Consider the following 57,671-nt stretch of genomic DNA (forward strand, 5'->3'; position numbering starts at 1 on the left):
GGTTCCACTTTTTAAGGCATATTGTTGCCTGTCAAATTCAGTACCAAGATTGATGCCCCTGTTTTTTCCGCCGCTGTGAAATTCAATGTCTGCTTTGCCCGTATTGGTGGGTAAAACCACAAATTGTCCGCGGCTTCGGGCGGCGTACTCCCACTGCGCTTCGGTTGGCAGGGAGAAAGGCAGGCCCGTCATTTTCCCCAGCCAGGCGCAGTAATCTGCCGCCTCATACCAGTCAATTTGAGCTGGTGTTTGAGGCGTCGAATTAAAATCAGACCACATTTTTTTATAAGCTTTGGTGACTGCTCTCTTCGTTAAATAATTATAAAGAATATAAAAATCAAAATCACTATTACTTATTTTGAACTTGCTCATTGAGTAACTGGTCAGTTCCACCCTGTGCAGGGGTTTGCTGTCCGGATAAGGGTCAATCTGACCGCCATATAGTTTCTCGCCAAAGTCCCCCATTTCAAAATCACCGCCTTCGACAAAAACGAGGTTTGTTTTTATACTTTTAATAAAGTTATTTAGTTCTGCCTGGCTCACCTTTTTATCATTTTCCGGCGATTCCGGTTTATCACAACCAGTTAACAACAACACAGATATTATTATGCTAAGTAATTTTTTCACAGATATCATTCCTCAGGCCAGTGCCTGATGATCAGAGAGTGGGCCAAATTCACCCATCCGGGGATATAACGGGTTAGTGCCCTGCGCCAGTTTATAATCGAAGGTATTATTCATTGCCAGATCATAGCCCCACGCGACCTGATCACGAATGCGGGACTTAATGATGTCCAGCTCATCATCACGGTTCAGGCCTTTCTGTAAAAAACTAGTTATTGACGGAAACGGGAGAGTTGACCACACAACGTGCTGTTTGACTGGGTGGAATACTGTCTTCAGGAACACGCGGAGAACGAAAGGTTCGTCCCACTGTAGAACCTGTTATTCCGTTATAGCTGTTTGAAGATCTCATGACTTTCTGATATCCCTTTCCGTCATATTCGAATTCAGGCTTTTCAGGTCCCTGAGGATCCTTGGTGGGGGAGTTTTTATAATAATCAGGATCATACCAGTCGCTGACCCATTCGAAGCCGTTTCCGGTCATATCGTAGATACCAAGGGGGTTGGGCGGATAAGCATCACCCGGTACATTTGATAATTCTTCAAGATGCGTATTATTCTTTCTTGCGAATAATTTTCGATCGTAACTGGTACTTATGTTTATTCCACGATCTTTTCCTCCGCTGTGAAATTCAATGTCTGCTTTGCCCGTATTGGTGGGTAAAACTATAAATTGTCCGCGGCTTCGGGCGGCGTACTCCCACTGCGCTTCAGTTGGCAGGGAGAAAGGCAGGCCCGTCATTTTCCCCAGCCAGGCGCAGTAATCTGCCGCCTCATACCAGTCAATTCTGACGGGTGTTTCGGGCGTACTGTTATACTCTGTCCAATCATCCTTCAATGCAGCGCGCACTTCTCTTACTGAGTGGTGATGATAATCCAGAAACAGATGATAATCCCGGTTACTGATTTTGAATTTGCTCATTGAGTAGCTGGTCAGTTCCACCCTGTGCAGGGGTTTGCTGTCCGGATAAGGGTCAATCTGACCGCCATATAGCTTCTCGCCAAAGTCCCCCATTTCAAAACCACCGCCTTCGACAAAAACCAGGTTTGTTTTTATATTTTTAATAAAGTTATTTAGTTCTGCCTGGTTCACCTTTTTATCATTTTTCGAGGATTCCGGTTTATCACAAGCAGTTAACAACAACACAGATATTATTATGCTAAGTAATTTATTCACAGATATCACTCCTCAGGCCAGTGCCTGATTATCAGAGAGTGGGCCAAATTCCCCCATCCGGGGATATAACGGGTTAGTGCCCTGCGCCAGTTTATAATCGTAGGTATTGTTCATTGCCAGAGCATAGCCCCACGCGACCTGATCACGAATGCGGGACTTAATGATGTCCAGCTCATCATCACGGTTCAGGCCTTCCTGTAAAAAGGTCCGAAGCTCGGATTCCTGCCAGGATACCAGTGCGTCCTCACTCATCGGATGCGACAACGCCAGATCCGTTCCATCCTTCGAACAGTGGGTCATCACTTTTGTCCATTCACGTCTGGTCTGGATAGTAGACAGAATATTGATAATAGCTTTCTTGCGGTCATGATAAATATCCGGAATAAAGCCATCACCTCGATTGTTAATATCAACATGATCCCAGAACCCATGTCGTGTAAGCAAATACAATAAGTTCCCCTTTGCTTCGGGAGTAAAACTCAATAACCTTTCAGGAATGGTGTTTAATTCTTTTGCAAGTTGGTTTCGCTTTGAAGATGCATTGACTCCATCAGTCATATCTTCCTGGAACTCTTTAAAAGTAGTACGAATAGTGTCAACCATCGTGTCTATTTTATCAAGCAACTGTACAACCTTATCCTTCATATCAGAAATCAGCATGACACATATTTTGCTATACGCTTTAAATGCATCCTCGACAATCAATTCAAAGAAATGATAATCCAGCCCATATAGCTGATAGGCCAGCCAGGCACCGAAATCTGCCAGCTTTTCGTAACCCACCTCGCATAAAAAAGCCCCTTTGGCTCCAAGACCACAACACAAGCTGGCTGCGATTTTAAAGCAAAACTTACCGTTCAAGAATGTACAATAAAAGGTTGCCCCTCCCCCCAGGCCAGCCATACCGGTAATGCTGGAGCCTATGGTACAAAAATCAACGTATTCAGCGGCAGCTTTTGCCTCCTCTCCCATTTTTCCCTGGTACGCTGTCGCGGCAACAGGCTTTAACCACTGAACACCGCCCTTCAGACCAGCTTCTACTTTCGCCCCGCCAAATAGCTCGGCGCTGCTGGTTACACCTTCATCGCCTTCCTTCATCTTCTTGTGGAATGCCTTGCCGGAAATACGACGCTCATTAAAACGAGGAAGGGTATTTTCGGGATCGCGTTTTCCCATCAGAATCTGTTTTGCACCAATTGTGGTGACCTGTAACTGGCTTTCTATCTGGGCAGAGGCACCAACAAATCCAATCAGTTCGGTTTCTAAATACAGGCGAAGCATGCCCATATTCAGAATATCAGCGTTTTCAGGTGTGTACGCCAGCGGCCAGCCCACGCGGTCAGGAAGGTAATAGGTTGCACTGGCAGAGCCTTGTGCAATAGCAAGAACAGCGGAAGCTTCTCCTTTTATAGATAACTTTCCATCTTTGGCATCCCATTCTCCGCTGGCACCAGCGTTGGCAGTAAAGCGCATGAATTGTGCACCGGCAGACACATCAACATGATTACCAATTTCTTTCCCGTCAACAATCAGGCTATTATTCCAGCAATCCGCCCAGTCTGTCAGCGTTTTATCGATTTCTCCGATATCTTCTTTATCCAGGCTGAATAACTCAATACTGGTATCAGGTTTCGGAAATTCTGCTTTCGTGAGCTGTTCTTTTAGCTTTTGGGTATCAATACCTTTCCGGTTACCGTTTTTATCATAAATAAAAATGCTTTCGGCAGCAGAGGCTTTGTCTTTTGCCTTGAGTGAAACGGTATGTTTCTTTCCGGCTCCCAACTGGTCGTAGTATCCCTTTTTTACGTACACATATTTACTACCGGGGCCGGAGCGCCGCCCGTGCTTCTTCTTTGTAATAACCGGTATCAGTTCGACAACGGTCTCATAGCCTGCCGGAGTGAAGTCTCCCAGTTTGTCCCGCAACGCAGCTTTTTTCTCATCCAGAATTTTTTGCTGCGTTGTAGCACTGTCCTCAAGCTCAAATTCCGCAGCGTTTTCGGAAGGGGTACTGAATGCATTGCCATAATTTTCAACAGCTGAAGAGTAGGCCTTACCAGCCTCATGTACATCATTCACTGCTGACAGTAACTCACCCCAGTGACGATCAAAATCATCGCAGGCCTCTTCAGCAAGGATTATCAGTTCTTCAGTATCCGGTCTAAAATAAACAGTGGCAGAAGCGTGGTACACATCCACAGCATTACCATTTTTCTTGCTTAGTGTATTTTGTGCTACAGGTTCACTTTTTCCGTTCATTTTTGTCAGTCCCTTTACTCAAAAAACAAATTAATTGAGTCTGGATCGAGGCCATAATGAGATTGTGTTATGCCATTTTCATCCGTCACTCCCCGGATAAGTTTTCCGTCCGCAGTTTCGATACGGTAAGGCACATAAGGCTTAGGCTGTTTAGTGGATGTATCCAGAATCCTGAACCCCCCATTCATCGGATTATGAAATTCAGGATCGCTAACCGATACTGGAGAAAGTGCCTGTTCTAATGAAGCACTGCCTCCCCATAAAATATTTGCACTTTTTAGATTTATTTTACCTGGTGCACCAATTTCCACCGAGCCATCTTTGATTTTGATATACGCCCCACCTTTACTGGTCAGCGTAATACCCTGAGCAGCGTTCAGTACAATTTCACTACTGACACTATTAATGTTCATTGTCTTATTAGATTGAAGACGCAGAGCACCGGTCTGTGCCTGAATATCCACGGTACCTTTGGCGGCAAATAACTTCATTCCCATTTTCTGGGCAAACAAACTGATAGCTTCACCTGCCGCAACTGTAAACTTCTTAATTATACTTATATCCGCATTCCCACCCGCTGTCGCGGTCAGAGTATGGCCTGCGGAAAGCTGAATAGTTTTCGGTGTAACCAGACCAATACCCGCCGGAGCGGAAGCCAGTAGCCCCGCATCTTTTAACTGTGCAAGCATATTGCCAAGCTGCTGTTGAGAAGCTGTATCGGCTTCCAGCGCACCTGATACACTCGCACTCTGCGCTAGCGCTGTCACCAGTTGCAACGCACCTTGTAACTGAGCGATCGCCGCGTTCATATCCAACATCTGTCCCTGTGCTTTCGGCTGAGCATCGGCACTGAGAAAGATCCCTTTCCCCCCTCTTATTGTGACCCAGTCATCGGTGCGCAGCTCAGCGCCTTCTCCTCGTAATCTCCTCGACGCATCCACATTATGCCCCAGGTTCAGCTGAGTCTTGCCGCCGTAATCTGTGCTGAGCTTGATATGCTCCTCGCCGCGCTTGTCCTCCATCCGCAACTTGTTGTTCGTCGGCGTGCGGATCACATTGCGCGTGCTGTTCTTCTCGGTTACGTGGTCAACATGGCGTGAATCATGCAGCGCATGGGCGATATACGGCCTGTCAGGGTCGCCCTCATGGAACGCGATCGCCACCTCCGTTCCCTGGATCAGTGGAAAGTGGAAGCCGTACACGTCGCCACCGTAAGGTTTGGCGAGACGCACCGGCATGCTCTCCTGCCCCTGCGCCTTACCGTCCCGGTCAGCATCGAATTTCACCCGGTACAGGCCGGAGGCATCCTGCCAGGCATAGATATCATTGGCTTTAGCGCTGGTGACGCGCGCCGTCATGGTGCCCGTCACCTTGGGGCGCGGCAGCAGCGGCGGACGCCAGCACACCGTTTCGCTGTATGGCACGCCAAAAATATCTACCTGAAGAGCGCTCTTGCGGCTGGCGGTAAAATGCGTGCTGATGAGCAGCACCGGTTCCTGTAATAGAGCTGGCAGGGTTGGAGGCAAATTGTCGGTAATGGTCAGAACCTGAGCGGGAGCCAGCCACGCCGCAGTGCTGTGGCCTGTAATTTGCGACTGGTCTGCCAGAAAACGTTCATGATCGAGGCGGGCATAAAAGTTGGCAGTCTCCGCCTGCGGGTCGATTTTGTCGCCACGCGCAAGATGACGTAGACGGTAGTGATAGGCATCGCCATAAGTCACCCCTTCGCCGTCCCCACGGGTCATATCCGCAGGCGCAGACTGCAATATGCTCTGTGCATCACGGTGGTTGTAATCCCGGGCTGTGACACTGGCTTCCACCACATTATGGGTAACATTCAGTCCCCACACCGATTCAGCACCGTTGTCGCTCATCCCTGACGGGCTGTTGACTGGCAGGGTTTTACCAAACATCAGCGACCGCTGCGCATCGGCAAAATGCACCACCTCGCTTTGTGCGTCTTCCTGCAAGGTGAAGAAATAAAAAATCCCCACCTCAGCCAGCAGACGCTGGATGAAAGCCAGGTCGCTCTCCTGGTACTGGTTTATCTGCTCACGCTTCGGGTAGTTTTGTTTAAGATTAAATTCATATTCCCAGCCGTGCAGACCGTGCTCCTGCAGTATCAGCTCCACCACCTCCGGCACTGATTTATTGACAAAGAAACGGTGGGAGCGGAACTGCCTGTCCAGCAAGGATATAAAAGGTTTCAGGGTGATGCGGTACAGCGTCTGGTCGGCAGAGCCGGAGATACGTCTGAAATCCGTGATGACGCCGTGGACCTTTTTTTGCTCAGGCAACACCTCCAGTAACCCGGCCCCCATCGTCAGGGTTGCGGGTTTACGTAAAAACTCGCTGGCGTCAAGCTGCCTGTTAGTGCTGGTAAATATGATGTCATAGGCGTATATCCGGCTCATCCCTTCCATACCACTGAACTCTTCAACATCCAGCGGCCAGGTACAGGAGGGAATATCAAGGCGATAACGGTTCAGGGTTCCCGGCGTCGCAAGAGCGTTTTGCAGAGAGTCTTTTAAAGTCATTATTTTCATTCCATGAATTTAATTAAGAGGATCTGAGGTATAGGGGTATTCACAGGATCCAGCATGGTTGCCCTGAACAGGCGTAATATCAGTATTTTTCATTTCGCTATAGGGCCGTATTATCTCCATATCCGTAAGAGGAATATTGAAAATGCACCCACGGCTAATTTCCACTCCAGAGACCATTCTTCGTGGCGTGTCTTTATGGCGTTTTGATTGCAGTACATAGGAAATGATGAACTGCCCTTTTTCCGGAAAATGATAGAAAGAGGGAGGAAGGCATAACTGACCCTTTTCTACCCTGAGGGGTGGGAGAAAGATAATTTTCTTTTCACGTGGTAGCGTCCCGCGCGGATTAATAGCAATATTTACCGGTTGATAATCCTCTGCATCCGGTATATCAAAACAGATATCTCCTCCTCTTGTACTGACTGTTGTTTCTTCGTCGAATCGCCATCGGTCTCCAGGACAACCAGTAAGCACAGGGAGACAGAATAATAAAAAAAAGGCTGAAAAATAATGTTGCCGGATCATGCTTACCATGGAAACCCCCGCAACGTATTTTCATACTGCTTCTCAAGCACCGGCTCACTGATATTCCCATCAAGTGTAATGACATGATGATCCCGGAGCCCACACCATTTTGTGTATCCCTCCGAAAGCAGAATAAAATGGTCAGAGATAATCTGTGCCTGCTGTTCCATAGGATATTCACTTAAGAGTCGTCCATCCAAAACATAACGATAACTCACCGCCCAGCTCACCAGTCCCCGACCGATGACATTCATTCCCTTTTCCCGCTGCCAGACATGAACCATTTCATGAATAAACATATGTTTATAGAAAGGAACACTGAGCGAATAATCTTCCCGGTAATGCTCACGGAAATAAATTTCTCCATTTGGTGCCATAGCCGTATTTTTGTTCTGCAGCCCAAAGGGAAGATAGCTGTCATGATGGATCCAAACCTTATGATACAGGATCGTCGATCTGAATACCGACTTCGCCAGTTCAACTTCCCCTGTCGTCAGTAACCGCAGTGAGCCTTCTTTCTCTTCTTTTTGCTCAGCTTTCTTTTTTTTATCATGGATAGTCATCACTCACTTCCCTGCCGTAGCTCAATCACAATCCCCTCGTCTTCATCCCAGCCAAGGATCAGGTGCCGTGGCTTTTGCCCCGCCGCCATATGCGTTAGCAATTGCTGGCTCAGCACCGGCAGTATCTGCTGGTTCAGCAGGCTGTCGATATTGCGCGCCCCGGTATCCGGCAGCAGGCAGGCGGCGGTCAGCGCGTCATACAGGCTTTCGCCGATCTCCGTCGTCATTCCGTAGTGTCGTTGCAGACGTGTGCTCACCTGAGCCAGCTTCATACCGACGATGCTGCGCATGGCCTCCCGCGCCAGCGGACGGTAAATCACGGTCTGGAAGCGCGCCAGCAATGCGGGCTGAAAGTGGTCGCGTAAAATCGGGCGCAGCAGTTCGTGCAGGTCACCTTCGGTGGCTTCCGGCTGCTCTTCCAGCATCTGCATGATAGGGTCGCTGCCGAGGTTGGAAGTCATCAAAATCACCGTGTTACGGAAGTCGATTTCCCGCCCCTCGCCGTCGCGCATAAAACCGCGGTCAAAGACCTGATAGAACAGGTTCATCACGTCCCGGTGCGCCTTTTCCACTTCGTCCAGCAGCACCACGCTGTATGGACGCTTGCGTACCGCTTCGGTGAGGATGCCGCCCTGGCCGTAGCCGACGTAGCCCGGAGGCGCCCCCTTGAGCTGGGAGACGGTGTGCGGCTCCTGGTATTCGGAGAGATTGATGGTGATAAGGGATTTCTCGCCGCCGAACAGTTCATCGGCAAGCGCCAGCGCGGTTTCGGTTTTGCCGGTGCCGCTTGGACCGGTCAGCAGGAACACACCCTGCGGGCCATTCTCCGGCGCAAGCCCGGTTTTTGAGGCGCGCAGGCGCTGCGCAATAGCGTTCAGCGCGGCATCCTGGCCCACCACACGTTTGCTCAGACTGGCTTCCAGACTCAGCAGTTCCGTCTGCTCATCCTTCATTAATGAAGAGAGCGGCACGCCGGTCCAGTCGGCAATGACGGTGGCGACAGTACGCGTGTCCACGTCCAGCCCAAGCAACGGGTTACCCTGCTGAACTTCTCTCAGTTGCTGTTGCAGGTCGGCAATCTCCGCCTGACGCGAGATATCCGCGCGGCAGGCGAGCAGTTCTTCTGTGAGTTTCAGCTCCTGGCCGTACTGCGTTTCCAGCGCGTCGAGCTGCAGGATAATGTTGATTTCGTCCTGTTCGATGGCGGCCAGGCGCTCTCCATGGGTGGCGTGACCCACCGCCATATCCTCCAGCAGGGCCTGCTTTTCCATCGCCAGGGCCGTGAGCTGCGCCTTCATCCGGGTTAGCGGTTCCGGCACAGTGTCAAGGCTCATGCGAATACGCGCCGAGGCGGTGTCCAGCAGGTCCACCGCCTTGTCCGGCAGCTGACGGCCGGTGAGGTAACGCCTGGAGAGGATAACGGCGGCTCTAACGGCTTCATCCGTAATGTGCACCCCGTGGTGATGCGCATAGCGGGATTTTAGCCCCCGGAGCATCAGGCAGGCGGTGTCGTCGTCCGGCTCGTCAACCTTAACCATCTGGAAGCGGCGCTCCAGGGCAGCATCGCGTTCGAAGTACTGCTTGTACTCGCTCCAGGTGGTGGCGGCGATGGTGCGCAGTTCACCGCGGGCCAGGGCCGGTTTCAGCAGGTTGGCTGCATCCGCCCCGCCCGCCTGATTGCCTGCGCCGATAATGGTGTGGGCCTCGTCAATGAAAAGGAGAACCGGCAGTGGCGATTGCTGCACCGCGTCTATGATGTTTTTCAGCCGCTGTTCGAACTCACCCTTCACACCTGCACCCGCCTGCAGCAGGCCAAGGTCAAGGGTGCGCACCGAAACAGGTTTAAGCGCATCCGGCACATTGCCTTCCGCAATGCGCAGCGCCAGCCCCTCCACCAGCGCGGTCTTGCCGACACCCGGCTCGCCTACCAGAATCGGGTTGTTCTTGCGGCGTCTTGAGAGAATGTCCACCATCTGGCGGATTTCATTATCCCGGCCAAACACCGGGTCGATTTTACCCTCGCGAGCGCGGGCGGTGACGTCGAGGGTGAACTTATCCAACGCGTTCTGCAGGGCCGGATTCAGTTCCCCTTCTTTTACTCCGGCATCAACCGGCCGGCCGATAAATTCCACCTCACCGCCCTGCGTCATCTCAGCCTCCTGCTGCACCTCCGGTCGCTCGTCCGACTGCGCATCCAGCAATGGACGTAAACGCTCCAGCTGACTCTGGGCCAGCGTTAACAGCGGCCACAGACCATCGCAGCGGGCCAGACTCTGTTTTTCCACCAGCGCCATCAGCAGGTGAATGCTGCGAATGTGCTCCTCCCCTGCCAGCGAGGCGCGCAGCCAGGCATCCTGCATTAACAACTGCACCGCGTCCGAAAGCTGCGGACGGCTGCGCACTGAGCGCGGCAGTGAATCCATGAACACCAGCAAATCCTGCCAGATGGCGTCCATATCCCATTCATAGCGCCGCGCCAGTACCGTCAGATCGCCCTCGCCCTGCTCCAGCAGTTTCAGCAGCCAGTGCTCAGGCAAGATTTCCGCATGGGCCCGGGTCTGGCACAGGGAGGCAGCGCCCTCCATCGCACGGGCACAATAAGGATTAAGACGACGTAACAGGATGGCTGGATTTTCCATGAGATTCTCTCTTTATCAGTTCCGGACACGCTACCGCCCGTCGCTTTTCCTCATTTAAGGAACCCAAAGCGCATTCGGTCAGGCTGGCAGATTGTTTTTTTCTTTGCTGAATACCCGGAGGACCAGGTACTCAGCAAAAAAAGCAGACGGAGAACCGTCTGCTCAGGAAATCAGGCAGTAGCGCGTTCATTCCAGGAATCGGAATGAATGATGTTGCCGTCTTTATAGGTCCAGGTGATTTTTTCGTAGCGCAGCTCAATCTGTTCCAGATGGTTGTGTTTCTCTTTGGAGGGATCCTTGATGTCGTGCATCAGCGGGTTGACCTTCACCACCTTCACGTTCTCTAGTTTCGTGTTGAAGTACTCCACTTCCTGACCCGCATCGTTGATTTTGTACCACTTGAATTCCGCAGACTTCAGGGTCTGACCGGTGGTCACCGCCTTGTACAGGTACGGGCTGGAGGAGTCGATTTCCTTGGTGAACAGGAACGGGGTGTGGATACGCGTGCCGGTCAGCTTGCCGGTGTTATTGTCGGTCGGGATGTACAGATTGTGCTCCTGAGCGACCACCTCGATGCTGCCTTCACGGTCCTTCACGTCTACGGAACCTTTAATGTCCGCGCCGCCGTCATCCTTCAGCCACAGATAAACTGGAATTGCCATGTTAATTACTCCATTTCATTTTTTGATACGTCATCATCCTGAGATGACGCAGGGGTGTTGCCCGGTAACTGACAGGCATTTGCCTGCGGTACCAGACTGATTTCGACACGGCGATTAAGCGCGCGGCCTTCTGTCGTGTCGTTGGTGGCGACGGGTCGGCTTTCGCCGTAGCCCTGCACCGCAAAACAGCTATCCGGCACGTCGCCGGTGTCGCGCATCCAGTCGCGAACAGATTCGGCGCGTTTCAAGGAAAGCGACTGGTTGGATTTTTCATCACCCACGCTGTCGGTATGGCCCGCCACCACGATAAGCCAGCCGGGCTTCGCCTTAATCCCGACCAGGGAGTTCACCAGTAGCCTGGTAGATCCGGGTTTCAGCGCCCATTTGCCGGTGTCAAAGAGAGACATACTGTCGAGGCGGATGGTCTGCGGCCCCTGCACTATTTTCTTTATCACCGGACGTGGCGGTGGCGGCGGCGCCCAGTCATTAATGGCCGCTTCCACAAGTGGTATCAGATGCATGCCCTGGTACAGTCCCAACCCGTAGCGCGGCGGTTCACCGCGACGCTGCCAGTCATCCAGCTGGTGGCTGTCGGCGCGAAGACGGTGTTGCGCCTGCTGTTTTGGCGCGACTGGCGTGCCGCTGAGGCGGTGATAAACGGCAAGATGGTCCCCGACGCTACGCACAAGGCGCTGGTTGTTAATAAAAGACGCCAGCATCGCCAGTACGATGAACACAAAACAGATACCAGCTGCCAGACCTATATCCTGCATTCGGCGGCTGATGCCCTGACGGTGCGGCAAATACGGTAGAAGAACATCCGGGAGGGAGAGAACCTCCGGCACAGGCTCAGGAACGCAAGCCGGAGAGAGCGTGGTGGTTTCCGTTATCTGTTGCTGCCAGAGATTGTTCGCAACGGCGGTGACTGGCGCCAGGCAGATACCGGCGGCACAGAGTTTCAAAGCCGGCAGCTCTCCCTGTCGGCTCCCGAGCGGACGGATCACATGACGCTCAGTCAGGGCCAGCACGCTGTCCAGCCAGAGCGCCTGACAGAAGCGCGAGGTGTTGTCTGACGCCTCCCGCTGCCAGTCATCAACCGGGAGCGGGACATGGTTGTTCTGCCGTACCCGGATACCCGGTAAGTCCGGTGTCACGGTAAACCAGCTCCCGTTTTCAGGAGACCCACCGTCCGGCGGTGATACCCAAACCACACTCCATACGGGTGGCAGTCCGTTCAGCCAGCCCCGGCACTGCGCAATGCTCCGTCGCCAGCCCGTCAGGGACTGCGCCAGTGTCTCTTCCGCATTGTGCTGTTCCGGTGTCACCGCCAGCAGTACGGAGACCTGTGGCACCAGTGCCGGGCGCATGGTAGACAGGCGCTGCGCCAGCAACGGCAGTTGTTCTATACTCTCTGCCCGCAGATACCAGCCCTGACGCGTTTCACGATATACCGTTTCCGCAGGAAACAGGGAAGCGGTATCACCACAGACCACTATCACCGCACCCTTAAACTCTTCCGGCGGCAGGAGGTTCTCTTCAGGATGTGGGCTGACTTCATTATCGTGCTGAAACCGTCGCCATTGACTCCACAGCATCGCAACGCAAATCAATGAAATACCGAGGCAAAATGCAAACCGGCTTCCACGGGAAAGTGGCCAGTAACCCATCACCAGCCACAGCGCCAGAACTGTTGCAAACATGGTCAGCAACACACGGGGAAATTCACGCATCCCTTATCCCCGCCCGGCTATTTGCGACACCATCTGCGCCAGCACAGAGGAGAGCGTCAGCCACAACGCCGCCAGCACCACAATGCCTGCCGCCCAACCGAGCCAGTAAATCCAGCGTCCGCTACGCAGGCCGGATGCCCTGACAATAACAGGCGCGTCCTGCGTAAGAGTAAACGGCGGAACCCGCTCGCTGAGCGCGCGCACCACATCCTCACGCCTTTCATCGTCCTGCGCCCGGTACTGACCGACAAAGCCCAGTTGCAGAGTGCGGTACAGGCAGGTCAGCACCGCCACGTCCGGCGCGGGCTCGCGCAGGATGGTCCGAATACGTTCCCACAGTTCTTCACCCGCATTCAGGGTGCTGAAAAAACGGGCCTGCAGCGGGTCCTTCCGCCATTTACGATAACCATCATCCTGTTTATCGCGGTTGAGCACGCTTTCATCAAGCAGAGCGCAGTAGGCATACAGCATCCGCTCACTGCTCGTTTCACTGTACCCGGCCTGCGCCAGAGACTCACGGGCATCGTTCACCCACCGGCAAGCGCGGCGGTAGAGCGCTTCGCCGTCCTTGATTTCCTGACCACTACGTAATTGACTGACCATCAGCCAGCCAGGATAAAAAGTTCTATTTATCAATTCGGTATCAGAGGTATTCATGAGCGCAGCACCGCAAACAGTTCAAGTTTTATCTCACCCAGCGATTCGGGTGTATAGAAGGTGCAGTTGCCTGCCTCCAGCATGGCGCGGGCCGCATCTGTGGACAGATCCAGCGCAAAATACTGGTTCTCAAGACGCAGCGGTATCGCCGCAGGGACGTGACTCAGCGGTTTAATCACCATTCCGCTCAGGGCGATATTCACCACCTCGGAAACATCATCGTGGCTACCAGCTTTACAAAGCTGCGGGAAGCGGGTCTGCAGTTCGTGGTTTGGCATGGAAGAGCGCACGGAGAGATAAAAATCCGCTCCTTCACGCAATCGCGCATCGAGCAGCTTGCCACGCCAGATCTCCCTGTCATCGCCCTGCTCCAGCGCGATAGCAACAACCCGCGACGGCAAACTGGCCTCAAGAAGTTTGTCCAACAGGGTAAACAGCGGCGGAAAGACTTGTTCTGGCGCATCATGCCGGTAAAGCGGAATATCGTCAGCGTTATGCTCAAGTGAAAAGGTCAGCAGACTGCCCGCCAGCCTCGCCAGCTCCCGGTACAACAGTTCAGGATGACGAGACGGTGACTGGTGCAACTCTGTCAGTACGGGTTCGGTACTGTTCAGGGCATGAAGTAGCCAGAACAGCGACACATCCGCCACGGCAAAGTCCGCCATCCGCTCATTACTTTCGCGTCGCATTGCCATCAGTCGCTTACGTCGGGCCGACAGGCGGTGCAGAAGATCCCTGAGATCACCGTTTAGCACGGGACTGGCATCCAGCGACAGCAGCGGCGGGATAAAGCTGGGATCGCGCACCCACTGTCCCTGGGCGTTGCGGATCAGCCTCGCCACCGGGCAGGTCAGATAAGCGCTGTTTTCCTGGGTGGACAGCCGCAGCGTCATCGAATGACGCAGTACAGCCAGATCGCTGCGCTCATGTCCGGCAAGCTCCTGTACCGTCACCCGTTCTGCCTGCCAGCGGCGCGGACGGGCACTGTCGCGCCCGTCATCCAGATTACCGCCGTTCGCGCTGAGCAATGGCAGGCACAGCAGCACCTCCATACTCTCCTGCACCACCGCGGATATATCACAGACCGGTGGCAGGTTATCCGCGAGATCCGTGTCGACCAGCGTCCCGTCAGCAAAGCGTACGATCAGACGGGTGGCATTGAGCCGGGAAAGCGCCAGTGCGCTGTCGTCAAACTCAGCGCACAGCACACCCCAGGGGTGCGCCAGCGCCATTCGTGCAACAGTATCTGCAACGTGTGCATCCCAACGGGCCTGCTGCTGAAACTGTTGGGGGGCCAGGAAAGCCCCGTCGCTCCACAGCGGACGATAAATTTTCATCCCTGCTCCCGCCTTATGCTTTCGCTTTCGGCATCTGGCTCACCAGCGACAGATTCACGTCCATACCTTCCACCTGGAAGTGTGGCACGGCGTACAGTCGCACGCGGAAGAAGCCTGGGTTGTCCTCAATGTCTTCCACCACCACTTTTGCGTCGCGCAGCGGGTGAGAAGCCTGCAGTTCATCGCCCGGATCGGTCATTTCAGTGACCAGACCTTTCACCCAGGTGTTGAGCTCAAGCTCCAGCAGACGGCGATCTTTCGTGGTCCCGATGTTTTCGCGCTGAATCAGCTTCAGATAGTGGGCAATGCGTGACAACAGGAAGATGTACGGCAGGCGCGCGTTGATGCGGCTGTTGGCCGTCGCATCGGCAGTATCGTACAGGGCCGGTTTCTGGGCTGAGTTCGCCGAGAAGAAGCAGGCGTAGTCGCGGTTTTTGTAGTACGACAACGGGATGAAACCGAGATTCGCAAACTCAAATTCGCGGGTCTCCGGGATCATCACCTCAGACGGGATCTTCACCTGGTTGCCGGTGCCGAGATCGTACAGGTGGATCGGCAGATCTTTCACCGCCCCGCCCGCCTGCGGACCACGGATCTGCACGCACCAGCCGTTGTTGATAAAGCTCTTCACCATGTTGGAGGCGAAGGAGAATGACGCGCTGGTCCACAGGTATTTTTCGTGATCCGGGCCTTTCACCTGCTCAACGTAGTTGAAGCTGCGCACCGGTACGGTGTCCGGACCATACGGCAGACGCCCCAGCACCCGCGGCATGACCAGGCCGATATAGCGGGCGTCGTCGGTGTCGCGGAACGATTTCCACTTGATGTACTCGGCGCGGTCGAAGTAGTTGCCGATATCTTTGATCGCAGCCACCTCTTCCATCGACTCTTTCAGGAAGAACTTCGGACCGACGGAGCCGATAAACGGCATATGCGCTGCGGCAGATACTTTGGAGATGTTGCGCAGCAGCGCCACGTCCTGCGGGCTGGCGTCAAACTCATAAGCCGATATCACCGAGCCAATCGGTTCACCGCCCGGGGTGTCGTATTCAGCTGTATAGGTGTGCCAGTAAAGCCCGCTCTGAATGAGCTCCGGCGCGTCTTCAAAGTCCTGGCGCAGAGCGTCTTTTGAAACATCCAGAATTTCGGTTTTCACATTCTGGCGATAGTCTGTGTTATCCACCAGTTGCTTCAGGCCACGCCACAGGGATTCCACTTTCTGGAATTCGGTATGGTGCATCACCGCATCGAGCTGGCGGCTGATCTGAAAATCAAGTTCTGCGATATGGTGGTCAATCAACGTTTTGTCGAGCTTTTCCACCTGTTGTCCGGAACGGCGGATGCACTCCATAAACACCTGCATCGCCGCAGTCAGACGTTCACCTGCTGACGCATCAGCCAGCGCGGCGTCATCCAGAAACGCATTAATATCGCCCAGGCTGGAGGCTGGGGTCAGATTGATTTTTTCAAACAGAGAGGCGTAAACACCCTCTTTTTCCAGTACAGTAGTTTGCCCCTGAGCAGAGCCATTTTCAGTATTTAAAGACATCAGCATATTCCCGGTTAATCCATTAAAAGAGACATCCACACATTATTTCGGGGCAAGCGCACTCATTTCGTCACGTAACTCCTGAGTTAGCTCCGGATCCTTAAGAATTTTCTCGAGCTCTTTTCTGAAAGTGGCGTTATCCAGCAGGTTAGATTTGAGGTCGCGTAATAAATTACGCATGGCCAGCATCGCGCGGAGTTGAGGAATTTGACGGGCAACCTGTTCTGGTTCGAAATCCTTCATGGAGGAAAACTGCAGGCGGATGTTTTCTTCACCGTCGCCAGAAAGCGTATTCTGTACGGCCAGATTAATCTCGGGGTTAAATTCTGCAAGTACGCTATCGAAGTTGTTTTTATTGATGTTTATTTTTTCCCGCTCCGATAACATGCGGGTCTCCTTACCGTTACTGAAATCGCCAACAGTAAGAATTTTAAGGGGTAATTCAACTTTCTTCTGTGCGCCTCCTGTGTGTAAAGCCAATTTTAAATTTATTCGTGCCTTAGGCACTTCATTCTGAAACGAATCAGCCATAGCGGTCCCTTTTCCTTAAGGAATAGTTGTCGAGTAAAAACCACATTTATTAACGGACAGATAGTAGAACAAAGAATTACACTGGATCAACTAACTATTAATCCAAAGCGAGACTTTACACATACTCTTGTCCTCAATTCGATTAGCAAGTACTGATATCTGACCTGCAAATATTAAAAGGAGAATTCTCACGTAAATAAACAGAAGCGAATACATAACAAATATGCATATTATATTTATTTTAAATGATTTATATAAATTAACTCAAACCATGAATTAATGATAATTACGCGTGAGAGCGAAAAAAATGGCGCCTCAATCAGCGCCATTTACAAGGTGGGCAATATTCATCGCACGAAACGCCACATACAGAGCATACACCGCCCATCCGGTAATCTTCGGGCAATTTTGCCGTACCATACGCCCTTCGGCGTTAAGGCCTTCTTTCGGTGTTCAGGACCCAAAGCGAACAGGCGTGGTGATTAATTACACAGACTCTGGCCGTATCACTCCCGTCACATCAGTCCTGTTCAATGACCGAAAGCACGATTTTCCCCTGAATATGTCCTCGAGCCGCCCGCTCATGCGCTTGTTGCGCGTGCGCAAGCGGGAACGTACTGTCGACAGCTACCTGAATCACCCCCTTATCCATCAATTCGGCAAGCTGGGCGAGCTGTGCGCCGTTGGATCGCACCTGGGTAGCCGAGACGACAACGCCCAACTGCCGGGCCTCGTCAGCGCCTGAAAATCCCAGAGGATAAATCGGAAACAGCGCGCCGCCGCGCCTGAGAGCGCGCAAGAAGCGGCTTGCTGAAGGGCCGCCAACCGCATCGATGACGAGATCTGCATTGCGTACTACATCTTCGGCAGCCTGTTTCGTGTAATCAATAAATTCATCAGCGCCCAGGTTAAGCAGAAACATTTCATGTTCACCGGAGGCCACCGCGATAACATGCGCGCCCTGCCATTTCGCCAGCTGTAAGGCGAAATGGCCGACACCGCCTGCCGCGCCGTTAACCAGAACGGTTTGTCCCGCCAGCGGCACCGGCTTATGCGGGGTTGCCTGTAGCGGATTTGGCACATCATGCCCTTGATCAATCATAAATTGCCATGCGGTCAGCAGCGACATGGGTGCGGCAGCGGCGTGGATATGGTCAAGACAACGAGGTTTACGCGCTACCTCCGTTGCCGCTACGCTGACATATTCGGCATAGGCCCGGCTACCGCCAGCCGCCCCGTCGGGGAAGCGCACCATCGAATAGACTTCATCCCCGACAGAGAACGCCGTGACGTTGTCGCCCACCGCAACGATCACCCCCGAAATATCCGTTCCCAGGATCACGGGGAAAGTGACTTTGGGTTGCCATTCCGGCGGCAACATTCGGTAGCCATCGCGAAGATACCAGTCAGGAGGATTGAGGCCGACCGCATACACGCGGACAAGCACTTCGTTGGGCTGAAGATCTGGCACAGGAACCTCTTCATAGCGAAGTACCTCCGGCCCACCGAACGCGTACTGCTGCACTGCCTTCATCACTTTAATCGACATGGCTTTCTCCTCGGACGTAAATGCGGTATATTTAACGGAGCACTGCTCCGAATATATGGAGCACTGTTCCGCTTGTCAAGGAGACACCATGCGAGCCGATGCGAGAAAAAACTACGACCACCTGATTGCCGTCGCGCGCGACGTCTTTATTGAGCAAGGCGCCGATGCGTCATTGCGCGACATTGCCCGCAGAGCCGAAGTCGGCCTGGGTACACTCTACCGCCACTTCCCGAGCCGCGAAGCGTTGCTTGAAGTCCTGCTGCGTTCAAGCTTTGATGCACTGGCGACCAGAGCCGAAGCCCTTCAGACCAGGGCCGATTCAGCCGAAGCCCTGACGTTGTGGTTGCAAGAGATTATCGCCTTCACCTATGAACATCGTGGCGTTATTGAGCCGATGATGAGCGCCATCGAAGATCCCGATTCCGCGCTCCACACATCGTGCGTCGCCCTTCGCGCTGCCGGGGCAGCGCTCCTTGCCCGCGCTCAGGCCGATGGTAAGGCGCGGGCTAATCTTGATGGTGCGGAATTGTTTGATCTGATTGCTGCGCTGGCCTGGCTGCGTGGACATCCCTCGCACGCTCCCCGCGCCGAACGGATTTTCAGCGTGATTGCAGATGCTATCCTGGTGACAAAAACAGCCAACGCTACAGATAAAAAATGACTTCAATGAGCGCCGATGCCATTCAGAAACAGATCAACCAGATGGGTAATGCGCGGTTCAGGCTCATTATCCTGCTCAGTCGCAGTTAAAATCGCGGTGGCCACAAACACGATATCGTCAAAGGTACCTTTCCCCCTGACCGTCTGAGTATCCCCGGTACGCGCCAGTGCGGTGAAGAACACACCGATCTTTCGTTCGCTTAATGCCCGTTCTTTTGGACGAGGCTATCACGCATTTCTTCGTAAAGGGGGAGAAACTGGCGCTGCAAGTCGCGCCAGCTCTGGGTTTAGCGATGGTATCCTGCCGTCAGCAGGATGTCAGTACGCGTCAGTGCTTCACGATATACATCGTGCGGCTATACGCCACATCTTCCGGGTTGTTAATCGGATAGCCTTTCACCCACGGCTTGATTAACCGCCCGTTGGTGTACTGGTAGATCGGCGCAATCGGGGCTTTTTCCGCAATGATTTTTTCTGCGGTATTGTAATCCGCATTGCGGGCCTGCTCGGTGGTCTCCAGGGATGCCTGGTTAATCACCTTGTCATACGCCGGATCGTTGAAACGCGAGATGTTGCCAGTATGCGTTGAGGTCAGCAGGGAGAGGAAGGTCGAGGGCTCATTGTAGTCACCTACCCAGGAGGCGCGGATCACGTCAAAGTTGCCGGTATTACGGCTGTCGATATAGGTTTTCCACTCCTGGTTCTGCAACTTCACATCGACACCCAGGTTCTTTTTCCACATTGACGCCACCGCGATAGCAATCTTCTGGTGGTTCTCTGAGGTGTTATACAGCAGCGTCAGCTTCAGCGGTTTCTGCGCATTGTAGCCAGCCGCCTGCAACAGCGTTTTGGCCTGCGCGTTCATCTCTTCCTGGCTCATCTGCTCAAAAGGCGATTTCTCCGGCGTAAATCCTGCGGTCACGTCCGGGGTGAAGTGCCAGGCAGGTTTTTCGCCGGTACCCAGTACTTTTTCAGCCATGATGCGCCGGTCGATAGTCATGCTGAGCGCCAGACGCACTCTCGCATCCGCAGTCGGGCCTTTTTGGGTATTAAAGGCATAATAGTAGGTGCCCAGCTGCGGCGGGGTATAGACCTGGCCCGGGATCTCTTTCATTAACTTCTGGTAGAGGTTTTTCGGGAACGATTCGGTGATGTCGATATCATCTGCCAGATAGCGCTTGGTGGCTGAGGACTCCTGGTTGATCGGGATAAAGGTCACTTTCTGCAGAACGGTTTTGTCGTTATCCCAGTAATGGCTGTTACGCTCAACCACCAGCTTCTCGTTGACCACCCGGTCTTTGAGGATATACGCACCGTTACCTACCAGCGCCCCAGGACGAGTCCACTCCGGGCTGCTCTCCACATTCGCTTTTTGTACCGGATAGAAGGCGAAGCTCGCCGTCAGATTGGCAAACCACGGCAGGGGTTTATCGAGCTGCACGCGCAGGGTTCGGTTATCCACTGCCGTTACGCCCAGTTTATCCGGCGTTGCCTTACCGTCGATGATCGCCTGCGCGTTCACGATCCCGGCCAGGGCCGCAAACCAGGCGAAAGGCGAGGTCGTTTTGGGATCAACCAGACGCTGCCAGCTGTAGACAAAATCCTGGGCAGTGACGGGGGTGCCGTCAGACCATTGCGCGTTCTCGCGCAGGGTGAAAGTCCAGACGCGGTTATCATTACTCTGCCAGCGGGTCGCCACGCCTGGCACCAGTTCGCCCTTTTCATTCTGATTCACGAGACCCTCGAACAGATCGCGGATCACCTGAATTTCAGGCAGACCCACCGCTTTAGCGGGATCAAGCGAGGCAGGTTCATCTTTGATATGACGCACCAGCTCCTGTTTGGATGCCAGCGTTGTCCCGGGGGGAACATCCGCCGCGAAGGCGTAAGAAGAGAGGCCACACAACAATAAGGCAGAACAGATCAACGAAACCGGATGCTTCATGAGATCCCCTTTGAAATGATGGGTAACGAGCAGATGGGTAATTATTTGTTTCGGAACAGTGAAATGCAAACAACTTCCGCCGGAAAGTTGATATCTGCCGGTTTTACCTTCTGGCTGAAACTATTTGATTAACCGTGTTTTTTGCACAACACTGCCAGTAATACAATCTGATTCAGGAACCTCTATGTCACTTACCCGCCCAAGAACGGAACGTGGCGCTTTCCCGCCCGGGACCGAACATTACGGCCGCTCATACCTCGGCGCCCCCTTAATCTGGTTCCCTGCCCCACAGGCCGATCGCAACAGCGGCCTGATCATTGCCGGAACCCACGGAGATGAAAATTCTTCGATTGTGACCCTCTCCTGCGCCCTGCGTACCCTTTCCCCTCCGCTGCGCCGCCACCATGTGGTATTAACCGTTAACCCGGACGGCTGTCAGTTGGGTTTACGCGCCAATGCCCGTGGTGTGGATTTAAACCGTAACTTCCCGGCGGCCAACTGGCGGGAAGGCGAGACAGTCTACCGTTGGAACAGCTCCGCCGAAGATCGCGATGTGGTGTTGCTGACGGGCGACAAGCCCGGTTCAGAGCCAGAAACCCAGGCGCTGTGTCATCTGATCCACAAACTGCATCCGGCCTGGGTTGTCTCGTTTCACGATCCGCTGGCCTGCATTGAAGATCCCGCCCACACGGCTCTTGGGCGCTGGCTGGCAGATGCCTTTTCACTGCCGCTGGTCACCAGCGTCGGCTATGAGACGCCAGGCTCATTCGGCAGCTGGTGTGCCGATTTAAGCCTGCACTGCATCACTGCTGAATTCCCGCCGATCTCCTCCGACGAGGCCAGCGAGAAGTACCTGAAAGCGATGACCGATCTGTTGCGCTGGGAACCTCAGAGATGAACAACGCCGGTGCTGTAGTGCAGCGCCGGAGAGACATCCACGGCAAGCCAGGTAGGGCCGTCGAGATCGGCAAATTTCACCTCATTCGCCAGCGGCAGTGCGGCACCAATCGCTCGCGAGGTGCAGAGCATACAGCCGAGCATCAGGGCAAAACCGCGCCGACGTGCCTCGGCGGCCAGCGCCAGCGCTTCGGTGATACCGCCGGTTTTATCCAGCTTAATATTCACCATATCGTAGCGTCCCTGCAGGGCCGTGAGACTTTCCCGGGTATGGCAACTCTCATCGGCGCAGATGGGCAGTGGATGAATAAAGTTCGCCAGCGCGGCATCTTCCCCTGCGGGCAAAGGCTGTTCGAGCATGGCGACGTTCAGATCCGCCAGCAGCTGGCAGCGGGCAGCCAGTCCTTCGCTGTGCCAGGATTCGTTGGCGTCGACGATAAGCGTCGCCTGCGGCACGGCCCCGCGAATGGCGACCATCCGCTCGCTGATCAGACGATCGTCCAGCTTCACTTTCAACAGGCGCGCCCCGGCGTCATAGAGCGCTTTGGCGCTGGCGGCCATCTGAGCAGGCTCACCGATCACCACTGTTTGCGCGGTGACCACCGTTTGCGGCAGGGTCGTGCCCGCCAGCGTCGCCAGAGAGATCCCTTGCTGACGCGCGGCTAAATCCCACAGCGCGCAGTCCACCGCGTTACGTGCGGCACCGGCAGGGAGTAACCGCTGTAGCGCTTCCCGGGTAAGGCCGCGCTCCAGTTCAGGCGCCAGCGCCATGATCTGCGCCATTACCGAGGCGATGCTTTCGCCATACCGGGGATAAGGCGTACACTCCCCCACCCCTTTGACGCCCTCTTCTTCTATTTCTACCACCACCACACTGGCCTCGCTCCGGGTCCCCCGGGAGATCACAAACGGCGTATGCAGTGGCCAGGCTTCTTCATAAACCTTGAGGGTTCTCATCACTCACTCCTGTATAGCGGCTTCGCGCAAATAGGGTTTGCTGTGCTATCGGCTGATGACATACACTAACGACGACGTTAACTATATGTAAACAGGAAGATAACTATGTCACAACTCGTTCATTTCCAGGGCAACCCGGTTTCTGTTGCAGGATCCATTCCTCAGAAAGGCAGCAAAGCGCAGGCGTTTACGCTCGTGGCAAAAGATCTGTCTGACGTCGTGCTGAGCCAGTTTGCCGGCAAGCGTAAAGTGCTGAACATTTTCCCAAGCATTGATACCGGCGTGTGCGCCGCATCTGTGCGTAAATTCAACCAGCTGGCGACCGAAGTGGACAACACCGTTGTGCTGTGCATCTCAGCCGACCTGCCGTTCGCTCAGTCCCGTTTCTGCGGTGCGGAAGGTCTGAGCAACGTTATCACCCTCTCTACCCTGCGCAACCCGGAGTTTCTGGAGCAGTACGGCGTGGGCATCTCTGAAGGCGCACTGAAAGGTCTGGCGGCGCGTGCCGTTGTGGTGATCGACGAAAACGACACCGTCGTGTTCAGCCACCTGGTGAATGAAATCACCACCGAGCCAGATTACGCTGCCGCGCTGGAATCACTGAAGGCGTAACGGCAAGCGTAACAATAAAGCCTCCCTGCGGAGGCTTTTTTATTTTTACTCGTCACCTTTCTTCTGGCTCAGACCATACTCGCGCAGCTTGTTGGCGATGGCGGTGTGAGACACGCCCAGGCGTTTTGCCAGCTTACGGGTGCTGGGATAGTTACGATACAGCTGCGTCAGCACCGAGCGTTCAAAGCGGCTGGTAATGTCGTCCAGCGATCCTTCCATCGCCTCTTCGCCTACCGCCACCGTTCCGGCATCGTAATCCGGCAATAAAATATCCTGCGGCCGCAGCTCATAGCCTTCTAGCTGGGTCAGGGCACGATAGATCGCATTTTTCAGCTGACGAATATTCCCCGGCCAGCCGTAACGGGTAAGAACCGTATTCAGATCGGCTGAAAACTTCGGTCTTGGGATACCCTGCTCATCGGCAAAGCGCGCCACAAACAGCTCGGTCAACGGCATGATGTCCTGGGGGCAATCGCGCAGCGGCGGAATATTGAGGGTCAGAACGTTCAGGCGATAATAGAGATCTTCCCGGAACATCCCCTTCTGCACCAGTTCCACCAGGTTCTTCTGGGTGGCGCAGATGACGCGCACATCCACATGCACCTCATGATCTTCCCCCACCCGGCGGAAAGTGCCATCGTTAAGGAAGCGCAGCAGTTTGGCCTGCATCCGCGGCGACATCTCGCCAATTTCATCCAGCAGCACCGAGCCACCGTTGGCCTGCTCAAAGAAGCCTTTTTTGCCTTCCGGCGCGTGGCCAAACAGCTCGCTTTCAACGGCATCTTCCGGAATAGAAGCGCAGTTCAGGGCAAGATAAGGTTTGCTCGCCCGCGGCCCCGCCTGATGCACCGCATGGGCCAGCAGATCTTTGCCGGTACCGGTGTCGCCGGTGATCAGCAGCGGTGCAGCAAGGTTTGCCAGCTTGCGCGCCTGCTCCACCACGTGGCGCATTTTCGGGCTGACGGCAATAATCTGGCTGAAGGCGCCCGTATCCTGGCTCGACAGGTTTTGCAGTTGACGCCCCATACGGACCGTTGAGCGCAGCATGATCACTGAACCGGTCAGGGTTCTGTCGTCGTTGTCGCCCTGCAGATAGACCGGGGTGAGCTCCATCAGGAAATTTTGTCCGTTAATAACCACATGCTCGCTGTGAGTCGAGCGCGGGTTGCTCTCCAGCCAGCGCTGGAAATTGAAGCCGGGGATCAGCTGGGCGGCGTTGTGGTTGCTCAGTTTCTCCGGCTCCAGGGCAAACAGCTGGCAGCTCGCCTGATTAGCCCGATCGATTTTGCCTTTCAGATCCAGGGATAAAAAGGGTTCGGGCATCGCTTCCAGCAGCGCGCTGAGGGCCAGGTGCTCGCGCTCGGAGGGCATCCACGGCACGGTGCGCACATCCGTAACGCCAGCGATACGGCGGATTTCAGCCATTAAGCTGCTGAATGTTTCGAAAGCAATTTCAGCAAAATTCAGGTAAATCTTCCCGATTGGGTCAATCTCAATTCCACGCAGGTCAATACTCCGCAAAACAAGGAGATCGAGCAGCTCGCGAGTCAGGCCGAGACGGTCCTTACAAAACACTTCCAGACGCATGGGAAAATCACTCTATAAGCCATTAACCCTGAAATGATAAGCCAGATATCTGCAATCGGGAAGACGGCTGTCAACAAATATTGACAGCCTGTGAGCAGGGTGTCGGAATTATGTGCGAGGAAGCGAGCTTACTGCGGTTTTTTATTGAGGGTATCTTTCAGCTGGCCGATTAATTCCCGACGGAAATCCCCCAGCCGGGGTTTATCATCCTCTGTCCACGGCAGTGGACGGCACAATTCCATCGCTTTGATCCCCAGCCGCGCGGTGAGTAATCCCGCACCAATCCCCTGCGCCGCACGGGCCGAAAGGCGAGCGGCCAGATCCTGTGACATCCAGTCCATCCCCACCTCGCGCACCAGCTCGCTGGCCCCGGCAAAGGCCATATTGAGTAGTACAAGGCGGAACAGGCGCAAGCGGCTGTAATAGCCCAGTTCGATACCGTACAGCGTGGCAATACGGTTGATCAGGCGCAGGTTGCGCCAGGCAATAAAAGCCATATCCACCAGCGCCAGCGGGCTGACGGCAATCATCAGCGTTGATTCGGCTGCCGAGCGGCTGATCTCCCGCCGCGCCTGGCTGTCCAACACCGGCTGCACGAGGTGGGCATACAGCGATACCACTTCGCGATCGTTTTGCGTTTCGTGAATGGCGGCGTACCAGCGCTGCAAGGCCGGATGAGACTGATCGAGCCCGGCCTGTTTCGCCAGTTTTTCACAAAATGCCCGTCCGTTACCGGTGCCGTGGCTGTGCAGCAGATCCCGGGCTTCATCACGCTCGTGGGCGCGCTGGCGCAGTCGCCATAAACGGCGCCATTCGGTGGCAACAGAGCCGACGCCCGCGCCGACGATAAGCGCACCTGCCGCGCATCCTCCCAGCGCCACCCAGTCCTGGGTTTGCCAGGCATTGATTGCCCACTGCACGCCTTGCCCTACCACCGCAACGCCCGCCAGCATCAGGCCCGCGCTGACCATTTTGCGCCACAGGCTACGTTTAGGGCGCAAAGCGGCTTCGACGACGGCTTCGGCTTGTCCTTCTTCCGCAGGGAGCATGTCGGTCACTACCGGGGCGAAGTTTCCGGCCTGGGTGTCATCAAACGTTTGTGCCGCTTTGAAGGCTTCGCGATCCGCTTCTTCCAGGGTGCCGGTAAAATCCATTCGCGGTTTTAGGGGTTCGGTCATCGCAATTTATCTCCAATCAAAAACTCCAGCGCGGCATCCAGGCGAATGTGCGGAAGCGGCTGGTCTACATTCATCGTCTGCGGGCGGAAGGCTTCAAACTGAAACCCCTGCTTCTGCCAGAATGCCTGGCCCGGCAATCGGGCGGGTACTTCGCCAGGGTAGACCGTCAGCGGGGCGCCGTCACTCAGACGGTGGCCGCGCAGCGCCGGGATCTTATCGCCATTAACGTCAATCAGGCCACTCTGGGTGGCCTGCACCGAGGCCAGCCCCAGGCAGTCCATGCTGATACCCTCAAAGGCGGCGTTTTGCCAGGCATCCTGCACCAGCTGCTGGAGGAGCGATACCATATTGGCGTGCTGATCCACCGTCACGTGATCCGCCTTGGTGGCGGCAAACAGCAGTTTGTCGATCACCGGAGAGAAGAGACGCCGGAACAGCGTGCGCTGCCCGTAGTGGAAGCTCTGCATCAGTTGGGTTAGCGCGAGGCGCATGTCGTTGAACGCCTGTGGCCCGCTGTTGAGCGGCTGAAGGCAGTCCACCAGCACAATCTGGCGGTCGAAGCGCAAAAAGTGGTTAGTGTAGAACCCCTTAACCACTTTCTCACAGTAGTAGTTAAAGCGTTCGCGCAGCATACCGGCGTTGGTATGTTTGTCCGCCTGGGCAAGCTTCGATTCACCAAAAGCCTCCACGTCCGGCCAGGGGAAAAATTGCAGGGCCGGGGCGCCCGCCATATCCCCAGGCAGCACAAAGCGACCCGGCTGGATAAAGTGCAGACCCTCTTTCTTACATTGATGCAGGTAATCGGTCCAGGCTTCCGAAATGGCCGCCAGCCGGTTTTCATCGGCGGGTGCCAGCGGATCCAGCCCCTCACACAGGGAACGCCAGCGGGCGGACCAGGCCGCGCGGGGCCCCTGTAACAGGCCGGTCATCTGCCGCGACCAGCTGAGATAGTCCTGGGTCAGCATCGGCAGGTCGAGCAGCCATTCGCCGGGATAATCGACAATCTCCAGATAGAGAGTGGAGGTCTCTTTAAAATGGCGAAGCAAAGAATCATTGGAACGGTACCGCAGCGCCAGGCGGATTTCACTCACCCCGCGGGTGGGCGTGGGCCAGGTTGGCGGCGTGCCGTAAAGCTGGGCCAGCCCTTCATCGTAGGTGAAACGGGGAATGCCAAAATCGCGCTGAGGGACGCGCTTCACGCCGAGCAGGCGCTCTTCGCGTACCGCGCTCAACAGCGGCAAGCGCGCCCCGGCATGCAGGTTAAGGAGCTGATTGACCATCGCCGTGATAAAGGCGGTTTTGCCGCTGCGGCTCAGTCCGGTAACCGCCAGGCGCAAATGTCGGTCAACCCCACGATTTACCAGAGAATTAAATTCATTTTTAAGTCGCTTCATCGCCATCCTGTTCTGCCTGAAGGAATTATTGTTCTGAGAAATATGACACGGGGGCAAGGAGAAAGGAATAAAAGCAGCGCAACGGCACATTGAACTTTGTGCCGTTGCGAATTATTTCAGTTTACTGGATAACCGGTTCGCGAGCTTTTTCAGCATCGGCTCCAGCGCGACGGCCAACAACATTCGTACCGGCTTGCGGGCAACCGATTTGATCGCCCACCCCGCCACGCCTGCCGGGCCGTAACGCAGTGCGGTGAGTAATACCAGCTTCCCTGCGATTTTCAGGCCCGGCTTGACGCGATGTCCGGCCTGTTGCCAGCGTTGATTCATATCAGTTCTCTCAGTTAAAGCTGACGAAAACGGCTTCGCAGCGTGAAGGTATCCGAGGTGACATACCGCTCCATTTCGCGCAAGCGTTTTTCGCCTGCCGACAGCTCAGCATCCACCGCGTCCAGTAATTCACTGCTGGTGGGGCTATTTTCATCGCCCATCGCGCCGTCCGGCATCGGGTCCAGCACGAAGGACAAAATGATATAGGCCACCAGGGTAATAAACGCCAGACCAAAGAAAATGGAGAGTACCGTTACCACACGCACCAGCTTCACCGGCACGTCGAGGTAGTGCGCCAGTCCGGCGCAGACGCCGCGCACCATCCCCTTCTGGGGGATACGCCACAATTTTTTATTCAGGTTCAGTGCCATTAGCGATCCCTCCAGTTCGGATGTTCTGCGTCCAGGATCGCCTCCAGCGCCTGAATACGTTCGCGCATTTTATTTGCGTCCTGAGTTAATTGCGCCAGGCGCTGCTGTTCGCTTTGCGACAGCTCTCCCCTTGAAGAACGGTTACTGTAGTGCAGCCACAACCAGATCGGCAGAACAAATAGCACGAAAATGGTCAGCGGAATGGCAAGAAAAAGCGCGCTCATGTCTACTCCTTGTGTGATGAGTGGCGGCGCCGGCGGGCGCCGCAGTTTTTATTATTGATTGTCTTGTTTCATTTTGGCCTTCAGCGCGGCCAGTTGCTCGCTGATTTCATCATCCGCTTTCAGATCGGCAAACTGCTGATCCAGCGTTTTCTGTTTGCCAAAGCTGTGGCTTTCCGCTTCCGCTTCCATCTGATCGATACGACGCTCAAACGACTCAAAACGGGCCATGGCTTCGTCAATCTTGCCGCTGTCGAGCTGACGGCGCACGTCACGGGATGAACTTGCCGCCTGGTGACGCAGCGTCAGGGCCTGCTGGCGGGCGCGGGTTTCGCTCAGCTTGTTCTCCAGCTCCGCAATCTCTTTTTTCATGCGGGCAAGGGTTTCATCCACCAGCGTCACCTCCTGATCAAGGGTGGCGACAATATCGGTCAGCTTCTGCTTTTCAATCAGCGCAGAGCGGGCCAGGTCCTCTTTATCTTTGCGCAGCGCCAGCTCCGCTTTTTCCTGCCATTCGGCCTGCTGGGCGGTCGCCTGTTCAATACGGCGGGAAAGCTGCTTTTTCTCAGCCAGCGCACGGGCGGAGTTAGAGCGCACTTCCACCAGCGTGTCTTCCATCTCCTGAATCATCAGACGAACCAGCTTCTGCGGATCCTCTGCTTTCTCCAGCAGTGAGTTGATGTTGGCGTTCACGATGTCGGCAAAACGAGAAAAAATACCCATAATTGAATCCTCATATTTTCTGTTATCGGGCTAAGCCCTGCTGCATAGTTAATACAATTCCCGTGCCAGTTTTATATCTTATTGATTTTATACGATGTGATTGCTTTTTCGCCCGCTACGCCCTACTCTCACTTAGTGAATTACACCAATAAGTGGTCAATTACGTCATGGCTGAATTTAAAGACACGTTACTCGGGGAAGCCAACAGTTTTCTCGAAGTGCTGGAGCAGGTATCCAGGCTGGCACCGCTGAATAAACCGGTGCTGATTATCGGCGAGCGCGGCACCGGCAAGGAGCTGATTGCCAACCGGCTACACTACCTCTCCGGGCGCTGGGATGGACCGTTTATCTCTCTGAACTGCGCCGCGCTGAACGAGAACCTGCTGGATACGGAACTGTTTGGTCACGAGGCGGGCGCCTTTACCGGGGCGCAGCGTCGCCATCCCGGTCGCTTCGAGCGCGCCGATGGCGGCACGTTGTTTCTTGATGAGCTGGCGACCGCGCCGATGCTGGTGCAGGAAAAACTGCTACGCGTCATTGAGTATGGCGAGCTGGAGCGCGTGGGCGGCAGCCAGCCTTTACAGGTAAACGTGCGGCTGGTGTGCGCCACTAACGCCAATCTGCCGGAGATGGTCGAGCAGGAGAAGTTTCGCGCCGACCTGCTGGATCGGCTGGCGTTTGATGTGGTTAACCTGCCGCCGCTGCGCGAGCGGCGCAGCGATATCATGCTGCTGGCGGAGCAATTTGCTATTCAGATGTGTCGTGAGCTTGGGCTGCCCCTTTTTCCCGGCTTCAGTCAGCACGCCCGTGAAACGCTGCTGGACTACCGCTGGCCGGGCAATATCCGCGAACTGAAAAACGTAGTGGAGCGCTCCGTCTACCGCCACGGTAGCAGCGAGACAGAGCTGGATGAAATTGTGATCGATCCCTTTCAGCGTCCCGCACAGCCCTCTGTCAGCAAACCGCTTACCACGGGTATACCTACCCTGCCCCTCGATTTGCGTCTGTTCCAGCTGGAGCAGGAGAAGCGGTTGCTGGAGCAGAGCCTGCGCGAGGCACAATTTAATCAGAAACGCGCGGCTGAACTGCTGGGGCTGACCTACCATCAGTTAAGGGCATTGCTCAAAAAGCATCAGATGCGATGACATAATCAGCACTTACCCGCAGACATTTTTACGAAGCAGGTGTAAGTGCGATACACTTTGCAGATCGTCTCTAAAAACCTTAAAAATTATGCGACTGGTTTTCTCGTCCCTGATTGCGCTCGGTCTGTTAAGCAGCCAGGCGTTTGCCGCGCCTGAGCTGGCGGATCGCGCGGATATTCGCGACAGCGGCTTTGTCTACTGCGTAAGTGGGCAGGTCAACACCTTCAACCCGCAAAAGGCGAGCAGCGGCCTGATCGTCGATACCCTCGCCGCCCAGATCTATGACCGCCTGCTGGATGTGGATCCCTATACCTATCGCCTGGTGCCTGAACTGGCCGAGAGCTGGCAAGTGCTGGACAACGGGGCCACATACCGTTTTCGCCTGCGCGACGACGTCAGCTTCCAGACCACGCCGTGGTTTAAGCCTACCCGTAAACTCAATGCGGATGACGTGGTCTTTACCTTCCAGCGCATTTTTAACCGCAACCATCCGTGGCACTACATCAACGGCGGTAATTTCCCCTACTTCGACAGTTTACAGTTTGCCGATACGGTGAAGTCCGTTCGCAAGCTGGATAACCGCACGGTGGAGTTCACCCTGGCGCGGCCAGATGCCTCCTTCCTGTGGCATCTGGCGACGCACTATGCTTCGGTGATGTCCGCGGAATATGCCACTCAACTCACCCTGAAGGACAAAATGGAGTTGATGGATCGCCAGCCCGTAGGAACCGGACCGTTCCAGGTTGAAGAGTATCGGGCGGGGCAGTACGTGCGCCTGCAACGCCATGAGAAATTCTGGCGCGGCACGCCGCTTATGCCGCAGGTTGTGGTCGATTTAGGCTCCGGCGGTACCGGGCGGCTGTCGAAACTGCTGACCGGCGAATGCGATGTCCTGGCCTGGCCCGCTGCCAGCCAGCTGACTATCCTGCGCGACGACCCGCGTCTGCGCCTGACCCTGCGCCCGGGCATGAATATCGCTTATCTGGCCTTTAACACCAACAAACCGCCGCTGGACAACCCGGCGGTACGCCATGCCCTGGCGCTGGCGATCAATAACCAGCGTCTGATGCAGTCCATTTATTACGGTACCGCTGAAACTGCCGCCTCAATCTTGCCCCGCGCCTCGTGGGCCTACGATAGCGAGGCTAAAATTACCGAATACAACCCGGAAAAATCACGCGAACAGCTCAAAGCGCTGGGGGCAGAAAACCTCACCCTGCAATTGTGGGTGCCTACCAGCTCCCAGGCCTGGAACCCCAGCCCGCTAAAAACCGCGGAGCTGCTCCAGGCTGACCTGGCCCAGGTGGGGGTTAATGTGGTGATTGTTCCGGTAGAAGGCCGTTTTCAGGAGGCGCGCCTGATGGACATGAACCACGATCTCACCCTGTCAGGTTGGGCGACAGACAGTAACGACCCGGACAGTTTCTTCCGTCCGCTCCTGAGCTGCGCGGCCATTGATTCGCAGACCAACTATGCCCACTGGTGCAACCGCGAGTTTGACAGCATTCTACGCAAGGCGCTGTCGACCCAGCAGCTGGCGGCACGTATCGATGCCTATGATGAAGCGCAGATTATTCTGGCCAAAGAGTTGCCGGTACTGCCGCTGGCCTCATCCCTGCGTCTGCAGGCGTACCGTTACGATATCAAAGGCCTGGTGCTCAGTCCGTTTGGAAATGCGTCGTTTGCGGGCGTCTCCCGCGAGAAACAAGAAGAGGTGAAAAAACCGTGATTATTTTTACCTTACGTCGGTTGCTGTTGCTGCTCATCACCCTCTTCTTTCTCACCTTAGTGGGTTTTAGCCTGAGCTATTTTACCCCGCACGCGCCGCTACAGGGTGCTTCGCTGTGGAATGCGTGGTGGTTCTGGTTTGAAGGCGTGCTGCACTGGGACTTTGGCGTCTCCAGCATTAACGGCCAGCCCATCTCCGAGCAACTGAAAGAGGTCTTCCCCGCCACCATGGAGCTCTGCATCCTGGCGTTCGGTTTTGCGCTGATTGTCGGGATCCCGGTCGGGATGCTCGCCGGGATCACCCGCAATAAATGGCAGGACAAGCTGATCAGCGCGATCGCCCTGCTCGGGTTTTCGGTTCCCGTCTTCTGGCTGGCGCTGCTGCTGACGCTCTTTTTCTCGCTGACGCTCGGCTGGCTGCCGGTTTCCGGACGTTTTGACCTGCTCTATGCGGTAAAAACTGTCACCGGATTCGCCATTATTGACGCCTGGCTCTCAGATTCGGTCTGGCGGCATGAGATGATCATCAGCGCCGTGCGCCACATGGTGTTGCCGGTGCTGGCCCTGGCCGTGGCACCAACCACGGAGGTGATTCGCCTGATGCGCATCAGTACCAGCGAGGTGTTTGACCAGAACTATGTTAAAGCGGCCGCCACACGCGGATTGTCACGGCTGACGATTTTACGTCGCCATGTGCTGCATAATGCGCTGCCGCCGGTGATCCCCCGTCTCGGGCTGCAGTTCTCAACCATGCTGACGCTGGCCATGATCACCGAAATGGTCTTTAGCTGGCCAGGCCTCGGGCGCTGGCTGATTAACGCCATTCGCCAGCAGGATTATGCCGCTATCTCTGCCGGCGTGATGGTGATTGGCGCGCTGGTGATTATTGTGAACGTGTTATCTGATATTTTGGCCGCTATGGCTAACCCACTGAAACATAAGGAATGGTATGCCTTACGATAGCGTATACAGTGAAAAGCGCACGCCCGGTGCGTTACGCACCGTGTGGCGAAATTTCTACGGCGACGCTATGGCGATGATCGGCCTGTACGGCTGTGGCGGCCTGGTGCTGCTGTGCATCCTGGGCTCGTGGTTTGCGCCGTATGGCATCGATCAGCAGTTCCTCGGCTATCAGCTGTTACCGCCATCCTGGTCCCGCTACGGTGAAGTCTCCTTCTTCCTGGGCACCGACGACCTCGGGCGCGATGTGTTAAGCCGTCTGTTGAGCGGCGCTGCGCCGACGGTGGGCGGCGCCTTTGTGGTCACCCTGGCCGCCACGCTGTGCGGCCTGGTACTGGGTATTGTCGCCGGGGCTACTCACGGCCTGCGCTCGGCGGTGATGAACCATATTCTCGATACGCTGCTGTCGATCCCGTCGCTGCTGCTGGCGATCATCGTGGTGGCCTTCGCCGGACCGCATCTGACGCACGCCATGTTTGCTGTCTGGCTGGCGCTACTGCCGCGCATGGTACGTTCGGTCTACAGCCTGGTGCATGATGAGCTGGAAAAAGAGTATGTGGTGGCCGCCCGTCTCGATGGCGCCACCACCATGAATATTCTGTGGTTTGCGGTGCTGCCCAATATCGCCTCGGGCATGGTTACGGAAATTACCCGTGCCCTGTCGATGGCGATCCTGGATATCGCCGCGCTCGGTTTTCTCGATCTGGGCGCGCAACTGCCCTCCCCGGAATGGGGCGCGATGCTGGGCGACGCGCTGGAACTGATCTATGTAGCCCCCTGGACGGTGATGCTGCCGGGTGCTGCAATTATGGTTAGCGTATTACTGGTGAACCTGCTTGGCGACGGGATCCGTCGCGCCATTGTGGCGGGGGTGGAATAATGCCGTTACTGGATATTCGCAATCTGACGATTGAGATTAAAACCGGCGAAGGCTGGGTCAAAGCGGTCGATCGCGTCAGTATTACCCTGAGCGAAGGCGAAATTCGCGGGCTGGTGGGGGAATCGGGATCAGGCAAAAGCCTGATTGCTAAAGCGATTTGCGGCGTGGCGAAGGATAACTGGCGCGTCACCGCTGACCGTATGCGCTTTGATGATATCGACCTGCTGCGCCTCTCCGTCCGCGAACGACGCAAGCTGGTGGGCCACAACGTGTCGATGATCTTTCAGGAGCCGCAATCCTGTCTCGATCCGTCGGAGCGGGTGGGCAAACAGCTGATGCAGAACATTCCCGCCTGGACCTATAAAGGCCGCTGGTGGCAACGTTTTGGCTGGCGTAAACGCCGGGCTATCGAGCTATTGCACCGGGTGGGGATCAAAGATCACAAAGACGCCATGCGCAGCTTCCCCTATGAGTTGACGGACGGTGAGTGTCAGAAAGTGATGATTGCCATCGCGCTGGCTAACCAGCCGCGCCTGCTGATCGCGGACGAACCGACCAACGCGATGGAGCCGACCACCCAGGCGCAAATCTTCCGCCTGCTGACCCGGCTTAATCAGAACAACAACACAACTATTTTGCTGATCAGCCATGACCTGCAGATGCTGAGTAAATGGGCAGATAAGATTGATGTGATGTACTGCGGCCAGACCGTGGAGACCGCCGGCAGCGAGGATCTGATCACCACGCCGCATCATCCGTATACCCAGGCGCTGATCCGTGCGATACCGGATTTTGGCAGCCCCATGCCGCATAAAAGTCGCCTGAATACCCTGCCGGGGGCTATCCCGCTGCTGGAGCACCTGCCCATTGGCTGTCGCCTGGGTCCGCGCTGTCCCTATGCCCAGCGTAAATGCATTGAAACGCCGCGCCTGGCCGGGCCGAAGAACCATCTGTTTGCCTGCCATTTCCCGCTGAACATGGAGAAAGAGTGACATGGTCGAAACCCTGCTGGAAGTGCGCAACCTGAGTAAGACCTTTCGCTACCGTACCGGCTTATTCCGCCGACAGACCGTTGAAGCGGTAAAACCGCTGAGCTTTACCCTGCGTGAAAAGCAGACCCTGGCGATCATCGGTGAAAACGGTTCAGGGAAATCGACGCTGGCGAAGATGCTGGCCGGGATGATTGAACCCTCGGACGGTGAGGTCCTGATTGACGACCATCTGCTGAAATTTGGCGATTACTCGTTCCGCAGCCAGCGGATCAGGATGATTTTTCAGGATCCCTCCACCTCGCTGAACCCGCGCCAGCGTATCTCACAGATCCTCGATTTTCCGCTACGGCTCAATACCGATCTGGAACCTGAAGCGCGACGTAAGCAGATCATCGATACCCTGCGCATGGTCGGACTGCTGCCGGATCACGTCAGCTATTATCCGCACATGCTGGCGCCGGGGCAGAAGCAGCGTCTGGGTCTTGCCCGCGCGCTGATCCTGCGCCCGAAAGTGATCATCGCTGACGAAGCGCTGGCCTCGCTGGATATGTCGATGCGTTCACAACTTATCAACCTGATGCTGGAGTTGCAGGAGAAACAGGGTATCTCGTATATCTACGTCACCCAGCATCTGGGGATGATGAAGCACATCAGCGATCAGGTGCTGGTGATGCACGAAGGCTCAGTGGTGGAGCGCGGCAGCACCGCGTCGGTGCTGGCCGCCCCACTTCACGATCTGACCAAACGTTTAATTGCCGGGCATTTTGGCGAAGCCTTAACCGCCGATGCCTGGCGAAAAGATCGCTGACCTGCCCCGTATGGAGTGGTCGGATTAACACTGTACGCGACACATGCTATTATCGCCGCGTTTTAACGACGGTTGTCCAAAAATGACAGCCGCCACAACAATGAATATAAGGATTAAGAGCTATGGGTTTTCTTTCCGGTAAGCGCATTCTGGTCACTGGCCTTGCCAGCAAACTGTCCATCGCATACGGTATCGCACAGGCGATGCATCGCGAAGGTGCTGAGCTGGCATTCACCTACCAGAACGACAAGCTGAAAGGCCGCGTAGAGGAGTTCGCCGCGCAGCTGGGTTCCAGCATTGTTCTGGAATGCGACGTTGCTAAAGATGAAAGCATCGATGGCATGTTCGCCGAGCTGGCAAAAACCTGGCCGAAATTTGACGGTTTCGTTCACTCCATCGGTTTTGCACCAGGCGACCAGCTCGACGGCGACTATGTAAACGCGGTCACCCGTGAAGGCTTCAAAATCGCACACGACATCAGCTCCTACAGCTTTGTGGCGATGGCGAAATCCTGCCGCTCCATGCTTAACCCGGGCGCAGCTCTGCTGACCCTGTCCTATTTGGGCGCTGAGCGCGCTATCCCGAACTACAACGTAATGGGTCTGGCAAAAGCCTCTCTGGAAGCCAACGTGCGCTACATGGCGAACGCAATGGGTCCGGAAGGCGTGCGCGTAAACGGCATCTCTGCCGGTCCAATCCGTACTCTGGCGGCTTCCGGCATCAAAGACTTCCGTAAAATGCTGGCGCATTGCGAAGCGGTTACCCCAATCCGTCGCACCGTGACCATCGAAGATGTGGGTAACTCCGCAGCCTTCCTCTGCTCTGACCTCTCTGCTGGCATCTCCGGCGAAGTGGTTCACGTTGATGGCGGTTTCAGCATCGCTGCAATGAACGAGCTGGAACTCAAATAAGTTCATTACCTTCCCGCTCCGGCGGGGAGGTATCCCCACCGTTTCGCCCGCTTTCCCCGCGTTATTCCGTTCCGCTATTTGTTATCACTTAACAATATTTTTCCGCTTATCCGCCTTCCGCCAGGATATTGATCGCCATTTTGAGATCAAGGAACGCACATGGAACAACGCCGTATTTCTGGCAAAGGCCACTGGTATCATGAGACCCAGTCCAGTAGCAGCCCGACGGAAGTCCTGCCTTTGGTTCCCGAAGCCGCGCATGTCGCCGATCGCTTTTTGCTGAACATCGCGCTACCGGCAACGCTGCTGGCAGCCTGTGAACGCTGGTTAACCCCGGCCCGGGCGCTATGCGACCTTTTTTTCCCGCGCACCGTCACCGTAACCCGGCTTCGCACGCTGAGCGCCTACGATCGTTTCAGCACTGCTCTGACCGTCGCCCAGGTGTGCGGCGTGCAGCGTCTGTGTAATCACTACGCCGCCCTTCTCGCCCCGCTCCCCGGTCCCGACTCCTCCCGTGAAAGCAATCGCCGTCTCGCCCAGATCACCCAGTATGCCCGCCAGCTTGCCAGCTCGCCGGATGTGATTGACAGCAAAGCGCAGCAGGGGCTCGATGAGGTGGGCCTGACGGTGTATGACATCGTGACCATCAATCAGATTATCGGCTTTGTGGGCTTTCAGGCGCGCGTGGTGGCGGTGTTTCAGGCCCTGCTCGGCCACCCGGTGCGCTGGCTGCCGGGGCACCATATCCCGCCTCACGCCCTGCCGGACGATAACGACCTGAACACATGGCAGCCTGCCATACCCGAGGTTGAGCGTTGTCAGGCCAGCCCACAGCAGCTGGCCTCGCTTGAACGCTGGCAGGACGAGCCGTTATTGCATCCCCTTACGCCGGTGCTCTGTCATGAACCGTTGATCCTCGATCAAACCGGTGAAATTCTCATCAGTGGCATTCACACGGCGTATAAAGACGATGAGGCGGTAAGGCGTGCGGTAGAACAGCTGGCGCGATCGCCGGATCAGTTCAGCGCCGCGCAGTTTACCCCGCTGACAGATGATGGCCAGTCGCCCGTACAGGCCATCAATCTCCTCACCTGGAGCGCTTTTTGCGGCTGGCTGAACCGTCTGAAAATCGCCATTGGCAGAAGCGAATAACCACACTAACGACCGAAAGAGCGCTTGCTGTAGCAGTGAGATTCGCGTAAAACTGTCAGCCGCTCAATGGCTACGAAAATAGATCACTATGCTCCAGGACAACCCGCTGCTAGCGCAGCTTAAACAGCAACTGCATTCCCAGACGCCACGTGCTGAAGGGGTCGTAAAAGCCACGGAAAAAGGCTTTGGCTTCCTTGAAGTCGATGCGCAGAAAAGTTACTTCATTCCGCCTCCGCAGATGAAGAAAGTGATGCACGGCGATCGCATTACGGCCGTGATCCATAGCGAAAAGGATCGTGAATCAGCCGAGCCTGAAGAATTAATTGAACCGTTCCTGACCCGTTTTGTGGGTAAGGTGCTGAGAAAAGATGACCGTCTGTCCATCATTCCGGACCATCCTCTGCTGAAAGACGCCATCCCCTGCCGCGCTGAGCGTGGCGTGACGCATGATTTTAAAGAAGGTGACTGGGCCGTAGCAGAAATGCGCCGTCACCCTCTGAAGGGCGATCGCGGTTTTTATGCCGAACTCACCCAGTTTATCACCTTCGGTGAAGACCATTTCGTACCGTGGTGGGTCACCCTTGCCCGCCATAATCTGGAAAAAGAGGCGCCAGAAGGCGCAGCGACTGACATGCTGGACGAAGGTCTTGAGCGTCGCGATCTGACTGCACTGAATTTTGTCACCATCGACAGCGCCAGCACCGAAGATATGGACGATGCGCTGTATGTTGAAGAGCAGGCTGACGGTAAACTGCTGCTAACCGTAGCGATTGCCGATCCTACAGCCTGGATCGCGGAAGGTACCCCGCTGGATGACGCGGCGAAAATCCGTGCCTTTACCAACTATCTGCCAGGCTTCAACATCCCGATGCTGCCGCGCGATCTGTCGGATAATCTCTGCTCGCTGCGCGCTAACGAAGTGCGCCCGGTACTGGCCTGCCGCATGTCCATCGCTGCCGATGGCACTATCGAAGAGAACATTGAGTTCTTTGCTGCGCTGATCGAGTCTAAAGCCAAGCTGGTGTACGACGAGGTCTCTGACTGGCTGGAAAACAGCGGTAGCTGGCAGCCTGAGCATGAGGCCATTGCCGACCAGATCCGCCTGCTGCACCGTGTCTGTCTGAGCCGTAGCGAATGGCGTAAGACCCATGCGCTGGTCTTTAAGGATCGCCCTGACTACCGTTTCATTCTCGGTGAGAAAGGCGAAGTGCTGGATATCGTGGCGGAGCCGCGTCGCATTGCTAACCGCATCGTTGAAGAGTCGATGATTGCGGCGAACATCTGCGCGGCCCGCGTACTGCGCGACAAACTCGGTTTCGGTATCTATAACGTGCACACCGGGTTTGATCCGGCTAACAGCGAAGCCCTGGCGGCCCTGCTGAAAACCCATGACGTGCATGTGGATCCGCAGGAAGTTCTGACCCTGAATGGCTTCTGCAAGCTGCGCCGTGAACTGGATGCCCAGCCATCTGGTTTCCTGGATAGCCGCATTCGTCGCTTCCAGTCTTTCGCTGAGATCAGCACCGAACCTGGCCCGCACTTTGGTCTGGGGCTGGAAGCCTACGCCACCTGGACCTCACCGATTCGTAAGTATGGCGATATGATTAACCACCGCCTGCTGAAAGCGATCGTTAAAGGCGAAACCATTGCCCGTCCACAGGACGAAGCCACGGTGCAGATGGCCGAGCGCCGTCGCCTTAACCGCATGGCGGAACGCGACGTCGGTGACTGGCTCTACGCCCGGTTCCTGAAAGACAAAGCCGGAACGGAGACCCGTTTCGCGGCGGAGATCATCGATGTCAGCCGTGGCGGGATGCGTGTACGTCTGGTGGATAATGGCGCCGTGGCCTTTATTCCTGCGCCGTTCCTGCACGCCGTACGTGACGAGCTGGTCTGCAGCCAGGAAAACGGCACCGTGCAAATCAAGGGCGAAGTGGCCTATAAAGTGACCGAAGTTATCGACGTCACTATTGCTGAAGTGCGCATGGAAACACGCAGCATTATTGCCCGCCCTGCCGTCTGATTATTGAGTGCTTAAAAGTCGGTTCACCTCATTTGAGGGAACCGACTTTTTTTTGCGTTAACGTCAAATTCATCATTTTTACTTATCTTTTTCTCCCCTACATTGCGAAAAGCGATCACACTTATTCATGACAGTCTGGTGAATGCTTTAACGTGTCACCAGAATATTCATTCGCCTGTATCCTTTTTTGCCGATCTCGTTCTAATATAAGAATACTGGGAAAAAACAATAAGTTTAGTTCGGGTTTACCGTTATTTAAGCACGGTAAAACCGACTGAAAATGCACAGTGTGTGCAATTAAGTGCGCCTGGGAGAGAGCATGATTGACGATCTGGAGCAAAATTTGCTGTTTCGTTACATGGGCACCCACAGTCCCTGGTGGCGACTGACGGCGGACAGTAACGCGCTCCATCTTGCGGCCAGCGAAAGCGCCGATACCACGCAGGTTGTGGCGCTGAATGACGAGCAGGCCAACAGCATTCGCCAGATGACGGTTATTACCTCCAGTATTACCATGACGCTCTCCCTCTACGGAACCGAGGTGCCAGTGCACCTGGTGGGACGTAAGATCAATAAAAAAGAGTGGACCGGTACCGCCTCCGCCTGGAACGACACCCCTTCCGTCGCCCGCGATCTGGCGCAGGGGTTATCCTTTGCCGAGCAGGTGGTTTCAGAGGCCAACTCGGTCATCGTTATTCTCGACCGGCACGGCAATATTCAACGCTTCAACCGCCTGAGCGAAGAATATACCGGGATGAAAGAGCACGAGGTTATCGGTCAGAACGTCTTTAAACTGTTTATGAGCCGCAGCGAGGCAGCGGCTTCCCGGCGTAATATCAGCGGTTTTTTTCGGGACGGCAGCTCCTATGAAGTGGAACGCTGGATTAAAACCCGCAAAGGGCAGCGTTTGTTTTTATTCCGTAATAAATTCGTGCACAGCGGCAGCGGAAAAAATGAAATATTCCTTATCTGTTCCGGTACGGATATCACTGAAGAACGCCGTGCCCAGGAACGTCTTCGTGTACTTGCCAATACCGACACCATTACCGGCCTGCCAAACCGCAACGCTATCCACGATCTGATCAGCGAAGCGATTGAAACCCGTGGCGATGGCCAGGTGGGCGTGGTCTATCTTGACCTCGATAATTTCAAAAAAGTGAATGATGCCTACGGGCATATGTTTGGCGATCAGCTGCTGCAGGCGGTGGCGCTGGCTATCCTCAGTTGCCTGGAGGACGGGCAGGTTCTTGCGCGTCTGGGTGGCGACGAGTTTATCGTGCTGGCAACCGGTACGTCACAGGGTGCGCTCGAGGCCATGGCTTCGCGGATCCTCACCCGCCTGCGTCAGCCTTTCCGGATTGGTTTAATTGAAGTCTACACCGGCTGTTCGCTGGGGATCTCCCTCGCGCCGCAGCACGGCACCGATCGGGAAAGCGTGATACGCAACGCCGATACGGCCATGTATACCGCGAAAGAGAACGGACGCGGCAAGTTCTGCGTTTTCTCCCCGGAAATGAATCAGCGCGTATTTGAATATCTGTGGCTGGACACCAATCTGCGCAAGGCGCTGGAGAATGATCAGCTGGTGATCCACTACCAGCCCAAAATTACCTGGCGTGGCGAGGTGAGAACCCTCGAAGCGCTGGTGCGTTGGCAGTCTCCGGAGCGCGGACTGATCCCGCCGCTGGAGTTTATCTCCTACGCCGAAGAGTCCGGACTGATCGTTCCATTGGGGCGTTGGGTGATGCTGGATGTGGTTCGTCAGGTTGCCAAATGGCGCGATAAAGGCATCAATTTACGCGTGGCGGTCAACGTTTCGGCCCGCCAGCTGGCAGATCAGACGATTTTCAGCGATCTGAAACAGGCGCTGAAGGATCTCAATTTTGAATATTGCCCCATTGACGTTGAATTGACCGAAAGCTGCCTGATTGAAAACGAAGAGCTGGCGCTGTCGGTGATCCAGCAGTTCAGCCAGCTGGGGGCGCAGATCCACCTTGATGATTTCGGAACCGGTTATTCGTCGCTGTCGCAACTGGCGCGTTTTCCCATCGATGCCATTAAGCTCGACCAGGCATTTGTCCGGGATATCCATAAGCAGTCGGTGTCGCAATCGCTGGTGCGCGCGATCGTTGCAGTCGCTCAGGCGCTGAATTTGCAGGTTATTGCCGAAGGGGTCGAGAGTGCGAAAGAAGACGCCTTTCTGACGAAGAACGGCGTCAATGAACGACAGGGATTTCTGTTTGCTAAACCCATGCCCGCTGTCGCTTTCGAGCGATGGTTTAAACGCTATCAGTCACGCAATGCGCGCTAGCTGGCTTTACGCAGCCCCGATGCCGTGTGGCGGTCCTGCAACAGCACCAGCCGCTGCATATAGGCCACGTCCTTAGGTTGCAGGCAGAATGCGGCGTCTACCCAATCTTCCGTGATGTCCATCAGCTCACTGCGCGGCAGCTGCAATACCCGCTGGCGGGCGCGCAGCATCGCTCTGACGCCATTCATTTTGGGTTGTAACGTGTCTATGAAGGTCCGCGTCGCCACGTAGCCCTGACCGGGTTCGAACAGCACGTCCACCAGCCCCTGCTGCTCATACCATTCCGCAGTGTGCGACTCCCCTTTATAGATCAGCTCTTCTGCCAGTTTCATACCAGAGCGGCGGGCAACCAGCGAGTAGCCTCCCATCCCGGGGAACAGGTTAAAGGCGATTTCAGGAAACCCTAAGCGGGCATCCCGTTGCGCCAGTAAAAAGTGGTGCGCCAGCGCCGCTTCAAAGCCACCGCCAAGGGCACTGCCCTCTACCATCGACAGGGTGATCGCCCCGGTATCAAATCCCCGCGATGCGGCGTGGACACAGTCCACACAGGCGCGGGCATAGGCCCGAAGCGCTTCCCGACGACCGTTCTCAATGCACTCGACAAAGAAGCGTAAATCGCCGCCAGTATTATACATATCGGGCACCAGCGAACCGGTCACCCAGAAATCAACCTCAAACCCGGACTGACGCACCAGCCAGGACAGGTTCATAATCTCCTCTATAAGCGCATGATTGAAGCAGGGACGCGGCTGGGCCCGTAACATCATCCACACGGTACGTCTCTCCTCCTCGTAATAGCCGGCGAGCTGAGTGAATCGTGCAGAATCAGTGAACAGTTTACAGGTTGCCTGATTGATAATTGTCATAGTCTAATTCCTCATAGAAAAAAGCGCCTTGCGCGCAGAGTTAGACTAATCCACTACATAATTCCTACGTATAAAGAAGCATCAAAATATCACTACCATTAATGGGCTTTCGTTAGCTCACTTTTTCCCTTCTCTTTTGCCTTCAATTTCTGCATCATTGAATTTATTCACTTTTCATTTAGGGATGAGATTATGTCTGATATCGATGCACTGAAAGTGGCGCAACGTATTGATACTGTGCTGGATATTCTGGTCGCAGGCGATGTGAACTCTGCTCTTCGTAATCTCGAGATATTAAAATCAGAATTACTGACCCAGGCGGGCGAGCAGAAAAACCCCGAGGCAGTATCGCCTAAATCCCCCTGGGAAGTTTAAGGCTCGATCCATCTCTCGTGTTTATGTCAGTTTTCAACTAACGGCGATGCCGTTTTAATATGGATGCTATGAACTCCCGACAACAAGTAATATTACAGATGGTGATCGATACAGGGCGTGTGAGTGTCGTTGATCTGGCAAAAGCGACCGGCGTGTCAGAAGTCACCATCCGCCAGGATCTCAATCTTCTGGAAAAAATGAGCTACCTCCGTCGCGCGCATGGTTACGCCGTCCCGCTGGACAGCGAAGATGTTGAAACGCGGATGATGAACAACTATGCGCTGAAACGCGAGCTGGCGGAGTTTGCCGCGTCTCTGGTGAATAATGGCGAAACGGTGTTTATCGAGAACGGCAGCTGCAATGCCCTTCTCGCGCGCACGCTGGCCGACCAGAAAGAAGAGGTTACCATCGTGACGGTGAGCAGCTATATAGCGCATCTTCTGAAGGAGACGCGCAGCGAAGTGATTTTGCTCGGCGGCATTTACCAGAAAAAAAGCGAAAGCATGGTTGGCCCGCTTACCCGTCAGTATGTGCAGCAAGTCCATTTCAACAAGGCATTTATCGGCATTGATGGCTGGTTGCCTGATACCGGCTTTACCGGAAGGGACATGATGCGCTCGGATGTGGTAAATGCGGTGCTGGAGAAAGGCGGCGAGACCATTGTGCTCACCGACAGCTCAAAATTCGGTGCGGTTCACCCTTATACCATGGGCCCGGTCTCTCGCTTCAGCCGGGTTATTACCGACGAGGGCATTAAACAGGCGCACATCGCTAATCTGCAGCAAGACGGCTTAACCGTCGATATCGTCAAAAAACCTGCCTGACCCTCCCCTAACGCCCGAATATCGGGCGTCATTTTTCTGCCCCTTCGCTCTGAGACTTTTCTGAACCCCCGTTTAAGACTATTTACCTGTCGGATCAGTAATAAAGACGTAAAATTATTGTTAGCGATATAACAGGAAGTAACTATCACCTGCGTGATCTTGTAACGCCTGCGCAATCAAGTTTCATGGAATAACGCGCTTGAGGGGGATTGATAACCATTTAAGCGAAATGATTTCCGTGGATCAATACTTCAGGAGAATGAATTATGACTTTTAACAGCAAAAAATTATCCGCTGCTATGCTGGCCGTTACGCTGGCATTATCCCTGAGCGCGTGCTCCGGCATGAGCAGACAAGACCGTAATACCGCGATTGGTGCGGGTGCTGGCGCAATCGGTGGTTCCGTCTTAACTGACGGTAGCACGCTGGGTACCCTGGGTGGTGCTGCAGTGGGTGGGATCATCGGTCACCAGGTTAAATAACCTACCGATTGCCACCGCAGTCATTTGATAACGCCCTGCTGTTCTGGCGCTATCTCAAAATAAAAACAATAAGCCACGGTCTGACCGTGGCTTATTTGTTTTGGCGGTACGTTAACCGCCCGCTAATTTCACTTTCATCCCTTTTGCTTCCAGGAGGGATTTAATGAGATCCCGCTTGTCGCCCTGGATCTCAATAACGCCATCTTTAACTGAGCCGCCGCATCCGCATTTTTTCTTCAATTCTGCGGCAATCTGCGTAAGGGTGGCATCGTCGGCGTCAATTCCGGTGATCAGCGATACGCCCTTCCCTTTACGTCCGCTGGTCTGGCGTTGAATACGTACAATGCCATCACCTTTTGGTCGCTCCGCGACCTCTTTTGGCTCATCAATGCGCCCGGTTTCTGTCGAATAGACCAGGCGGCTGTTAGTGTCGCGCATTACGCCCCCTTCTGAAGTGATGCGTTGATAGCTTTCAGGGTTTGTGCCGGATCGGCTGACTGGGTGACCGGTCGACCAATAACCATATAGTCCACGCCCGCCGCCAGCGCCTGTTCCGGGGTCATAATGCGGCGCTGATCGCCGGCATCACTCCCCTGGGGACGGATACCCGGCGTGACAAGCTTGAAATCCTGTCCGATGGCACTTTTGAAGCGAACGGCTTCCTGAGCAGAGCAGACGACGCCATCAAGGCCACAGGAGTGCGTCAGGCGGGCCAGACGTTCGGCATGCTCTGCCGGTGACAACGTCACGCCAAGGTCCAGCAGATCGCTGGCTTCCATGCTGGTCAGCACGGTAACGGCAATCAGCAATGGGGCCTCTTTACCGAAGGGTAACAGCGCTTCGCGAGCGGCGGTCATCATACGCGCCCCGCCGGAGGCGTGAACGTTCACCATCCAGACTCCAAGCTCAGCCGCAGCCGCAACCGCATGGGCCGTGGTGTTGGGAATATCGTGGAATTTCAGATCCAGAAAGACATCGAATCCGCGCTGCTGCATATCCCGAACAATTTGCGGACCAAAAAGCGTGAACATCTCTTTACCGATTTTCAGGCGGCAGTCTTGCGGATCAATTCGATCAACGAACGCCAGGGCATTGTCGCGATTGTTGTAATCCAGAGCGACAACAACAGGAGATTCAGTAACTACGCGGGAGGAAGATGAAGCTACAGACGTCATGACCGGACCTTCTCGTCGATGGGCGCCGCATCGGCGCGGGAATGTTAAACGGCGAGCATTCTACCTGCGCACCACAAAAATTAACAGGTTACATTTTCTTTCCTGCCAGACTACAGCGCGCACGGACCCAGTGTTTCACCTTAATTAGTATGTTGTAACTAAATTAAGCCTTTTTAAAAATTACTGCCCATCGAGGCCGCGAATTGGCTTAATGGTGGACCAGGCGCGGCATGACGGACAGTGCCAGTAGAGGGTATAGGCCGTAAAACCACACTTCTGGCAGCGATAGCGCGGCTTGCTGCGCACCTGTTCGCCTACCATGTCGCGCAGCACCATCAGGCTCTCTTTGGCGCGCCCCTCTTCTGCCTCGTTCAGGTGATAATCCATCAACTTATGGAAGACGCGCATGGTGGGATGGCGCTGCAGCTGGCGGGTAATGTAGACCTGCGCCGTATCACTGCCTTCGTGTTCCTGAACCACATCCGCCAGCATCAGCTCCGCTGTCGCCCCGGTGTTCTCTTCCACGCAACGGCGCAGGAAAGCCACCCACTCTGAGGTCATGCCCAGCTGCTGATAGCAGGTTTGCAACATCTCAAGGGTTTCGCTGACCAGCTCTTTATCCTGATCGATAACCCGGAGCAGGCTCTCCACCGCCTTCTGGTAATCCCCTTTCGCCATATAGACGCGCCCCATCATGATGGAGACGCGCGCGCTGCTGCGATCCGCGGCGGCACCCTTGCGAAGAAGCGCCATGGCTTTGTCCATATCTTCGCTGCCCATCTGTTGCAGGGCGAGTTCACAGTAAAAGTGGCCAATTTCAACGCGCTGTTTATCTTTACCGAGCTTCACCAGACGTTCAGCAACGTCGATCGCTTTCTGCCATTCGCTGGTGGCCTGGTAAATCTGCAGCAACTGCTGCAGGGCGCTGATGCGAAAATCAGTTTCATCCACCAGCTGCTTGAACATCTCTTCGGCGCGATCGTAGAGGCCGGCCGCCATATAGTCACGGCCCAGCTGTTGTACCGCCAGCAAACGCTGCTCATAGGTTAATGATGCGCTCTCCATTAAGGTCTGGTGGATGCGGATGGCGCGGTCGACTTCACCGCGGGAGCGGAACAGATTACCGAGCGTAAGGTGGGCTTCAACGGTACCGGTATCCTCTTTCAACATCTCAAGGAACAGATCGACCGCTTTATCCTGTTGGTTGCTCAGAAGGAAGTTAACCCCGGCGACATAGTCGCGAGAAAGACGGTTCGCCTCATCCTGCTTTGTTTGTTGCGCACTTCTGCGGCCCATATACCAGCCATAGGCTGCGGCTACAGGCAAAAGCAGAAACAACAACTCCAGCATCTTAGATTATTCCTTCGCTACCGGCACACCTGAACTTACCGGAACGTCGGCCGGAGGCGCAATTTGGTTTTCAAGACGTTTAATCTTTCGTTCAGCCCGGGCGAGTGTTACCCGAACTTTAAGCCAGAACAGACCGCAAATCAGCCAGCCGATAACAAACCCGGCAGCAAACAGAACCGCCAGGAGGCTGGATATCCGATATTCGCCTTGCGCCAGCAGATAATTAAACGTTACCTGTTGATCGTTTTGCGCACCCAATGTGACGGAAATGACAAAAATCGCCAACACCAGTAAGAAAATGAGTAAATATTTCACATTACTTCCCGTTATGTGGTTTAAGCGAATAAAGAGTGTTCACCATAGCGTAACCAGCCTTATAAACTACCATTTTCAGGACGGGCGCGAAACGGAAAAAGCGTCGCGCCACGTCCAGATCTGCGGCTTAATATAATAATTTCAACCTTAGTCAGCTTTCTTGCTCTCTGTCGGCAATTTCCCGCTTCTCTTCAGCCGGAGGCGTGAGCGGGCCACAGAATCGCTGAGCAAGCCAGGTCGCACAGGTGATCAACAGCCAGGAAATCAATGTGGCGACCACCAGATCCCGCGGCCAGTGCATGCCAAGCAGCAAGCGGCTTCCCATCACGCCCGTCGCCCAGACCAGCAGTACCACAATAGTCACCGTGCGCCGACGCGGCCACAGCAACCCTATCCCCAGTAACGCCCAGCTTGCCGCGAACATGGTATGCCCGGACGGGAAAGCAAAACCGGTCTCTTTCTGCCAGTGTTTACGTAAAAAAGTGGGAATAGTCTGTTGTTCAGCAAGCTGTTCTTCTACCAGCTCACCGCGCGCTTTACGCTTTAAATTGTAGAAGTCGTTGACCGGGACATGGTGAGTTTTTTCCAGCCAGACCACGAAAGGACGCGGCTCCTGCACCCGATCTTTTACCAGAGATTTAACGCCCTGACCCACCAGAATGACCCCCGCAAGGATGGCAAAGAGCATGATGGCTGCCCGCAGGCGGAAACGCAGGCACCACAAAAACCAGCCGCAGAGTAGCGTATGCGTAATAATTCCCCAGGGCTGGGTGACGGTCTCCGTTATCCAGAACAGCACCTTCAACCATCCGCTATTCGTGCCTGGCTGCCACTGCCAGCCCGATATCCATAAGGCCGCAGGCATAATGAGCAATATCCCCGCGCCAACCGCCGTGCGGCGGGCAATTGAAAGCATGTCGTCTCCTTTTTCCGATAAGCCTCACAATCATAACCGAAAAATCAGAACTGCGTAAAAATGTCGGATTGTGCGTTTAACGTTCGTTAAGCCGGCAGTGATTAGGTGAACCCGTGCAGCTTGTGGCAAAATAAGAACATACCGACAGCCAAACAGGCGACAGACACAAGGCGTGTCAGCATTTTCTGGAGAATCACATGCAGCTTAAACGTGTGGCAGAAGCCAATCTGCCAACCCCCTGGGGCGATTTCCTGATGGTGGGCTTTGAAGAACTGGCAACCGGGCAGGATCATGTCGCGTTAGTCTTCGGCGATACGTCCGGGCAGACGCCGGTTCTGGCTCGCGTTCATTCTGAGTGTCTTACGGGTGATGCCCTGTTTAGCCTGCGCTGCGATTGTGGTTTTCAACTTGAAGCTGCCCTGTCGCGCATCGCCGAAGAGGGCCGGGGCATTCTGCTGTATCACCGTCAGGAGGGCCGCAACATCGGTCTGCTGAATAAGATCCGCGCCTATGCGTTGCAGGATCAAGGCTACGATACGGTTGAAGCTAATCACCAGTTGGGCTTTGCTGCCGATGAACGTGATTTCACCCTGTGCGCGGATATGTTCAAGCTGCTGGGCGTCGATGAAGTGCGTCTGCTGACCAACAACCCGCGGAAGGTGGAGATCCTGACCGAAGCCGGGATCAACATCGTAGAACGTGTGCCGCTGATTGTAGGGCGTAACCCGAAAAACGAACACTATCTGGATACCAAAGCGGCCAAGCTAGGTCATCTGCTTAATAAGTAAAAACAACAGCCCGGCAATTTATGCCGGGCTGATTTTCCTTTAGTTCAGCATATTACGAATGACATAGTGCAAAATGCCGTCGTTCTGGTAGTAGGTGAGCTCCGTCGCGGTATCGATACGACAGCGGCAGTTCACCACCTCGGTTTGCCCATCAGCTCGCGTCAGTTTGACCGGCACGGTGGCACCAGGCGTCAGGTTCTGCAGATCCGCAATGTCAATGCGCTCCTCACCCGTCAGCCCCAGGGTTTTACGCGATACCCCCTCCGGGAACTCCAGAGGTAAAATCCCCATCCCGATCAGGTTTGAACGGTGAATACGCTCAAACGATTCGGCGATAACGACGCGTACACCGAGCAACCTGGGTCCTTTTGCTGCCCAGTCGCGGCTTGATCCGGAGCCGTACTCTTTCCCGGCAATGACCGCCAGCGGGATGCCATCCTGCTGATATTTCATGGCGGCATCATAGATTGAGATCACTTCGGTTCCGGGCAGATAGCGAGTCATTCCGCCTTCCACCCCAGGCACCATCTCGTTGCGGATACGAATATTAGCGAAGGTGCCACGCATCATCACTTCATGGTTGCCGCGACGCGAACCGTAGGAGTTGAAGTCCCGTCGCTCTACGCCACGACTCTGGAGATAACGTCCTGCCGGGCTATCCGCTTTGATACTGCCTGCCGGGGAGATATGGTCGGTGGTCACCGAGTCACCGAGGATGGCCAGCACGCGCGCGCCGTGGATATCTTCCAGCGGTTTGGGTTCTGCCAGCATCTCGTCAAAGAACGGGGAGAGACGGATATAAGTGGAATCCTCCTGCCAGCTATAGGTATCTGAGCGCGCCACTTCAATGGTTTTCCACTCCGGCGTGCCTTCAAACACTTCGGCGTACTCTTTGCGGAACATGTCGGTAGACACTTTTTCAACCGCAAGGGCAATTTCCTGTGCCGATGGCCAGATATCTTTCAGATAAACCGGATCCCCTTTGCGATCGTATCCCAGCGGATCGGTTGCCAGATTGATATTCATGTTGCCCGCCAGCGCATAAGCCACCACCAGCGGCGGAGAGGCCAGCCAGTTGGTTTTAATCAGCGGATGGATACGTCCTTCAAAGTTACGGTTGCCCGAGAGCACCGCCCCTACCGTCAGATCGCCCTGCTTGATTGCTGTCTCGATAGGTTCCGGCAGCGGCCCGGAGTTGCCGATACAGGTGGTACACCCGTAGCCCACCAGGTTAAAGCCCAGCTCATCAAGATACGGCGTCAGGCGGGCCTGCGCCAGATAATCGGAGACCACTTTCGAGCCCGGGGCCAGCGAGGCTTTAACCCATGGCTGGCGTTTCAGGCCGAGAGTAACCGCTTTTTTCGCCAGCAGCCCCGCCGCCATCAGGACGCTGGGGTTCGAGGTGTTGGTGCAGGAGGTGATGGCCGCGATCGCAACCGCGCCGTCCGGGAGCTGGTACTGCTGGCCGTTCATGACGTAATCAATGGGGCGGCGATCCTTCTGTGCGGTGTTGACCTCCAGTTCAGTGCTGGCGGCAAACGCCTTAGGTACATCCGGCAAAGCCACCCGGTCCTGGGGACGTTTCGGCCCGGCGACGCTGGCCTCTACATCGCCCATATCCAGCGCCAGGGTGCTGGTGAACACCGGTTCATCGCCCGGATTACGCCACATCCCCTGTGCTTTGGCGTAGGCTTCCACCAGCGCGACCTGCTCGCTGCTGCGACCGCTAAGGCGCATATACTCCAGCGTCACGCCGTCAATGGGGAAGAAACCGCAGGTAGCGCCATATTCAGGCGCCATATTGGCGATAGTAGCCCGGTCTGCCAGCGGCAGAGAGTCGAGGCCGTCACCATAGAATTCTACAAATTTACCCACCACGCCGTGCTTACGCAGCATCTGGGTGACGGTGAGCACCAGGTCGGTGGCGGTAATGCCCTCGCGCAGCTTGCCGGTCAGCTTAAAGCCGACCACATCCGGGATCAGCATTGAGACCGGCTGGCCGAGCATCGCCGCTTCGGCTTCGATCCCCCCTACCCCCCAGCCCAGCACGCCGAGTCCGTTGATCATGGTGGTGTGGGAGTCCGTGCCGACCAGCGTATCGGGGTAGGCCACCCACTCCTTATCCTGCAGTTCACTCCACACCGCTTTGCCGAGATACTCCAGATTGACCTGGTGGCAGATACCGGTGCCAGGTGGGACGACGCTGAAGCGACTGAACGCCTGCTGGCCCCACTTCAGAAACACATAACGTTCGTGGTTACGCTCCATCTCCAGACGCACGTTCTCTTCAAACGCCTCATCATCGCCAAAATGGTCCACGGTCACCGAGTGGTCAATAACCAGGTCAACCGGGGAGAGCGGGTTCACTTTTGCGGTATCGCCCCCCAGGCGTTTTACCGCTTCACGCATTGCCGCCAGATCAACCACCGCCGGGACGCCGGTGAAATCCTGCATCAGCACCCTGGCCGGACGATAGGCGATCTCCCGGTCGGCGTGGGCGTTCTGCAACCATCCGGCCAGGGCGTGAATATCCTCAGCCGTAACGGAGAGGTCATCCTGCCAGCGCAGGAGGTTTTCCAGTAACACTTTAAGTGACTTGGGTAAGCGCGCAATATCCCCAAGTTCCTTTGCGGCCAGTGGCAGGCTGTAGTAGTGATAGGTTTTATTCTCAGCCTGCAATGTGTCCTTACTGGCTTCGCGTAGGGTTAACGACATAAGCTCCTCCTTAATTACCGGGATTGCGATGCCCTGACTTTTATCAGGGCCGTAATTAAAGATAACACATCGTCACCGTAACGATTTGATAACAACTCAAATGGACAAATTCAGTGCGAAAAGAAGGCATAAAAAAGCCCCGCGGGCGCGAGGCTTTCATCATTCACTGTAGGGTGAGCCAGAGTAGCTGACACCAGAAGAGGATCGAGAGGGAAAAGGCGGCCATCCACGACCAGTATTTAGCTCCGGATATATTATTCATCATTGCGGCACCACGCTTTATTAATTTATTGCTCGCTGAGTTTGTCTCAGTTCGGTATTGCTGATGTGTATTTATTAAAGAGTACAAAAGCGCATCGGATTATTATCGCCCGGGGCTGATAATAAGAATTATTGTTTTTTGTCTTCGTCTTCTGCGAAGAGATCAATGAAAGCTTGTTGTACAGGCGATAGCTTCCAGGATGCCGGGACGTTACCTGTAGATCCATTACGGACTTTGCGACGCGTGTCACGCTGCTGACATACAGGCTTCACTGCTTCACTACGCCCCTGAACCGCCATGCTTAACCCCAGAATTTCCAGATAAGTAAAGCCACCACTACCCAAAACAGGGTGGAGCCGAGAAACACCGCCAGCCAGGCTTTGCGCTTAAGTCCTGGGTCCCTTTGCGGCTCTTGACGTCCTGACGGCATTGCTAACCCCATACAATCGATTTCGCTTATCATTTGAATACCAAACAATTGGTATAAGTAATCGTAGTTGAGATAAATCCTAAAGAAACTTTAGTCGAAGATCCAGCGAATTTACGAATCGTCTGGCATGAAATAGTTAATCTTTTGAGCGGAAATATATAAATGAAACGTGGGATTTGCATAGCTGCAAAATATTTTCTATTTTTGTCACGTTTTTACAACTGACTCATGAAAAAAACGCCATAACGTTATGGTTATTGTGAGAAATGAACGCAGATCGGGGGATTTAATTCGGGTCTTAAGAGAAATAACGGTATCTCTCCCGAAGGAAAGATACCGGAGGTAATTATTTTTCAGGCAGCTTAATATCTTTAAACATCGCTTCGATATCGTCGTTAGAGCGCAGCGCCACCGCCGTATCTACCACGTCACGGGTCAGATGTGGCGCAAATCGTTGAATAAAATCATACATATAGCTACGCAGGAAGGTGCTACGGCGGAAACCAATTTTGGTCGTGCTGTGGCCGAATACGCCCTGGGTATCCAGACGCACTAAATCCGGATCGGCAACAGGATCCACCGCCATGCTGGCAATAACCCCGACGCCAAGACCCAGCCGCACATAGGTTTTGATCACATCGGCATCGGTGGCGGTAAAGACGATCCTCGGCGTAAGCCCCGCGCGATTAAAGGCGGTATCGAGTTCCGAGCGGCCCGTAAAGCCGAAGGTGTATGTTACCAGCGGATACTGCGCCAGCTCTTCAATGGACACCGACGTTTTTGCCGCCAGCGGATGTTCCGGCGTCACCACAATCGAACGGTTCCAGTGATAGCAAGGCAGCATCACCAGATCGTCATACAGGTGCAGCGCTTCGGTGGCGATGGCAAAGTCCGCATTGCCCTTTGAGACCGCTTCGGCAATCTGTGTTGGCGAGCCCTGATGCATATGCAACGACACGCGAGGGTAGCGCTCGATAAAGCCTTTGATTACCCCTGGCAACGCGTAGCGCGCCTGAGTGTGGGTGGTGGCAATATACAACGAGCCTTTATCCGGCCAGGTGTGCTCTCCGGCAACGGATTTAATGGCATCAACCTTCGACAGCACTTCGCGGGCGATGCGGATAATCTCCTGTCCTGCTGGCGTTACCTGGGTAAGATGCTTACCACTGCGGGCGAAAATCTGGATCCCCAGCTCATCTTCAAGCATGCGTACCTGCTTACTGATGCCGGGTTGCGAAGTGTAAAGACCTTCTGCGGTGGAGGAGACGTTAAGGTTGTGGTTGACCACCTCAACGATATAGCGGAGCTGCTGTAGTTTCATGCCAGACCATCCGATTTAGCGCACACGGGCAATCGCTTAAGACGATTTGATAATAAAGAAAGGGTTAACTATAACCACTATATCACTTATATCTTTGCTGTATAGCCCGGAACAAAAAATAATAACCCGGTAATAAAAAAGGGCCGGAATACCGGCCCTTACGAGGTAACTTAGCGTAAATTAAGGCTATTTCTTGCCTTCAACCCATCTGCCGTCAACATAAAATGCTGACCAGCCGGTGGCTTTACCCTCTTTCTCAGCAGCGACATATTGCTGCTTGGTTTTACGGCTAAAACGCACCACGGTCTTATTACCTTCTGCATCCTGCTGCGGTGCATCAGCCAGATAACGCAGTTTTTCTGGCAGGCGATCGCGGAAGCGGTAAAGCTCCTCAACCAGCGGCGCACGCGTTTCACGCGATTTCGGGAAGGTATTCGCCGCCAGGAAGACGCCCGCAGCACCGTCACGCAGTACAAAGTACGCATCGGATTTTTCACACGGCAGCTCCGGCAACGGAACCGGATCTTCCTTCGGCGGTGCCACTTCACCGTTACGCAGGATCTTACGCGTGTTTTTGCAGTCGTCATTGGTGCAGGCCATGTACTTACCAAAACGCCCCATTTTCAGGTGCATTTCAGAACCACACTTCTCGCATTCCACAATCGGACCGTCATAACCCTTGATGCGGAACTCACCCTCTTCAATCTCGTAACCGTCGCAGGTCGGGTTGTTACCGCAGACATGCAGCTTACGTTTCGGGTCGATGAGGTAGCTGTCCATCGCTGTGCCGCACTTATTGCAGCGGCGTTTGGCGCGTAATGCGTTGGTTTCCGCATCGTCGCCTTCCAGCACGTTCAACACTTCGTTTTCCGGCACCAGGTTGATGGTGGTTTTGCAGCGCTCCTTCGGCGACAACGCATAGCCTGAGCAGCCAAGGAAGACACCGGTCGTGGCGGTACGAATCCCCATCTTACGGCCGCAGGTCGGACAGTCGATGCTGGTCAGCACCATCTGGTTCGGCTGCATGCCCCCCTCTTCCGGATCTTTTTCCGCTTTATCCAGCTGCTTGGTGAAGTCGCTGAAGAAGCTATCCAGCACCTTCTTCCACTCGGCTTCATGGTTAGCCACCTGGTCCAGGCTATTTTCCATCTGCGCGGTAAAATCGTAGTTCATCAGCTCGCGGAAGTTATCTTCCAGGCGATCGGTGACGATTTCACCCATTTTCTCCGCATAGAAACGGCGGTTTTCCGTGCGCACATAGCCGCGATCCTGAATGGTCGAGATGATCGACGCATAGGTCGACGGACGACCGATACCACGTTTTTCCAGCTCTTTCACCAGCGAGGCTTCGCTGAAGCGTGCCGGCGGCTTGGTGAAGTGCTGAGCAGGCGTCAGCTCAACCAGGGAAAGTTCATCCCCGGCGTTGACCGCTGGCAGGGTTTTGTCTTCATCGCCCTTACGCAGCGCAGGCATCACTTTGGTCCAGCCATCGAAACGCAGGATACGGCCACGCGCCTTGAGGCGGAAATCGCCCGCACCGACGGTCAGCGTGGTGGAGTCATACTGCGCCGGGGTCATCTGACAGGCAACAAACTGGCGCCAGATCAGCTGATACAGTTTTTGCGCATCGGCTTCCATATCCTTGAGGGATTCCGCCAGCACAGAGACGTCAGAAGGACGAATCGCTTCGTGCGCTTCCTGGGAGTTCTCTTTGCTGTTGTACTGATTGGCGCTTTCCGGCAGGTATTTCTTACCGAAATTGTCGCCAATGTAATCACGCACCATGTTGACGGCGTCCTGGCTCAGGTTGGTAGAGTCAGTACGCATATAGGTGATGTGACCCGCTTCATACAGACGCTGCGCCATCATCATGGTTTTTTTCACGCCATAGCCCAGACGGGTGCTGGCCGCCTGCTGCAATGTGGAGGTGATAAACGGTGCGCCAGGCTTGCTGCTGGTCGGTTTGTCTTCACGATCCAGCACCTGATAGCGCGCTTTTTCCAGCAGCGCTACCGCGGCCATGGTCTGTTCGCGATTTTCAGGACGGAACGGCTTATCGTTCTGGTGCGACACTTCCAGCGGCAGGGTGTCGCCGCCCGGCGTGGTCACGCTGGCGTCAACTTCCCAGAACTCTTCTGGCACGAACGCTTTAATTTCGCGTTCCCGTTCAACCACCAGACGCACGGCAACAGACTGTACGCGGCCTGCGGAGAGTCCACGCGCAATCTTTTTCCACAGCAGTGGAGAAACCATGTAACCCACGACGCGGTCCATAAAGCGGCGCGCCTGCTGAGCGTTGACGCGGTCGATATTCAGCTCACCCGGCTTTTCAAAGGCCTGGCGGATCGCGTTTTTAGTAATTTCGTTAAACACTACGCGGCTGTAGCGTGTGTCATCGCCCCCGATCACTTCCCGCAGGTGCCATGCAATGGCCTCCCCTTCGCGGTCAAGGTCGGTTGCGAGATAGATGTGGTCGGCTTTTTCCGCCAGCTGTTTCAGCTCGGAGACGACTTTCTCTTTACCCGGCAGTACTTCGTACTGTGCCTGCCAGTTATCCCATGGGTTAACTCCCATGCGATTTACGAGCGCGCTACGTTCATCCTTTTTAGGCTTTTTGGCCCCTTTGGTGGAGGTAGAGTCGGCGCTCTTCTTGGCTGAGCCACTGGTCGGCAGATCGCGGATATGACCGACGCTGGACTTAACCACGTAGTCACTACCCAAATACTTATTGATCGTTTTGGCTTTTGCCGGGGACTCAACGATAACGAGAGCTTTACCCATATTCACCTTTACCTAATTTGTTTCTTCCAGGAATACGTCGCGTGAGTTCACCTTCCCCTGGCGACGAGACATTTATATAACGACGCCACGAGTGGATATCAACCCCGTTTGCCGTTCAGTCATAAAATCGACATCACATAAGCAGTTGAGTTGACGCGATTTTTCTCGCTCCAGTATAACCACACGACGAGATTTAGGTCGAATGTCAAGCAAATCTGTTGCCAGAATGACGAAAGCGCACACTCTACCTGATAAAATCCGTTACGCAACTTTATTAGCATGCAAAAGCAAATCACGCCAGCGCTGTACCTCTTGCCCTGGAGGGGGTAAAACGGGGAAAATTTGCTCCCGGCACCGCGGCGGCGTAGACTAATATCACTGTTTAAGGAGTGGATAATGCAGCAAAATACCCAACCCATTGACCGTGAAACGTTGCTTGTTGAAGCAAATAAACTCATTCGTGAACATGACGACACCATGGCCGGGATCGAAGCCACGGGCGTGGAACAGCGCAATGGTGTGCTGGTGTTCAGCGGTGAGTACTTTCTCGATGAGCAGGGGCTACCAACCCCTCGCAGCACGGCGGTATTTAATATGTTTAAATACCTCGCCCATGTCTTATCTGAAAAGTACCACCTGGTTGATTGATGCAAAAACGCGAGGCACTGGCCTCGCGTTTTTATTCACAGTAGCGGTTTCTGACCTCGCTGTAGCCAGCGCAGCAGCAGACGATCCGCGCTCTCTGCGGCGCTGTTGGTAAAGCGGTCCATCAGCTTTTTACGGCGCGTATAGCGCACACCCACCAGCTCGCGGCCCTCCATCAGCGAGAGCAGCAGATCGTCGCTGGTTCCCACCTGGTCCACTAGCCCTTTTTCCAGCGCCTGGGTACCGTACCAGTGCTCGCCGGTGGCGACCTCGTCGATATCGAGCGTGGGTCG

54 protein-coding genes (1 of these 54 running past the window's edge) are annotated in these 57,671 nt (G+C 54.9%); 18 read left to right on the forward strand and 36 right to left on the reverse strand.

Annotated features, from left to right (window positions below):
- The 14 genes from ACOKCT_RS16275 to ACOKCT_RS16340 form a co-directional block, all read right to left on the reverse strand.
- Positions 1–627 (reverse strand): formylglycine-generating enzyme family protein (locus tag ACOKCT_RS16275; RefSeq protein ID WP_420193670.1); only part of this gene is annotated, 627 nt, incomplete at its 3' end.
- A gap of 205 nt (positions 628–832) precedes the next feature.
- A complete protein-coding gene (locus ACOKCT_RS16280; protein WP_236560458.1) occupies positions 833–1,801 on the reverse strand; it encodes a formylglycine-generating enzyme family protein in 969 nt (322 codons plus the stop codon).
- 12 nt (positions 1,802–1,813) lie between these two features.
- The gene (locus ACOKCT_RS16285) at positions 1,814–4,060 is read right to left on the reverse strand and encodes an ATPase (protein WP_420193671.1); all 2,247 of its coding nucleotides are present in this window, start codon (positions 4,058–4,060) and stop codon (positions 1,814–1,816) included.
- Between the two features lie 14 nt (positions 4,061–4,074).
- Positions 4,075–6,597 carry a type VI secretion system Vgr family protein gene (locus ACOKCT_RS16290; protein WP_420193672.1) on the reverse strand — a complete coding sequence of 841 codons (2,523 nt, stop codon included), beginning with the start codon at positions 6,595–6,597 and terminating at the stop codon, positions 4,075–4,077.
- A gap of 18 nt (positions 6,598–6,615) precedes the next feature.
- Positions 6,616–7,140, reverse strand: a complete 525-nt coding sequence (locus tag ACOKCT_RS16295; RefSeq protein ID WP_199184420.1) for a putative T6SS immunity periplasmic lipoprotein — start codon at positions 7,138–7,140, stop codon at positions 6,616–6,618.
- On the reverse strand, positions 7,134–7,694 hold the full coding sequence (locus ACOKCT_RS16300) for a type IV secretion protein Rhs (protein ID WP_103179847.1): 561 nt from the start codon (positions 7,692–7,694) through the stop codon (positions 7,134–7,136). Before ACOKCT_RS16300 ends, ACOKCT_RS16295 begins: the two co-directional genes overlap by 7 nt.
- Positions 7,694–10,333: a type VI secretion system ATPase TssH gene (tssH, locus tag ACOKCT_RS16305; protein WP_420193673.1), complete on the reverse strand. Its 2,640-nt coding sequence runs from the start codon at positions 10,331–10,333 to the stop codon at positions 7,694–7,696. Before tssH ends, ACOKCT_RS16300 begins: the two co-directional genes overlap by 1 nt.
- 170 nt (positions 10,334–10,503) lie before the next feature.
- Positions 10,504–10,995 carry a type VI secretion system effector Hcp gene (hcp, locus tag ACOKCT_RS16310; RefSeq protein WP_103179849.1) on the reverse strand — a complete coding sequence of 164 codons (492 nt, stop codon included), beginning with the start codon at positions 10,993–10,995 and terminating at the stop codon, positions 10,504–10,506.
- 5 nt (positions 10,996–11,000) lie between these two features.
- Positions 11,001–12,725: an OmpA family protein gene (locus tag ACOKCT_RS16315; protein ID WP_420193674.1), complete on the reverse strand. Its 1,725-nt coding sequence runs from the start codon at positions 12,723–12,725 to the stop codon at positions 11,001–11,003.
- Between the two features lie 3 nt (positions 12,726–12,728).
- Positions 12,729–13,382, reverse strand: coding sequence for a type VI secretion system protein TssL, short form (gene tssL / locus ACOKCT_RS16320; RefSeq protein ID WP_159339426.1), 654 nt, complete (start codon positions 13,380–13,382; stop codon positions 12,729–12,731).
- Positions 13,379–14,719, reverse strand: coding sequence for a type VI secretion system baseplate subunit TssK (gene tssK / locus ACOKCT_RS16325; protein WP_159339427.1), 1,341 nt, complete (start codon positions 14,717–14,719; stop codon positions 13,379–13,381). Before tssK ends, tssL begins: the two co-directional genes overlap by 4 nt.
- Positions 14,720–14,732: 13 nt before the next feature.
- The gene (tssC, locus tag ACOKCT_RS16330; protein WP_336997901.1) at positions 14,733–16,268 is read right to left on the reverse strand and encodes a type VI secretion system contractile sheath large subunit; all 1,536 of its coding nucleotides are present in this window, start codon (positions 16,266–16,268) and stop codon (positions 14,733–14,735) included.
- Positions 16,269–16,310: 42 nt separating this feature from the next.
- Complete coding sequence (tssB, locus tag ACOKCT_RS16335; protein WP_420193675.1) at positions 16,311–16,799, reverse strand: type VI secretion system contractile sheath small subunit; 489 nt, start codon at positions 16,797–16,799, stop codon at positions 16,311–16,313.
- A 520-nt stretch (positions 16,800–17,319) separates the two neighbouring features.
- A complete protein-coding gene (locus ACOKCT_RS16340; RefSeq protein ID WP_420193676.1) occupies positions 17,320–18,348 on the reverse strand; it encodes an NADP-dependent oxidoreductase in 1,029 nt (342 codons plus the stop codon).
- An 88-nt stretch (positions 18,349–18,436) separates the two neighbouring features.
- Between ACOKCT_RS16340 and ACOKCT_RS16345 the strand changes: the two genes are divergently transcribed.
- Complete coding sequence (locus ACOKCT_RS16345) at positions 18,437–19,009, forward strand: TetR/AcrR family transcriptional regulator (protein ID WP_103179855.1); 573 nt, start codon at positions 18,437–18,439, stop codon at positions 19,007–19,009.
- Positions 19,010–19,011: 2 nt separating this feature from the next.
- Here ACOKCT_RS16345 and ACOKCT_RS16350 read toward each other — a convergent pair whose 3' ends face one another.
- On the reverse strand, positions 19,012–19,191 hold the full coding sequence (locus tag ACOKCT_RS16350) for a hypothetical protein (RefSeq protein WP_103179856.1): 180 nt from the start codon (positions 19,189–19,191) through the stop codon (positions 19,012–19,014).
- A gap of 145 nt (positions 19,192–19,336) precedes the next feature.
- The gene (locus ACOKCT_RS16355; protein ID WP_159339430.1) at positions 19,337–20,953 is read right to left on the reverse strand and encodes a peptide ABC transporter substrate-binding protein; all 1,617 of its coding nucleotides are present in this window, start codon (positions 20,951–20,953) and stop codon (positions 19,337–19,339) included.
- Positions 20,954–21,137: 184 nt separating this feature from the next.
- Between ACOKCT_RS16355 and mpaA the strand changes: the two genes are divergently transcribed.
- Positions 21,138–21,851, forward strand: coding sequence for a murein tripeptide amidase MpaA (gene mpaA / locus ACOKCT_RS16360; RefSeq protein ID WP_103179858.1), 714 nt, complete (start codon positions 21,138–21,140; stop codon positions 21,849–21,851).
- Here the strand turns inward: mpaA and ycjG are convergent.
- A complete protein-coding gene (ycjG, locus tag ACOKCT_RS16365) occupies positions 21,842–22,807 on the reverse strand; it encodes an L-Ala-D/L-Glu epimerase (protein ID WP_103179859.1) in 966 nt (321 codons plus the stop codon). The two genes, mpaA and ycjG, sit on opposite strands and share 10 nt — an antisense overlap.
- Before the next feature lie 105 nt (positions 22,808–22,912).
- Between ycjG and tpx the strand changes: the two genes are divergently transcribed.
- On the forward strand, positions 22,913–23,419 hold the full coding sequence (tpx, locus tag ACOKCT_RS16370; protein WP_103179860.1) for a thiol peroxidase: 507 nt from the start codon (positions 22,913–22,915) through the stop codon (positions 23,417–23,419).
- Positions 23,420–23,464: 45 nt separating this feature from the next.
- Here the strand turns inward: tpx and tyrR are convergent, their stop codons facing one another.
- The 7 genes from tyrR to pspA all read right to left on the reverse strand — a co-directional run bounded on the left by tyrR (position 23,465) and on the right by pspA (position 29,223).
- Entirely contained in the window at positions 23,465–25,006 is a 1,542-nt protein-coding gene (gene tyrR, locus ACOKCT_RS16375) for a transcriptional regulator TyrR (protein WP_103179861.1), read from the reverse strand.
- A gap of 128 nt (positions 25,007–25,134) precedes the next feature.
- Positions 25,135–26,184: a YcjF family protein gene (locus tag ACOKCT_RS16380; RefSeq protein WP_103179862.1), complete on the reverse strand. Its 1,050-nt coding sequence runs from the start codon at positions 26,182–26,184 to the stop codon at positions 25,135–25,137.
- Positions 26,181–27,578 carry a YcjX family protein gene (locus ACOKCT_RS16385; RefSeq protein ID WP_103181094.1) on the reverse strand — a complete coding sequence of 466 codons (1,398 nt, stop codon included), beginning with the start codon at positions 27,576–27,578 and terminating at the stop codon, positions 26,181–26,183. Before ACOKCT_RS16385 ends, ACOKCT_RS16380 begins: the two co-directional genes overlap by 4 nt.
- A gap of 111 nt (positions 27,579–27,689) precedes the next feature.
- Positions 27,690–27,908 carry a phage shock protein PspD gene (gene pspD, locus ACOKCT_RS16390; protein WP_103179863.1) on the reverse strand — a complete coding sequence of 73 codons (219 nt, stop codon included), beginning with the start codon at positions 27,906–27,908 and terminating at the stop codon, positions 27,690–27,692.
- 14 nt (positions 27,909–27,922) lie between these two features.
- Positions 27,923–28,279, reverse strand: a complete 357-nt coding sequence (pspC, locus tag ACOKCT_RS16395) for an envelope stress response membrane protein PspC (protein WP_103179864.1) — start codon at positions 28,277–28,279, stop codon at positions 27,923–27,925.
- Positions 28,279–28,503, reverse strand: a complete 225-nt coding sequence (gene pspB, locus ACOKCT_RS16400) for an envelope stress response membrane protein PspB (protein ID WP_103179865.1) — start codon at positions 28,501–28,503, stop codon at positions 28,279–28,281. Before pspB ends, pspC begins: the two co-directional genes overlap by 1 nt.
- Before the next feature lie 51 nt (positions 28,504–28,554).
- A complete protein-coding gene (gene pspA, locus ACOKCT_RS16405; protein WP_156654643.1) occupies positions 28,555–29,223 on the reverse strand; it encodes a phage shock protein PspA in 669 nt (222 codons plus the stop codon).
- A gap of 167 nt (positions 29,224–29,390) precedes the next feature.
- Between pspA and pspF the strand changes: the two genes are divergently transcribed.
- The 10 genes from pspF (at position 29,391) to pdeR (ending at position 42,133) form a co-directional block, all read left to right on the forward strand.
- The gene (gene pspF, locus ACOKCT_RS16410) at positions 29,391–30,368 is read left to right on the forward strand and encodes a phage shock protein operon transcriptional activator (protein WP_420193677.1); all 978 of its coding nucleotides are present in this window, start codon (positions 29,391–29,393) and stop codon (positions 30,366–30,368) included.
- Positions 30,369–30,456: 88 nt separating this feature from the next.
- Positions 30,457–32,097 (forward strand): ABC transporter substrate-binding protein SapA, encoded by a 1,641-nt coding sequence (gene sapA / locus ACOKCT_RS16415; RefSeq protein ID WP_103179868.1) that lies wholly within the window; start codon positions 30,457–30,459, stop codon positions 32,095–32,097.
- On the forward strand, positions 32,094–33,059 hold the full coding sequence (gene sapB / locus ACOKCT_RS16420; RefSeq protein WP_420193678.1) for a putrescine export ABC transporter permease SapB: 966 nt from the start codon (positions 32,094–32,096) through the stop codon (positions 33,057–33,059). Before sapA ends, sapB begins: the two co-directional genes overlap by 4 nt.
- Positions 33,046–33,936 (forward strand): putrescine export ABC transporter permease SapC, encoded by an 891-nt coding sequence (gene sapC / locus ACOKCT_RS16425; RefSeq protein WP_103822232.1) that lies wholly within the window; start codon positions 33,046–33,048, stop codon positions 33,934–33,936. The genes sapB and sapC overlap by 14 nt, the downstream gene beginning before the upstream one ends.
- Complete coding sequence (gene sapD, locus ACOKCT_RS16430) at positions 33,936–34,928, forward strand: putrescine export ABC transporter ATP-binding protein SapD (protein WP_103179871.1); 993 nt, start codon at positions 33,936–33,938, stop codon at positions 34,926–34,928. The genes sapC and sapD overlap by 1 nt, the downstream gene beginning before the upstream one ends.
- A 1-nt stretch (position 34,929) precedes the next feature.
- Positions 34,930–35,736: a putrescine export ABC transporter ATP-binding protein SapF gene (gene sapF, locus ACOKCT_RS16435; protein ID WP_103179872.1), complete on the forward strand. Its 807-nt coding sequence runs from the start codon at positions 34,930–34,932 to the stop codon at positions 35,734–35,736.
- A gap of 122 nt (positions 35,737–35,858) precedes the next feature.
- Positions 35,859–36,647 (forward strand): enoyl-ACP reductase FabI, encoded by a 789-nt coding sequence (fabI, locus tag ACOKCT_RS16440; RefSeq protein ID WP_103179873.1) that lies wholly within the window; start codon positions 35,859–35,861, stop codon positions 36,645–36,647.
- A 159-nt stretch (positions 36,648–36,806) separates the two neighbouring features.
- Positions 36,807–37,799: a CMD domain-containing protein gene (locus ACOKCT_RS16445; RefSeq protein ID WP_103179874.1), complete on the forward strand. Its 993-nt coding sequence runs from the start codon at positions 36,807–36,809 to the stop codon at positions 37,797–37,799.
- Positions 37,800–37,887: 88 nt separating this feature from the next.
- The gene (locus tag ACOKCT_RS16450; RefSeq protein WP_420193679.1) at positions 37,888–39,822 is read left to right on the forward strand and encodes an exoribonuclease II; all 1,935 of its coding nucleotides are present in this window, start codon (positions 37,888–37,890) and stop codon (positions 39,820–39,822) included.
- A gap of 319 nt (positions 39,823–40,141) precedes the next feature.
- Positions 40,142–42,133: a cyclic di-GMP phosphodiesterase gene (pdeR, locus tag ACOKCT_RS16455; protein ID WP_156654648.1), complete on the forward strand. Its 1,992-nt coding sequence runs from the start codon at positions 40,142–40,144 to the stop codon at positions 42,131–42,133.
- On the opposite strand, the gene ACOKCT_RS16460 is transcribed toward pdeR, so the two are convergent.
- Positions 42,130–42,999 (reverse strand): crotonase/enoyl-CoA hydratase family protein, encoded by an 870-nt coding sequence (locus tag ACOKCT_RS16460; protein WP_103179876.1) that lies wholly within the window; start codon positions 42,997–42,999, stop codon positions 42,130–42,132. The genes pdeR and ACOKCT_RS16460 overlap by 4 nt on opposite strands.
- Positions 43,000–43,191: 192 nt before the next feature.
- Between ACOKCT_RS16460 and ACOKCT_RS16465 the strand changes: the two genes are divergently transcribed.
- The 3 genes from ACOKCT_RS16465 (at position 43,192) to osmB (ending at position 44,680) form a co-directional block, all read left to right on the forward strand.
- Positions 43,192–43,374, forward strand: coding sequence for a hypothetical protein (locus ACOKCT_RS16465; RefSeq protein WP_103179877.1), 183 nt, complete (start codon positions 43,192–43,194; stop codon positions 43,372–43,374).
- A 68-nt stretch (positions 43,375–43,442) separates the two neighbouring features.
- The gene (locus tag ACOKCT_RS16470) at positions 43,443–44,198 is read left to right on the forward strand and encodes a DNA-binding transcriptional regulator YciT (protein ID WP_103179878.1); all 756 of its coding nucleotides are present in this window, start codon (positions 43,443–43,445) and stop codon (positions 44,196–44,198) included.
- A 266-nt stretch (positions 44,199–44,464) separates the two neighbouring features.
- Complete coding sequence (gene osmB / locus ACOKCT_RS16475; protein ID WP_103179879.1) at positions 44,465–44,680, forward strand: osmotically-inducible lipoprotein OsmB; 216 nt, start codon at positions 44,465–44,467, stop codon at positions 44,678–44,680.
- Between the two features lie 111 nt (positions 44,681–44,791).
- Here osmB and yciH read toward each other — a convergent pair whose 3' ends face one another.
- From yciH to pgpB, 5 genes are all read right to left on the reverse strand, one after another.
- Positions 44,792–45,118, reverse strand: coding sequence for a stress response translation initiation inhibitor YciH (yciH, locus tag ACOKCT_RS16480; RefSeq protein ID WP_103179880.1), 327 nt, complete (start codon positions 45,116–45,118; stop codon positions 44,792–44,794).
- Entirely contained in the window at positions 45,118–45,855 is a 738-nt protein-coding gene (pyrF, locus tag ACOKCT_RS16485) for an orotidine-5'-phosphate decarboxylase (protein ID WP_103179881.1), read from the reverse strand. Before pyrF ends, yciH begins: the two co-directional genes overlap by 1 nt.
- 180 nt (positions 45,856–46,035) lie before the next feature.
- Positions 46,036–47,205, reverse strand: coding sequence for a lipopolysaccharide assembly protein LapB (lapB, locus tag ACOKCT_RS16490; protein ID WP_103179882.1), 1,170 nt, complete (start codon positions 47,203–47,205; stop codon positions 46,036–46,038).
- Positions 47,206–47,211: 6 nt separating this feature from the next.
- Positions 47,212–47,520, reverse strand: a complete 309-nt coding sequence (locus ACOKCT_RS16495; RefSeq protein ID WP_103179883.1) for a LapA family protein — start codon at positions 47,518–47,520, stop codon at positions 47,212–47,214.
- A 151-nt stretch (positions 47,521–47,671) separates the two neighbouring features.
- Positions 47,672–48,436, reverse strand: coding sequence for a phosphatidylglycerophosphatase B (pgpB, locus tag ACOKCT_RS16500; RefSeq protein ID WP_156654651.1), 765 nt, complete (start codon positions 48,434–48,436; stop codon positions 47,672–47,674).
- A 197-nt stretch (positions 48,437–48,633) separates the two neighbouring features.
- On the opposite strand from pgpB, the gene ribA reads away from it, so the two are divergent.
- Entirely contained in the window at positions 48,634–49,224 is a 591-nt protein-coding gene (ribA, locus tag ACOKCT_RS16505; RefSeq protein WP_168192025.1) for a GTP cyclohydrolase II, read from the forward strand.
- Between the two features lie 39 nt (positions 49,225–49,263).
- On the opposite strand, the gene acnA is transcribed toward ribA, so the two are convergent.
- The 5 genes from acnA to topA all read right to left on the reverse strand — a co-directional run bounded on the left by acnA (position 49,264) and on the right by topA (position 56,733).
- Positions 49,264–51,939: an aconitate hydratase AcnA gene (gene acnA, locus ACOKCT_RS16510; protein ID WP_156654652.1), complete on the reverse strand. Its 2,676-nt coding sequence runs from the start codon at positions 51,937–51,939 to the stop codon at positions 49,264–49,266.
- A 163-nt stretch (positions 51,940–52,102) separates the two neighbouring features.
- Complete coding sequence (ymiC, locus tag ACOKCT_RS16515; protein ID WP_231736514.1) at positions 52,103–52,204, reverse strand: small membrane protein YmiC; 102 nt, start codon at positions 52,202–52,204, stop codon at positions 52,103–52,105.
- 298 nt (positions 52,205–52,502) lie between these two features.
- Entirely contained in the window at positions 52,503–52,643 is a 141-nt protein-coding gene (locus ACOKCT_RS16520; protein ID WP_214422604.1) for a YmiA family putative membrane protein, read from the reverse strand.
- Positions 52,644–52,977: 334 nt separating this feature from the next.
- Entirely contained in the window at positions 52,978–53,952 is a 975-nt protein-coding gene (gene cysB / locus ACOKCT_RS16525) for an HTH-type transcriptional regulator CysB (protein ID WP_103179887.1), read from the reverse strand.
- A 186-nt stretch (positions 53,953–54,138) separates the two neighbouring features.
- Complete coding sequence (topA, locus tag ACOKCT_RS16530) at positions 54,139–56,733, reverse strand: type I DNA topoisomerase (RefSeq protein WP_159339437.1); 2,595 nt, start codon at positions 56,731–56,733, stop codon at positions 54,139–54,141.
- Positions 56,734–57,129: 396 nt separating this feature from the next.
- On the opposite strand from topA, the gene ACOKCT_RS16535 reads away from it, so the two are divergent.
- Positions 57,130–57,381 (forward strand): YciN family protein, encoded by a 252-nt coding sequence (locus ACOKCT_RS16535; RefSeq protein ID WP_156654654.1) that lies wholly within the window; start codon positions 57,130–57,132, stop codon positions 57,379–57,381.
- A 35-nt stretch (positions 57,382–57,416) separates the two neighbouring features.
- Here the strand turns inward: ACOKCT_RS16535 and sohB are convergent, their stop codons facing one another.
- Positions 57,417–57,671, reverse strand: the end of a protein-coding gene (sohB, locus tag ACOKCT_RS16540; protein ID WP_103179890.1) for a protease SohB. The gene runs 792 nt beyond the window's last position; the window shows 255 of its 1,047 coding nt (coding positions 793–1,047); the start codon falls outside the window, past its right edge — the gene reads right to left on this strand; its stop codon occupies positions 57,417–57,419.

Origin of the sequence: Leclercia sp. M-A074-M, assembly GCF_965195605.1 — a bacterium.
Lineage (GTDB): Bacteria > Pseudomonadota > Gammaproteobacteria > Enterobacterales > Enterobacteriaceae > Enterobacter.

Excerpts from the sequence above, each read along its gene's own strand:
- ribA (WP_168192025.1), top strand. The coding sequence starts at position 48,634 with ATGCAGCTTAAACGTGTGGCAGAAGCCAATCTGCCAACCCCCTGGGGC.
- yciH (WP_103179880.1), bottom strand. The coding sequence starts at position 45,118 with ATGCGCGACACTAACAGCCGCCTGGTCTATTCGACAGAAACCGGGCGC.
- pdeR (WP_156654648.1), top strand. The coding sequence starts at position 40,142 with ATGATTGACGATCTGGAGCAAAATTTGCTGTTTCGTTACATGGGCACC.
- tssK (WP_159339427.1), bottom strand. The coding sequence starts at position 14,719 with ATGAAAATTTATCGTCCGCTGTGGAGCGACGGGGCTTTCCTGGCCCCC.
- pspA (WP_156654643.1), bottom strand. The coding sequence starts at position 29,223 with ATGGGTATTTTTTCTCGTTTTGCCGACATCGTGAACGCCAACATCAAC.
- ACOKCT_RS16300 (WP_103179847.1), bottom strand. The coding sequence starts at position 7,694 with ATGACTATCCATGATAAAAAAAAGAAAGCTGAGCAAAAAGAAGAGAAA.
- ACOKCT_RS16445 (WP_103179874.1), top strand. The coding sequence starts at position 36,807 with ATGGAACAACGCCGTATTTCTGGCAAAGGCCACTGGTATCATGAGACC.
- tssH (WP_420193673.1), bottom strand. The coding sequence starts at position 10,333 with ATGGAAAATCCAGCCATCCTGTTACGTCGTCTTAATCCTTATTGTGCC.
- lapB (WP_103179882.1), bottom strand. The coding sequence starts at position 47,205 with ATGCTGGAGTTGTTGTTTCTGCTTTTGCCTGTAGCCGCAGCCTATGGC.
- ACOKCT_RS16340 (WP_420193676.1), bottom strand. The coding sequence starts at position 18,348 with ATGTCGATTAAAGTGATGAAGGCAGTGCAGCAGTACGCGTTCGGTGGG.
- ACOKCT_RS16520 (WP_214422604.1), bottom strand. The coding sequence starts at position 52,643 with ATGGGGTTAGCAATGCCGTCAGGACGTCAAGAGCCGCAAAGGGACCCA.
- ACOKCT_RS16355 (WP_159339430.1), bottom strand. The coding sequence starts at position 20,953 with ATGAAGCATCCGGTTTCGTTGATCTGTTCTGCCTTATTGTTGTGTGGC.
- ACOKCT_RS16535 (WP_156654654.1), top strand. The coding sequence starts at position 57,130 with ATGCAGCAAAATACCCAACCCATTGACCGTGAAACGTTGCTTGTTGAA.
- tpx (WP_103179860.1), top strand. The coding sequence starts at position 22,913 with ATGTCACAACTCGTTCATTTCCAGGGCAACCCGGTTTCTGTTGCAGGA.
- ACOKCT_RS16285 (WP_420193671.1), bottom strand. The coding sequence starts at position 4,060 with ATGAACGGAAAAAGTGAACCTGTAGCACAAAATACACTAAGCAAGAAA.
- ACOKCT_RS16470 (WP_103179878.1), top strand. The coding sequence starts at position 43,443 with ATGAACTCCCGACAACAAGTAATATTACAGATGGTGATCGATACAGGG.
- hcp (WP_103179849.1), bottom strand. The coding sequence starts at position 10,995 with ATGGCAATTCCAGTTTATCTGTGGCTGAAGGATGACGGCGGCGCGGAC.
- pspB (WP_103179865.1), bottom strand. The coding sequence starts at position 28,503 with ATGAGCGCGCTTTTTCTTGCCATTCCGCTGACCATTTTCGTGCTATTT.
- pspC (WP_103179864.1), bottom strand. The coding sequence starts at position 28,279 with ATGGCACTGAACCTGAATAAAAAATTGTGGCGTATCCCCCAGAAGGGG.
- ymiC (WP_231736514.1), bottom strand. The coding sequence starts at position 52,204 with ATGATGAATAATATATCCGGAGCTAAATACTGGTCGTGGATGGCCGCC.
- topA (WP_159339437.1), bottom strand. The coding sequence starts at position 56,733 with ATGGGTAAAGCTCTCGTTATCGTTGAGTCCCCGGCAAAAGCCAAAACG.
- ACOKCT_RS16290 (WP_420193672.1), bottom strand. The coding sequence starts at position 6,597 with ATGACTTTAAAAGACTCTCTGCAAAACGCTCTTGCGACGCCGGGAACC.
- ACOKCT_RS16315 (WP_420193674.1), bottom strand. The coding sequence starts at position 12,725 with ATGCGTGAATTTCCCCGTGTGTTGCTGACCATGTTTGCAACAGTTCTG.
- cysB (WP_103179887.1), bottom strand. The coding sequence starts at position 53,952 with ATGAAACTACAGCAGCTCCGCTATATCGTTGAGGTGGTCAACCACAAC.
- sapD (WP_103179871.1), top strand. The coding sequence starts at position 33,936 with ATGCCGTTACTGGATATTCGCAATCTGACGATTGAGATTAAAACCGGC.
- ACOKCT_RS16460 (WP_103179876.1), bottom strand. The coding sequence starts at position 42,999 with ATGACAATTATCAATCAGGCAACCTGTAAACTGTTCACTGATTCTGCA.
- ACOKCT_RS16385 (WP_103181094.1), bottom strand. The coding sequence starts at position 27,578 with ATGAAGCGACTTAAAAATGAATTTAATTCTCTGGTAAATCGTGGGGTT.
- pgpB (WP_156654651.1), bottom strand. The coding sequence starts at position 48,436 with ATGCTTTCAATTGCCCGCCGCACGGCGGTTGGCGCGGGGATATTGCTC.
- ycjG (WP_103179859.1), bottom strand. The coding sequence starts at position 22,807 with ATGAGAACCCTCAAGGTTTATGAAGAAGCCTGGCCACTGCATACGCCG.
- sapA (WP_103179868.1), top strand. The coding sequence starts at position 30,457 with ATGCGACTGGTTTTCTCGTCCCTGATTGCGCTCGGTCTGTTAAGCAGC.
- fabI (WP_103179873.1), top strand. The coding sequence starts at position 35,859 with ATGGGTTTTCTTTCCGGTAAGCGCATTCTGGTCACTGGCCTTGCCAGC.
- ACOKCT_RS16465 (WP_103179877.1), top strand. The coding sequence starts at position 43,192 with ATGTCTGATATCGATGCACTGAAAGTGGCGCAACGTATTGATACTGTG.
- sapF (WP_103179872.1), top strand. The coding sequence starts at position 34,930 with ATGGTCGAAACCCTGCTGGAAGTGCGCAACCTGAGTAAGACCTTTCGC.
- ACOKCT_RS16295 (WP_199184420.1), bottom strand. The coding sequence starts at position 7,140 with ATGGTAAGCATGATCCGGCAACATTATTTTTCAGCCTTTTTTTTATTA.
- pyrF (WP_103179881.1), bottom strand. The coding sequence starts at position 45,855 with ATGACGTCTGTAGCTTCATCTTCCTCCCGCGTAGTTACTGAATCTCCT.
- ACOKCT_RS16450 (WP_420193679.1), top strand. The coding sequence starts at position 37,888 with ATGCTCCAGGACAACCCGCTGCTAGCGCAGCTTAAACAGCAACTGCAT.
- ACOKCT_RS16380 (WP_103179862.1), bottom strand. The coding sequence starts at position 26,184 with ATGACCGAACCCCTAAAACCGCGAATGGATTTTACCGGCACCCTGGAA.
- pspD (WP_103179863.1), bottom strand. The coding sequence starts at position 27,908 with ATGAATCAACGCTGGCAACAGGCCGGACATCGCGTCAAGCCGGGCCTG.
- acnA (WP_156654652.1), bottom strand. The coding sequence starts at position 51,939 with ATGTCGTTAACCCTACGCGAAGCCAGTAAGGACACATTGCAGGCTGAG.
- tyrR (WP_103179861.1), bottom strand. The coding sequence starts at position 25,006 with ATGCGTCTGGAAGTGTTTTGTAAGGACCGTCTCGGCCTGACTCGCGAG.
- tssB (WP_420193675.1), bottom strand. The coding sequence starts at position 16,799 with ATGGCTGATTCGTTTCAGAATGAAGTGCCTAAGGCACGAATAAATTTA.
- mpaA (WP_103179858.1), top strand. The coding sequence starts at position 21,138 with ATGTCACTTACCCGCCCAAGAACGGAACGTGGCGCTTTCCCGCCCGGG.
- ACOKCT_RS16345 (WP_103179855.1), top strand. The coding sequence starts at position 18,437 with ATGCGAGCCGATGCGAGAAAAAACTACGACCACCTGATTGCCGTCGCG.
- tssL (WP_159339426.1), bottom strand. The coding sequence starts at position 13,382 with ATGAATACCTCTGATACCGAATTGATAAATAGAACTTTTTATCCTGGC.
- sapC (WP_103822232.1), top strand. The coding sequence starts at position 33,046 with ATGCCTTACGATAGCGTATACAGTGAAAAGCGCACGCCCGGTGCGTTA.
- tssC (WP_336997901.1), bottom strand. The coding sequence starts at position 16,268 with ATGTCTTTAAATACTGAAAATGGCTCTGCTCAGGGGCAAACTACTGTA.
- osmB (WP_103179879.1), top strand. The coding sequence starts at position 44,465 with ATGACTTTTAACAGCAAAAAATTATCCGCTGCTATGCTGGCCGTTACG.
- pspF (WP_420193677.1), top strand. The coding sequence starts at position 29,391 with ATGGCTGAATTTAAAGACACGTTACTCGGGGAAGCCAACAGTTTTCTC.